This window comes from Pectobacterium sp. CHL-2024, from assembly GCF_044751765.1.
Lineage (GTDB): Bacteria > Pseudomonadota > Gammaproteobacteria > Enterobacterales > Enterobacteriaceae > Pectobacterium > Pectobacterium brasiliense.
The window spans coordinates 1-57671 of sequence record NZ_JBIXKO010000014.1 but is presented as its reverse complement, the minus strand read 5'-3'; the positions used below and the strand labels follow the sequence as shown (position 1 = coordinate 57671).

The following is a 57671-nucleotide window of genomic DNA, read 5'->3' as shown; positions in this document are numbered from 1 at the left end:
CAGGGGCAGCGCATCCAGTTTTAACGCATCGAACTCGGCAACGTTGAGCAGTAAAAATTCGACGTTCGGGTTCTGAAACAGCGATTTGGAGCCGGTGGTAAAATCGGTTAAACGCGTCCCGACGCCGATAATCAGATCCGCCTCGTGCGCCAGCCGATTCGCCGCCAGCCCCCCCGTCACGCCAATACCGCCACAGTTCAGCGGGTGTGATGAAACGATCGCGCCTTTGCCCGCCTGCGTTTCGCCAAACGGAATCGCAAACTGCTCGGCAAACTGCGCCAGCACATCATGCGCACCGGAATAGCGTACGCCGCCGCCGCAAATCAGCATCGGACGACGTTTTTTCGCAATGAGCGCCGCCGCCTCATCCAGCCGTGCCGCATCCGGCGGACGGCGTTCAAGGTGATGGACGCGCTTGCGGAAAAACGAGGCCGGATAATCCCAGACTTCCGCCTGCACATCCTGCGGTAAACACAGCGTTACCGCGCCAGTATCTGCCGGATCGGTCAGCACACGCATGGCATTAATCAGCGCACTCATCAGCTGTTCAGGACGATTAATGCGATCCCAGTAGCGGGAAACGGGTTTGAAGCAGTCATTGGTGCTAATCGACAGATCGTGATATTGCTCGACCTGCTGCAAAACCGGATCCGGCTGGCGGCAGGCAAAGAGATCGCCGGGCAACAACAGCACCGGAATGCGGTTGGCGGTGGCGGTCGCCGCAGCAGTTACCATATTTGCCGCCCCCGGCCCCACCGATGAGGTCACCGCATAGATTTTCCGCCGCTTGTGCTGTTTAGCGAATCCGACAGCGATGTGCGCCATTCCCTGTTCGTTGCACCCCTGATGCACGGTGAGACGATTCGCCTCCTGCTCCAGCGCCTGGCCGATGCCCAGCACATTGCCGTGACCAAAAATGGTCATGACGCCCTGCACAAAGGGGGATTCTTCACCGTCTACGCTGAGGTATTGCTGGTTGAGAAACCTGACCAGCGCTTGCGCCATGGTGATGCGACACGTATCCATTGATCTACTCCTTAAATAAGGATCTGATTTCTATAATGAACTATGTATATTCAGCGAGCATTTCGTGCGCGAAAATTTAGCCATTCTTATGCTACGTTGTAGCACGCACCCGACTCAGGGCGCTCCATTCATCACCTGTTAGCGGTCAAATCCTCACTCTAACGTGGGCATGACGAAGCTGCTGGTGTGGTGTTCCAGACGGACGCTGGCGGGCCAGCGGCTGGTGACGGTTTTCATGCGGGTGTAGAAGCGCACGCCGTCATTGCCGTGGACATTCAGCGGCCCAAAAATGGAGCGCTTCCAGCCGCCGAAGCTGTGGAACGCCATCGGAACCGGAATCGGTACGTTCACGCCGACCATACCGGCCTGCACCTCTTCGCAGAACTGACGCGCCGTTTCACCATCGCGGGTAAAAATAGCGGTGCCGTTGCCGTATTCATGGTTGTTAATCAGTGTTACCGCCGTCTGATAATCCGGCACGCGCACCACGGACAGCACCGGGCCAAAAATTTCTTCCTGATAGATCTTCATCTCTGGCGTGACGTTATCGAACAGCGTCGGCCCGATAAAGTAGCCTTGCGGGTGCCCTTGAACAGACAAAGTGCGACCATCGATACGCAGCGTCGCGCCCTGATCGACACCGCTTTGAATATAGTCGGCAATCTTCGCCCGGTGCGGTGCGCTGATCACCGGTCCCATTTCATTTTCCTGCCCGTCAACCAGACCTGGCCCGACGCGCATTGCTTTGATCTGTGCGCTCAGACGCTGATGCAGCGCTTCCGCCGTGTCATCACCAACGGCGACCACCACCGACAATGCCATGCAGCGCTCGCCCGCCGCACCAAACGCCGCGCCCATAATCGCGCTGGCGGCCATGTCCATGTCAGCATCCGGCATCAGGATACAATGGTTTTTCGCCCCACCCAGCGCCTGACAGCGTTTACCGTGCGCCGACGCCGTCTGATAAATGTATTCCGCCACCGGCGTCGATCCCACAAAGCTCACCGCCTGCACGCGCGGATCGGTCAGCAGGACGTCCACCGCTTCTTTGTCGCCCTGAACGACGTTAAACACACCGTCCGGCAGACCCGCTTCTTTCAGCAGTTGCGCTAACAGCAGCGAGAGCGACGGATCTTTCTCCGATGGCTTAAGCACAAAGGTATTACCGGTCGCCAGCGCAATCGGGAACATCCACATTGGCACCATCGCCGGGAAGTTGAACGGCGTAATCCCAACACACACGCCGAGCGGCTGCATGAGTGAATGGCTATCCACTCCGGTACCGACATTCGCCGAGTGTTCACCTTTTTGCAAATGGGGAATACCACAAGCAAATTCAACGACTTCCAGACCGCGCGTCACCTCCCCCACGGCATCGGAATAGACCTTGCCGTGCTCCTGTGAAATCAGCCGGGCCAGCGTATCCATGCGTTCTTCCAGCAGCGCTTTGAAGCGAAACAGCACGCGTGCACGGCGCAGCGGAGAATGTTTTGACCACGCAGGGAATGCCGCCGCCGCGCTCGCAATAGCCTGCTCGACTTCCGCCTTATCAGACATCACAACCTGGCGAATCTGCTCGCCCGTCGCAGGGTTGTAAACCGCGGCGTAGCGCTGGCTGTTGCTGGAGGCAATCGCCCCCTGAATGAAGTTAGATACGGTTTCCATGTTTACACCTTTGTGGGTTTTGAGGAGACAAACGGCTGCTATCGGATTACAGTATATGAAATGAATATTCCATTTAACGTAAAAATAAAATAAATGTTGATTATTGTGATCCGCTGCGAATTTTTATGTAAACTTGAAGACAGCTGTCCATAAAGGCAGGCGAGCAGCCTCTGAAAATAGTCTTATCGATAAAAGGTGTGCCGCCGGAAATGTCGTACAGATAAAACAGCCGTATCCAGAAATGAATTTTCTGTTCCGTTTCAGGCGCCAGTCATGCAATCGCCCTAATGGGATAGGTTCTTATACGTCTTTGGGAGATAACCCGATATGCCCATGGCAACCAGCCTGAGAGAATTACAGGAACAGATCCGCGAGCGTTATGATTCGCTCAGCAAGCGGTTACAGCAGGTAGCGCACTATGTGCTGGATAATACCAACAGCATCGCTTTCGATACCGTCGCAGTGATCGCCGAGCGCGCTGACGTTCCCCCCTCAACCTTGATTCGCTTCGCCAACGCTTTTGATTTCAGCGGTTTCAACGAAATGAAACAGTTGTTCCGTATGAATCTGGTGGAAGAAACCGCCAGCTATACTGACCGGGCGCGGCTGTTTCGAGCGATGGAAGCTGATGCCGTGCCAGAAACGCCGCTGGATATTCTGCATGAGTTTGCCCGCTCAAACGCGCAGGCGATGCAACAGCTAGCGGCACGTACCCCGCAAGAGGATCTGCAAAAAGCCGTCGATTTGCTGGCTCAGGCGGAAACGATTTATATAGTCGGGCTGCGGCGCTCGTTCAGCGTCGCCACTTACCTCACCTATGCGCTTAGTCATTTGGAAAGCAGCCCCATTCTGGTCAACGGGCTGGGAGGCATGTTTCGCGAACAGCTCAGCCGTGTCAGTTCGCGCGATGTGGTGGTTTCCATCAGCTTCTCGCCCTACTCACAGGAAACTGTGATGGTCAGTGAGATGGCCGCGAAGGCCGGCGCACGGCAAATCGTGATTACCGACAGTCAGATCAGCCCGCTGGCGACGCTCAGTGACGTTTGCTTTGTGGTGAAGGAAGCGCAGGTTGATGCGTTCCGTTCACAGTCCGCCACGCTGTGTCTGGTGCAATCGCTGATGGTATCGCTGGCCTACCGACAGGGAAACGGCGCAGATCAGAGTGAAAAACAGCAGCGCGGCTAGCCGGAACCCGTTTAATCAGCAGGACAACCATGTAGGGAGAACCATTTTATGCTTAAAGTGATCGCACAGGATTTTATTAAGCCTGAGTGCATTGAGGCAGTCATGCCGCTGTACCGCGAGTTAGTGGAGAAAACCCGACAGGAGCCGCTGTGCATCTCCTATGAGCTTTTTATCAATCAGAAAGATCCAGGGCATTTCACCTTTATCGAAACCTGGCCGGATAGAGGCGCGCTGGATATTCACTGCCAGGCTGAGCACTTCCAGCGGCTGGTGCCGATGATCAATAGCCACCAGCGCGCCGAGTGCACCTTCCTGCTGATGGATGCGTTCGACAGTACTCTCCCCGCCGCTTGAATTCATCCGACGTTAGGTCGCAGGGCGGCCTAAATATCGCCGCAATTCCCTGTTATTGTGCTTCCTTTCACGCCTAAATTTAATTCATTTATTTTGAATTAAAATCTCAATTTTTTCTCATTTCACATTATTCACAACCGGATAACATACGCAAACCCGCAGATAGCAAGCGGATTAACCGTTATCTCAGCAGGGTAATGAATATCAAACAAATTAAATAATTTGATAATCATTTAATGATTCTGCCTATGCATGCTTATCCTGACCAACAACCACAAAGGATAAAAAGTGCATCGGTAGAGACGGCTCTCATTCAGGAGGAATCGATGTTTAAACTAAAACAGGTGGTCGCATTTACGGCGCTGATGGCGACGGCAGCGGCCAGCTATGCGGCAGTAGAGGCCGATAAACGCCCGATTAACGAGCTTTATCAAAATGCGTTACGGGAAGGCGGTATTGTGACCGTCTACGCGGGCGGTGACACCCCGGGTCAGCAGGATGGTATCAAACAGGCGTTTGAAAAACGCTTTCCGGGCATGAAACTCAACGTCATTGTGGACTACAGCAAATTCCACGATGCTCGTATTGATAACCAGCTGGCGACGAATACGCTGGTGCCGGATGTGGTACAGCTACAAACCTTGCAGGATTACCCACGTTGGAAAAAAGAAGGCGTGCTGCTGAACTACAAACCTATCGGCTGGGACAAAGTGTACCCTGCATTTAAAGATAAAGACGGCAGTTGGACCGGTGTCTTTGTCGATGCGTTCAGCAACGTGGTCAATACCAAGCTGATTGCTGAAAATGCCTGGCCGACAGAAGCCAATGACTATTTACGTCCCGATCTGAAAGGCAGCATTGTCTTAACCTACCCGAACGATGACGACGCCGTGCTGTTCTGGTTTAAGCAGGTCGTAGATAAATACGGCTGGGAGTATGTTGCTAAATTCAAAGAGCAGAATCCGGTTTATGTTCGCGGTACGCAGGCTCCCGCAGACGATGTGGAAAGCGGTAAATCAGCGGCGACCTTCTCAACCGACGGCGCACTGGCTCCCGATCAAAACGCGAATTCACGCTTCGTTCTGCCCAAAAGCGATCCGTTTGTTTCCTGGGCACAGCGTGCCGCCATTTTCAAACAGGCTAAACACCCGGAAAGTGCCAAGCTGTATCTGAGCTGGCTGCTGGATAAAGAGACGCAGAGCAACGTCTGGTATATGTGGTCGGTGCGTACTGACGTGGCACCACCTGCTGGTTATAAACCTATCTGGGAATATAAGAACACCAGCCCACAGGCTTTTGCCGACTTCATGAGCGATCGTGCCGCGGTAGAGTCATTCCGTGCCCAGATCGGTTTGTACCTCGGCGAAGTGAAAGGTGAGCCGTCCCCGGGCCACTTAGGGCTGCATCCAAAAGAAGCCTTGCCTCATTAATACGCGACCTGAGTTCTTATAAATCTAGTTGCTTCTTATAAATCTAGTTGCTTCTTATAAATCTAGTTGCTTCTTATAAATAAAAAGCCCTTATCACCATCCGATGGCGATAGGGGCTTCTTTTTATTCGCAGTAAATACACAAAATATCAGGCTGTAGCCTGGTGCATTCAGGCAACTTCGGTTCGGCGACGGCCTTTGTTTTTTGCCCGATAAAGTGCCATATCGGCGGCCTTTAACCAGTCAACATATTGACTCATTTCCGGAGAAATCTCCGCAATGCCGACGCTGACAAACACCGCCAGCTGCGGGGTCTGGTTCAAGAACTTCAGCGACAAACTCTCCCGAATGCGGTTTACAGCATCTAACGCCTCTCCCGCACTGGTCTGCGGTAAAATAACGGCAAACTCATCTCCGCCGAATCGCCCAATGACATCCGTTTCCCGAAAGCCGGATGTCAGTTCACGCGCCAGCAGCAAGATCGCCTGATCGCCGACGTTATGCCCAAAGTTATCGTTAAAGGCTTTAAAATGGTCGATATCAAACAGGACTAACGTCGCCGTACGCTTATAACGCTGGCAAATATCATACTCATGCTTCAGCAGACGTTCCCAGTGGTGACGGTTATAGAGGCTGGTCATGCCGTCATGAATACTGACTTCCATCAGCATACGTTTGTGTTCCGCCAGTTTTAGCGCAGTGGCATAGGTCACGTAGCCCAAAGAAATCGGGTAGATCAGCAACATCGGCAGACAGGCATAAATTTGTATGGGTGTCGTATCCAGCGAAACAGGCACGGCAAACAGCACAAGAGTCAGCGCGCAGCTCACACACAACAATACGATACCCTGCACAAACAGCTTTATCCCACCGCCAGCCGTACAGTTCATCCCAACCATTGCGACAATCAGAGCGCTGGGCAGAAGATTCACGCCCATAAATCCTATCCAGATGCCGCCAAATGCCACATCCAGCAATAAATTACGCTTCTCGCACCGCATAGGGTCGCGTGACCGCAGGGACAACAGGTAAGCAATGTGAGGCCAGATGAAGGTGTTAAGAAAGAGCAGCACCCACAGTAGCGTAGGTACAGACCGGGTCATCAGGACCGAGGATATAAAGAGAGCGCAGAGGATCGTACCGACAATCCGTGGAATATAGACTCGCTGGGAAAAGCGTAGCCCTGAGCGACGTACATCTACCGTCAAAAACGTCGGCGGCGAGGCTGACATAACGACCCCCATGCGGTTCACGAACAAATAGCGAGAAAAAAGAACATTATGGCTGAAAGCCTGTCAGCAACAGTGAGCAATTTTTGAATTTATTTTGTTACATAACGAAACTAACAGGTGTCGTAAGGGTTGGAAAGAGTAGCACGGATGCTAACGATAGCTGGTCTTACCCGTGACTCTCGCCCCATTCCGATTATTGCCGTAGGCGTATCCGCCATGATAGCCCATGTTATTAAGCTGGAGAGGGCTGCAACCGGTTGATATGAATGGTTAAAAACATGATCTCATCGGTGGTGAGATGGCAGGCGTAATTTTTTTCCACATAGTCATACACCTTCATCGCACAGGCATAGGCCCGCGGCATCAATTCAGTAATCCCCTGATAGATAGAGTCATCACCGTGATTCACCGTTTCTCGATTTAACAAACGCAGAGCAAAAAATTTCAGATGCGTCACCAAACGCTGATAATTGAGAGAGTGCTCGTCAAACGTGATGTGGAGATCGTATTTCAGAATGGTCAAAATATCTTTAATGATACCCGCACTTTGCATTGTGCTCTGCATGTCGCTGTTATTTGTCGCATTCGCCAAATGCAGCGCAATAAACCCGGCTTCATCCTCCGGCAAATCGATATCCAATCTCGCGCGAATCAGTTCCAGCGCCTCCAACCCAACGGCAAATTCGCTGCGATAAAACTGGCGGATATCCCACAGCATCAGGTTCTTGATCGTCTGCCCTTTCTTATGGCGTTGAAGCGCAAAGTTGATGTGATCGCTTAAGGCCAGAAACAGCGTGTCCTGTACATCAAGTCGCAGCGTTTTTTGCGCCAGAGTAATGATCTGCTGCGTGACCGCCAGACAGTCAGGCGGAATGTCCGCAAGCAGTTGTGACAGCACATCCGCTATACCGTCGCTTTTTTTCACGAACTGGCTTTCGATACGCTGCGGATCGATAGGGTCACCCACTTTCTTGCCAAAGCCGACGCCCTTGCCAATCGCCACAATTTCCCGTTGGTCATCTGCCAGCACCAGAACGGCGTTATTGCTCAGTATTTTTTCAATGATCATCGCATCAGCCGTCCTGTCTGACGGGAAGGCTCGCTGGCCTTCCCTACCGTTTAGCGCCTCAACGTGATATCGACGAGGCGTCTTCTTTCATTACTTAGCTTCTGAGCTATCCAGCCCATTGTTTTTAATCACATCAGCATACCAGTATGCGCTTTTTTTACGGATACGCCGCAGATCTTTCAGATCGAACTCTTCACGGTTAACGTAAATAAAGCCATAGCGCTTCGAGCATCCCTGATGGGTGGAAATGAGATCCAACGCCGACCATGGCGTGTAGCCGAAGACATCCACACCGTCGGTGATCGCAAGCTGGATTTGCTCAATGTGGCGTTGCAGATAGTCGATGCGGTAATCATCGTGAATCTCACCGTTTTCATCCAGCGTATCAAACGCGCCCAGCCCATTTTCCGTAATGATCAGCGGTAAATGGTAGCGATCGTGCAGCTCACGCAGCGTATTGCGGAAGCCTATCGGATCGATCTCCCAGCCAAAGGCATTTTTCTGCAACCACGGATTACTTGCTCCGCGATGTACGCCTTCTTCACCTGATTTCAGGTGCTGGTCGCCGCCGCGCGCCGTTTCATCCTGCCCGTCATTTTTACTGGCTTCCACCGTTTGCGAGGTATAGTAGTTAAAGGCGATAAAATCGGGCTTGGCCGATGCCAGAATATCCATATCGCCGGGAAGAATCTCCGGCGTATAGCCTTTTTCTTCCATATAGCGCCAGGCCGCGGTGTTGTAGCGCCCGTATACTGCCATATCCAGATACAGCCAGTTGCGGATCGCGTTATAGTTGAACGCCGCCATCACATCTTCAGGCTTTGGTGAGGCCGGATAAATCAACGCGATGTTGGGTGCCGGCCCAATTTTCGCACCGGGCACTTTTGCATGCAGCGCATTCATCGCTTTTGCCTGCGCCACCAGCATGTTGTGGTTCTGCTGATAGAGATTCTGCTTCGGATTTTCCAGCGTAGGATCGAGCGTGCCCAATGCAGAACCGTGCAAAATCATCATGTTTTGTTCATTGATGGTCAGCCAGTACTTCACCTTGTCGCCGTATTCATCAAACAGCACGTTGGCAAAGCGCTCAAATGCATCCACCGTTTCCCGGTTATACCAACCGCCTTTTTCCTGTAACGCCTGCGGCAGATCGAAATGGTACATCGTGACAATCGGCACAATACCGTAATGCAGTAATTCATCGATAAGATTGTGGTAAAACGCAATGCCCGCGGGGTTTACCTCGCCACTACCATCGGGAATGATACGGCTCCAGGCGATGGAAAAACGGTAGGTTTTAAAGCCGATATCGGCAAACAGTGCAACATCTTCCTTGTAACGGTGATAATGGTCGCTGGCGACGGTAAAGTCCGTTGTGCCCCCAGGATAGGACGTTCTGGCATCAATCACCGACGGCCCTTTGCCGTCTTCATTCCATGCCCCTTCAACCTGATAAGCCGATGTCGCCGCACCCCATAAAAACCCCTCAGGGAAACGTTTCAGATGACGGTATTTCACGGTTTTTCTCCTTTTCTCAACGAGATAATTTCTCAACAAGACAGTTTCTTAACAAGACAATGTCAGCGAGATATCACTGATGTTATGGATAGCGCGCGATCGGGCTGGATTCAGGCAAAAAAAAACCTGATACGAACATGTCTGAATAACATGCGTCGTATCAGGTTTCGCTCGGGCCTTCGCCCGATCACGTCCTTCTTATCGGGTTATATCTGCTAACCGCCCCAGACTCAAACCGAGGTCGGGCAATCTGTGATGAATATCACCGATAATCTCCTCATCTGAGCAGGGTGTGCCCTCTGCACCAGCCCTCTCAGGTATGCAGACTCACCGCTCGTGCCCATCATCACGGTCGTGCACGCCATTACCATTGAGCCTCACGAGACGTTTCAACAGCCTTAGCAATTTCATTCCATCCGGCGACCCTAGCCCGGTGCAGGCATCCCATCCTTCAGAGGCGACAAATGCCCCATTATTTCCCCGCACGATATCCTTGCAGCTATTACGATTACGGTACAACAAGGGAGGAATAAACAGCGATGCCGAGTGGGTCAACGCCAGCATACGCGCCAATAATCCCGCCCACAGCGGTGCGACAGCGCTGGTTCCCCCAACAACCCCTTCCCGTCCGTTAACTTCAATCAGATAGCCGGTTTCAGGATCGGCATTGCCGCTGACGTCAGGTACGCCGCGGTGTTGCAAGGGATGATGGCCGCCATATTTGTCGACCAGAGACATCCCTAACTGCCAACCGGGCAACGCAAAATGCTGGCTAACGCCACCGCCCGTCGCGCTGCCGTCTCGGCTATGCCAGGTGGTTTCTTCCATCGATTTTTGCAAGCGGGTGCCACCACAGGCTAAAACGTAGGGGCTGGATGCCGGGAAATCGACGTGCAAACCATGGGGTTCACCATCCTGTGATCCATGATCCCCAGACGCCACACACACCGTAATCCCCAGCGCCGCGGCGGTCTGAAAGGCCTGGTTGTACACCTGTAATGACTGCGCGGTCCATTCTGACTCGCTGGCTCCCCAGCTAATCGAAATCACCGACGGTGCATTTTTCTCATCATAAATCGCCGCGTTAATCGCCTCTAAAAACCCGGCATCGGTATTCGGCGCAAAATACACCACCACTTTAGCAGCAGGTGCCAGCGTACCCGCGATCTCGATATCCATCTGCACTTCGATATCAATCGGGTTCACCTCTTTGTCGTCATCTGACGAAGCAAGGGCATTCTTAGCTCCGCCCACACAAACATCGACGATCTGCGGCGGATTGACGCCCATTCGCTTAAAATAGCGCTCCAACTGCGGTAAGCGATACCCGCCCCCCAGTTCAATAATGCCGATACACTGCCCCGCACCGTCATGTTCTGGGAAGTGGTATTGTTCCGCCAACTCGAGCGGCGTATAGCCCGACAGACGCTTTGCCGTAGCAGAGAACGCGTCATTCATGCGCAGGTAACAGTTCGACGCCAGACGCTCATCAAGGCCTAATACGGCGATAACCACGCCCTGTAGGTATCCCGGCAGATAAATTCCCCCCGCTCTGCCACGAAATGCCCCGTGTTTGTGGTCATACCGGGCTAAGCTCACGCGAAACGCCTGCTCCATTTGCTCCACCGTCCCCGTCAAGAAGACAGTACGGCTGGCCGCATGTTCACGCTCGACAGATAGCTTATAATGCCGCGCAAACGCACGGACATGCTCTATATCGGCCTCATCTGCGCTGAATTTTCTGGCGTAGCTGGCTCTCGATAGCGGCTTATTGGCGCTAATGCCGCCAAATTGTGGATCGATGCTATCGTGCAGTTCGGCGTAATACTCATCATCTGGCGTCGTAAAACGTAACACCAGCATGACTCTAACGTTTTCATTAACATCGCAGCGTTCGCGGTACACGGCGTCAGCGATATTTCCGCGTTCACTCCCTTTCAATAATTGGTAAGTCATCGTCTTCTCTCCACTCAGCTATTTGCCGTCTGGTTCAATTTGACTCAATGCCGCATAAATCTGGCGCTTGTCGTTCTGTGACAGATGCTCAACATTAATAGAAGAAAGAAATGTAGCCTCTTGCTGGGGCGCAAAACGCCCGCCATTCGCAAGATAACGTTTAATACTCACCAAGAGTTGGTCATCAATCGTGAGTAGCGTGGGTCTAATGGTGTCGTTCAGCGAAAGCGGCGTCCAGTCGCTCTCTGGTGTCGCAAGCCAGTCAGCCATGTAACGATACTGAATTGCTTTGCTGGCATTCATTAATGAAGTCACGAACAGCTGTGTACTCTGAGGGGATAAACCAACGGCAGCAGATTGCTCCCGCGCCTTGCTCAAAATACGTTCCTCTTGTTTTAGATCCTCAACGGGCAGGTGTTGACGAGCCTTATACCCCGCAACATCTTTCATCAACACCATCCGCTCCTGAATCAGTTGATAGATACCAAGAGGATTATCCTGCGCTGTGGCATAGAGAGGAACAGACCAAACAGCGCTCATCATTAACGAGATAACAGCGGAAATAGGCAAATTCATCGGGTTGCACTCTCCTGTTAGCACTACCATGAAGATCTATGGCTATGTTTTATTTCGCCATTGCGGCAGGAGATAATAGGTTTCGCTATATGAATCTTCCATGACGAAACTATTTCAATCATTACCCTCAGGACACACTTCGTCTTAACAATGCTCCAGATCGTCACGACGATCGTGGTTAAGCCATTAAATTATCATCAATTTATGGCTAAAGACTCAGAAGCATCATCCTCAGTACGACATGATTAAGATACAAACGATAACCAAATGAAATAGTTCATTTTAGTTATCAAACAATTTGACTCTGCAAAGTAAACAGGCACAAAAAAGCCCGTCGTGGCGCTTGACCATGACGGGCTTGATTAAGCCTAAACGGATCGGGATCGATTAATGATCGGTGAGACCATACAGCGAGCTACGGCGCTGCAGCATTTGACCACCGTCACGCGTCAGCGGTACCCAACCGACCGCCCCACGTTTCACCGTCGGTTCAGTGAACAGCAGATCAAACGGTATGGAGACGTAGAAGCCCTTGCTGAAGCTCCCTTCACCATATTCAGCGGCGCTGACGTTGGTTTTAGTCGCAAAGGCACCCGCAACAATCCCGCTGTCAAAGCGGCGAGACAGATCGAGGGTTACCCCTTTGTCCCCTGCCAGATAACGGCCCACACTCACTTTCGCCACCGCACCTTCCATAAACGGCAGTTCCCAGTAGGCAGTCAGATGGCCTGTGACCACATCGTAATCGGCCATACGCATGATGTCGTTCCAGTCACGCTGTTTGACGTAGTTAACATCCATCCCCAGCGCCCAGCTTTTACCAAACGGCCGATACAGCACCTCAGACCCGACACCCGCGTACATCATTTCCAGATAGCCGCCGTAGACCTGGGTATACCAGTCCTGTGCAGGGTTATCCCTACGAGTCAATTGCAGATTGGTCAGCAGCAGATCCGAAGAAGTGACGTATTCACGCACCCAGGTTCTGACGCGTGGCAGCGCTGCGCCATCCGCCGGCGGCGTTTTGTAATTGAACTTGTCGTAGTTATCCAACAGGTTCAGCGTCGCGGTTCCCCCTACGCTCCAGTGATCGCTGATCCGATAGTCAACGTTACCTTTCAGCGCAATCTGGTACATATAGAAGGACTCAGCGCCACCGAAAGACTGCGTCAGCGTTGGATCTAATGAATACGTCAGGCGATCGGGTTGCGCAAGCAACACCTGCTGACCACGAACATCGGATACCGGCTCTTTACGATGCGTTTCAGGTTCTGGTTGACCAAGCGGAACAGCGGCCTGCTTAACCTGATGGAAAGCTTTGGCATCCACTTCCGTGCTGGCAATCGGTAAGCGCTGGCTGCGCTGAACAATGTGATATTCATCAATACCGTTCGGTACATGGTTTGCCAATACCGTCGCCGCGCGCTGTGTTGCCTGCTCGCTATCACGATACTTGGTTTGATCGGCAACAATGGTGACCTGTTTTTGGTCCGCGTAGATATCGGCATCCTTAAAGCCGGCCTTATCATTCAGCTCTTTCGAAACGAGCTGCCAGTTTGTGCCTTTGCCATCCTGCACCGGCGCATAGACGGGTGGTGCATCGTCTAAATAGTTCGGCTTCAGATCGTTGAAATTTGTGCGTAGGGTAAAGCCCCACATCAACGTATTGCCGCGCTGCCACGATAAGGTGGTATCTAACACATCTCCGACGCGATAAACCGCACCGATGTTGAAAGGAGAATCCTGTTTGATTTTTTCACTACGTCTACGATCTGCTGCCTCATTGCTATAATCGTTACCGTCGTATTCCAGCTTTAAACGCAGGGGATCCCAAGGGGTCTGGTACTCAATGCCACCAAATAGTGCAGCCGGCCCATGGAAGAAATTACCAACCTCAAACTCTCCACCGGTACCTGAAGAATTTTCGCTACGCTGGCAGAAACTCGCTTTCAGCGAACAGGCCGGGTTTTTAATGTTGCCGCTCTGGGCCATATTGCCCCACCCCATACCCAGGGTGAAATCAAACGGCCCCATACGCTTACTCGCCACCAGGTATTCGCTATCGAACAAGCCCGTACCGGCAATATCACGCAACCCCAGCGACACATCCGGCAACCAGTAGCTTTCTTGCCACAAACGGGCTTTGACATCGAACGCCTTATCCTTGTAGGTTTGGCTACCGCTGAAATCAGGGCTATCACTATAAAGACGGGTACGGATGTCGGTATAACGCACCGTGGTTTCCAGCCAGTCAAAGAGCTGGAGCGATATGGAATAACGCCGATATTCCTCATTATCGCGGTAGTTAAGGCTGAATTCGCCCGTTTCCGCCATACGTGCGGTCGGCATCTGCAACAGGCCCGTGCCGCCAAAATCAGACTGTGATACCCCCGCAGGCTGAAAGCGCAGATTCGGGTTCGTCGCAGTACGGCTGCTTTCTGTTTCCGCCGCCATCGCCTGCGCACTCAAGATGCCGCCAATCGCCAACGACAGACAGCTTAATTTAACGTTTCTGTTCTTGGTCATTCGAGTGGAGTCCGGTTAGCCAGATAGTCAGCAAGCTGATCGTTAAGTGATGACATATCCTGTGGTAAAACTGCGGGATCAAAACCGATAAAGAGCGTTTCCCCCGCCGCGGGTTCAACATGCTGACGGTTCCACAACGCCAGCGGCACTTTGCGCCACTTGCCATTTCCCGCGATCAGATAACCATAGCTGTTATCCGCCCCTGCAAGGAGTCGCCGTCCAGAGAGATAATTTTCGACCGACCATCCGGCACGCAGCGCCACTTTACCCGATGTTTCCAGTTCACCCACGTCAGCGGAGGTATTGACCAGGCCAATCAGGGACAGCTTGTCATCATGAGGGGCCACATACAGTGCATATTCCCCCACCAGAGGGCGATTATTTTCTGCATATACGCGCACGCGGTCGGGATCTAAATCTGTGCGGATACGCCCAGCGACATTAATCGGATTAATGGTCTTTCTCAGCAGCCAGGCGGAGATAGCCAGATCGCCATCGCCTGAATTGCGCCAACGTGTTTCCAGTTCAGCCAGCTTTTGCAGCAAGACATCCCCTTGCGCGCGTACTTTCTGCGTCGTCGCAAAATCAGAAATAAATGCGGTTTGCCAGTTAATATTCTGTGGCCAGGGAACCTGTTCGTAAAATTTTTCAAGACGCGTACCGTCGTCAAGTTTAACGACAGCGACCGTCTCTTGAGGCGATTTCACCGTCAGTTGCGCAGACGTCGCGACGCCGGAAACCAGCAGCAACAAGGTAGCGATACGATTGAGTGCCAACATTGCAGCCCCTTATTGTGCGTAGGGTTTTAATACGGTGAATGTAACCAATGCCATACCCGGCCCCATATACTGCTGGCTTTGAACCACACTTCCGTTAGTCGGATCAAGCCAGTAACTATTCGTGTAAGATTCATTCAAGGCGGGAACCGTCACCTGCTCATCAAAGCGCAGCAACTCACGCGAGGTATCCAGTATTTTTACGATTTCTTTGCCACGAGCCTGAAAAACGGACCGGGTATCGTAACCACCACGGAAGACCTGAGCCCATTCAACCCGACTTTGCCATGTCATTGGCATCGATGTCTTCAACAGGCCTAACGTCAGGGGATCCTGTTGCAGGTTATCCACATAGGTAATGTCTTCGCCGAAGCCCTGTGTTTTCACCAGACGACCATGTTGGGTCGCGACTATATTTTTATCGGCCCCGATCCATTTCAGTTGGTTCTGTTCAGCAAAAGCGAGCACGACAAACGCTTGCGGTGCCTTACCCACTTTCAGATAGGCTGATGCATACGGTGTATTGGCAACCTGTTTGGCCGTCACATGGGTATCGTCCTGACCCAAAAACGCCAGTTTGAAGGTTTTGCCCACCTGTTCCATATTTTGGGAACAACCGGTTAATAGAATTGAGAAAAGAGGGATGGCAATCAGCGCTTTCATTTCTGCTATTCGTTTTATTCTTGTCATGCGATGAAGTTCTCGTTGAACAGCGTAGCCCGGAAAAAGAAAGGCCACCGAAGTGGCCTTGGAACTTAAACGGAATTAACTACGAGTACCAGTGACTGTCGTTGTTCCCGTGCTCGGGCTGCTATCGTCATTGCTGGCAACAGCAACAGCGACACCAACAGCGACAGCGGCAGCAACACCGACTGCAATCAGAGCAGTGGTACCGGCAGCAGCACCGGCACCAGCAGCACCAGCGGCAACACCAACGCTTGCGCTGGAGGTCGTGGTGGTCGTGGTACCCGCAGCCGTTGCGCTGGAGACGCCATCAACAGCAAACGCGTTTGACGACATGGCCAGAACAGCGGCCAGCGTGATTAACGTTTTCTTCATTACGATTTCCTTTTTAACATGAAGTACTTCAGGGTGGGGTACCGTCGAAAAGACCATACCCCGTCCTTCATTCCAGCCAGCACAACGGCAAAACTATCTATTTTTGCGTCGTTACCGACCGTTACTGGGATCCTCCCAGTAATGAGTTACAGTTCAATGGCTATCAAACCACCTCTGATAAGCAACACCAGAAAGCAAAACTACAACTCGATTTTTGCAACACTGTTAAAAATAGCAAGATCCCGATGTAATAAACAGCAATGATCTCGGTAAAAAAGCAGATTTCTTTAATGAAATTTACAGTATTGCAGAAAAAAAGTCATAGATATCTTAACGATATCAATCCACTGATTCAGCAATATAAAAAACGCCAGATATTTCCTAATCTGGCGTTTTATTAACAAACAGCACTATCTAAGCATAAGAAACGATTATTCCAGCCATTCGGTATGGAATACGCCTTCTTTATCTGTACGCTTATAAGTATGTGCACCGAAATAGTCACGCTGAGCCTGAATCAGGTTAGCAGGCAATACGGCTGAACGGTAGCTGTCGTAATAAGCAATGGCCGCGGAGAAGGTTGGCGTCGGGATACCTTGCTGAACAGCGTAAGAGACGACGTCGCGCAGAGCTTGCTGGTATTCGTCAGCCACTTTCTTGAAGTAAGGAGCCAACAGCAGGTTAGCGATATCCGCTTTCTGCTCATACGCATCGGTGATTTTCTGCAGGAACTGTGCACGGATGATGCAACCAGCGCGGAAAATCTTGGCGATTTCACCGTAGTTCAGATCCCAGTTGTTCTCGTCTGATGCCGCTTTCAGCTGTGAGAAGCCCTGAGCATAAGAAACGATTTTACCCAGATACAGTGCACGACGCACTTTCTCAACAAACTCAGCCTTGTCACCACCGAATGGCTGAGCCGTTGGGCCAGTCAGCACTTTAGAGGCAGCAACACGCTGATCTTTCAGTGAAGACAGGTAGCGGGCAAAAACGGATTCCGTGATCAGAGACAGCGGCTCGCCCAGATCCAGAGAGCTTTGGCTGGTCCATTTACCCGTGCCTTTGTTAGCGGCTTCATCCAGAATCACGTCAACCAGGTATTTGCCTTCTTCATCTTTTTTCTTGAAGATATCGGCAGTGATTTCAATCAGGTAACTACTTAACTCGCCTTTGTTCCACTCAGAGAACGTCGTAGCAAGCTCGTCGTTGTTCAGATTCAGTGCCTGCTTGAGCAATGCATAGGCTTCAGCAATCAGCTGCATGTCGCCGTATTCAATGCCGTTATGCACCATCTTGACATAGTGGCCTGCACCATCAGCGCCAATGTAGGTCACACAGGCTTCGCCATCAGCACGCGCGGCAATCTGTTCCAGAATCGGAGCAACCAGTTCATACGCTTCTTTCTGGCCACCCGGCATGATGGAAGGCCCTTTCAGCGCGCCCTCTTCCCCACCAGATACGCCTGTACCGATGAAGTTAAACCCTTCAGCGGACAGTTCGCGGTTACGGCGAATCGTATCTTTATAGAAGGTGTTACCGCCATCGATCAGAATATCGCCCTTTTCCAGATAAGGTTTCAGCGATTCAATCGTTTTATCGGTTGCTTCACCGGCCTTCACCATCAGCAGAATACGGCGGGGTTTTTCCAGGGATTCGACAAACTCTTCAACGGTGTAAGACGGCACCAGTTTTTTACCCGGATTTTCCGCGATAACTTCATCGGTTTTATCGGAAGAACGGTTAAAGATGGAAACGCTATAGCCACGGCTCTCAATGTTCAGCGCCAGATTGCGCCCCATCACCGCCATACCGACAACGCCAATTTGCTGTTTGGACATTAAAGCAACTCCTGTCTGAAGGATAACCTGCCTGCAACGGCGACAACGCCTCGCATTGCGACCTCGCAAGCAATTTAAAAACAGGCCGACATGGTAACTCAGCTTTGCGTGAGTGGGTAGTGATTGGTTTGATAGCGAAAGCTCACCCAATCGGAACGTATGGCAGGAAAAAGAAAAAACCGCAGAACGATTCAACGATCTGCGGTTTTACAGCGAGTTATCACGCAATATTACTTTTTCAGCAGCGCCTTAATACTTTCTTTAAATTCGGCACCAAACTCAGGATTGCGCAATCCATAGGACACAAATGCCTGCGCATAACCCAATTTACGGCCGCAGTTAAAGTTCTTGCCTGACATTTGCACAGCATCAACCTGCTGAGTCGCAATCATATCGGCAATGACATCCGTTAACTGAATACGTCCCCATGCGCCGGGGAGCGCTTTTTCCAGCAGTGGCCAAGCATCGGCAGTTAATACATAGCGCCCGACCGCAGAAAGATCAGACCCCGTTTCAGAGGGTGCCTCAGGCTTTTCAATCATAGACGTAATCGCTGCGGCATCGCCCGGGTTCACCAGCGGTTTATCACAATCGACGACAGAATACTCAGGCAACACCTCATAAGGACGATGCTTCACCAGCACCTGGCTACGCCCTGTTTCTTCAAAGCGAGAAATCAGCAGCGCCAGGTTTTCCTTCGTCTGATCGGCCGTGCTTTCATCCAGCACCACATCGGGCAACACCACCACAAATGGACTATCGCCAATGATTGGGCGAGCACAGGAGACCGCATGCCCTAACCCCAGCGTTTCTCCCTGACGAACGTTCATGATCGTCACACCTTTCGGGCAGATAGACTGTACTTCGGCCAGCAGTTGACGCTTTGCACGTTCTTCCAGCAGAGATTCAAGCTCAAACGAGGTGTCGAAGTGATTTTCAATTGCGTTTTTCGACGCATGCGTCACCAGAACAATTTCTTTAATCCCCGCCCTCACACACTCGTTGACGATTTTCTCAATCACCGGGCGGTCAACCAACGGCAACATTTCCTTAGGAATGGCCTTGGTCACTGGTAACAAATTCATCCCTAAACCTGCTACAGGGATAATAGCTTTCAATGATGTCATGGATTGACTCTCTTCAATCTGATGGTTTTTATCTGGAGAACGATTTTGTTTTATCGAACACTTTTCACTTAGCAGCGTAATCCCACAACGCCATGCATGACACTAAGATTACACCCAATCTGTGACAAAGCGATCTCAGGTATCTGACTTTTTCTACTCCCACCTCGAATCGATCGCTGATTTAATCAGCAAGCTCGGCATAGAGAAGGTATATAGATGATACTGAACTCACATTCTGATTTAGTAAGCTGGGATTTATTTTTAAGATGAGGAGTCAGTTACTCTATAAAAATCAGTTCTGCCGTAGTAACCGTAGAATATCCTCAGTTTTTTCAACCATCAGAGCATGGTCAGCTTTAGACTCTACATTTAAGCGGACAACAGGTTCAGTGTTAGAAGAACGGAGGTTAAATCTCCAGCATTCAAACTCCAGGCTGATGCCATCAGTTTCGTCGATAGACGAAGCCTCAGGTAAGTAAGCGGCTTTAACACGCTCTATCGCTTTAGCCGGCTCATTCAACGTGGAGTTGATCTCGCCAGATGCTGGATATGCCTGCATTCTTTCACTTACCAGATCCCGTAAGCTCTTATTTTTTACACAGAGTAATTCCGCAACCAACAACCACGGAATCATTCCAGAGTCACAGTACGCAAAAGAGCGAAAATAATGGTGGGCGCTCATTTCGCCACCATAGATCGCATCTTCTTGTCGCATCCGTTCCTTAATAAAGGCATGGCCAGTCTTTGACATAACCGGTTTTCCCTGATGGGAATTGACAATATCAATGGTGTTCCAGCTTAACCGAGGATCATGGATGATTTTTGCACCAGGCTCCTTTTGTAGAAAGGCGTCAGCTAATAGGCCAACGATATAATACCCTTCGATAAATTCGCCAAGATGGTTAAACAGGAAACAGCGATCAAAATCACCATCAAACGCAATCCCCATATCTGCTGAATGTGCAATCACTGCATCAGAAGTATCTTTTCTACATTCAGGCAAAAGTGGGTTGGGAATACCATTCGGAAATGAACCGTCAGGTTCGTGGTGTACCTTGATAAAGGTTACAGGCATATTTAATTTATTGAACTGCTCTTCCAGGGCGTCAATAACATGGCCTGCTGCACCATTACCGCTATTAATGACCAACTTCAATGGCTTGAAATTATCTGGCTTAATATAGCCCATTAAATGTTCAATGTAATTTTCAAGTACGGAAATTTTAGTATAGCTGCCACGAGCACCCTGCTGGACGGGGGAGAAATTATTTTTTTCAGCCAGTAATTGTATATCTCGCAACCCCGTATCGCCGCTAATAGGCTTAGCACCACCACGAACCAATTTCATGCCATTATAATCAATGGGGTTGTGGCTTGCAGTTACCTCAATACCACCATCAACTCCAAGGTGGAAAGTTGCAAAATAGACTTCTTCAGTACCGGATAAACCGATGTCAAGCACCTGAACACCAGCATCCATCAGCCCATCTGCCAGAGACAACTTCAGGCTTTCGCTCGTTAAACGAACATCACCGCCGACGACCACACGCTCAGGTTTGAGCAATTCGCCATAGGCACGACCGATGCGGTAAGCAATATCATCGTTTAATTCGCTTTCTAGGCGACCACGAATATCATAAGCCTTAAAACAAGTTAACTTTTCCATTATTTATCACTTCTTAAAAAACTGGGGTATTTTAGATAAATTCTTTCCTGCAACAGCGCTTAGCCAAGGTAGTTTATTGCTCTTCATCGCCTTAACATCTTCTTTTGTTTTCATTATCATATTGGACAAAGAGCGATTACTCATACCACCGACCCTCATGTTTATAATAACCTTGGGTATATATTTCACTGTTACTTTATGAATCCAAAGATAACGAAGTAAAGAGTCATAGTCGGCCGATATTCTATATGACAAATCAAAAGAGCCAAAACGTTGGTAGCAAGAACGCTTCATATAAAAAGTTGGGTGTGGAGGCATCCACCCAAGCTTCATTTTATTTATATCAAAACCACCGCTTACCCATTTACGAACAATCACATCGTTGTCTGTCGAAGAGATATAATTCAAATCACCATAGACTGCATCGGCATTCGATTCACGCATGGCATCAACGATATCTTTTACAGCATCCGGGTAGGCAAAAAAATCATCTGAGTGAAGAAAACCGACGATATCGCCAGTAGCAGACAATATTCCTTTATTGAGAGCATCATATATCCCCTTATCGGGTTCACTTATAATAACCGACACTCTACTACAGCTACTTTTAATTAAAGATAACGTATTATCTTTAGAACCGCCATCGATGATAATATATTCAATATCAGGATAAGTCTGCGCATTTAATGACTTTAACGTATCAGATATCGTCTTAGCACTATTGTATGTAGCAGTAATAATACTTACTTTCATTTTAATACCCTACACTAATAGTGCCGACACGCAATACGTCATCCTCACCTAAATAAGCGCCACTGCGAACCTCTATAATTTCCAACATCACTTTCCCAGGATTTTCGATCGCATGTGATGTACCAATTGGTATATAAATTGACTCGTTTTCTGAGACTAGGTGCACTTCATCACCCCGATGGACTTTAGCTGTCCCTGAAACAACAACCCAATGCTCTGCCCGGTGATAATGGAGCTGTGTCGCCGTTCTTTCCCCAGGTTTTACGACAACCCGTTTAACATGATAACGCTCTCCTTCCGCGATTTGATCATGGGATCCCCATGGGCGGAAAACCTCGCGATGCTGCAAGTATTCGCAGCGCTCAGAACGTTTCAATTTCTCTACTATAGCCTTAACATCCTGGACGCTATCTTTATTCGCCACTAAAACGGCATCTTTCGTCTCAACAACAATAAGGTTATCAATACCCACCGTTGCAACAAGTTTATTCTGAGAATAGATGTAACTATTATTTGTTTTCTCAGTTAACACATCCCCGCGAATCGCATTTCCATTTTTATCTTTTTCTGCAATGTCCCATAAGGCGGACCATGATCCCACATCACTCCAGCTGGCATCCATCGGGACGACCACTGCATCGCTCGTTTTTTCCATAACGGCGTAGTCAATGGAGTCATCTGGGCAAATGTGGAAAGCCTTACTATCTAAGCGAATAAAGTCTAAGTCCTTATTAATGCCTTCGATCGACTTACTGCATGCGTTGTATATTTCAGGACTATGGCACTCTAGCTCTTTCAAATAGCGGGATGCTTTAAACATAAACATACCGCTATTCCAGTAATACTCACCCGAATCCAGATAGTTTTGAGCACTAACCGCATCTGGTTTCTCGACAAAGGAAGCTACGGTAAAAGCACTCTCAATCGATGAGCCTCTGCGAATATAGCCATAACCGGTCTCAGGTCGATCAGGCACGATACCAAAAGTCACTAACTTACCTTTTGATGCATGTGTAATCGCTGACGAAACTGCCGCGACAAATGCATCTTCATTTTGTATAGCATGATCGGCAGCCAGGACCAGTAGGATCGGATCATCACCATTTTGAATAGCCTGCAGTGCAGCCAGAGCAATAGCAGGAGCTGTATTACGTCCTACAGGCTCTAAAATGATCCCGCTATGTTTTATGCTTTTTTGTCGCAGTTGCTCAGCGACAATAAACCGGTGTGCCTCATTGCAAATAAAAAGAGGCGACTTATGTTCTATATCATGCAATCTCATTACAGTATCTTGCAACATTGTTAAGTTACTGATTAAAGATAGAAATTGCTTTGGATATAATGTTCGTGACAGAGGCCATAAGCGAGAGCCCGAGCCGCCTGCCATAATAACTGGTAAAATCATAAACCACCCTTATTTCAAGAAATAATTCTTAGTATTTTCATGAACGTCTGGACTTGACAACAATTGGTCAATTTCGAACCAGTTATAATTATCATGTTGTTTATTTGGAAGTTGAGATAAATCAATATCAAGATTTAACTTGTAGGCCAGAACAACATAATGGGTAGAAAAATCATCGCCAGAAAAATTATCTGTATAAAAGTGTTCATAAGGTGCAATAAAATTTGCTGAGTCAAATGTTGCATTCACATTTAACTCATCTAATGCCAACCGAGTGAAGGCACTGGAAATGGTCTCATCTTTTCGTATTCTTCCTCCGGGAACAAACCAGTAATTTTTTGCAGGAAGGTTAAGTCGTTTCCCTAACAAAATATGACCACGTTTATTCTCAATGACAAAATCGATAGATATCAGAGGAGTCTTTTCAACAATTGTTTTAAAAAGATTTCTTTCCAGGAACTCTGCCATATTATTTCCTAAAAGAATTTTGATTAGCCAAAAACCAATGGTATGTTTTTAACAACCCTTCTTCTAATTCTACTTTATATTGCCACCCTAGTTTTTTTAACCTGGAGACATCCATTAATTTTCTTGGTGTGCCATCAGGTTTACTGGCATCAAATACTACTTGTCCTTGGTACCCAACAACCTTTGCCATCGTGTTAGCCATTTCACCGATAGTACAGTCAACACCTGTACCGACGTTGATATGTGACAGCATAGGATCAGTATGAGAATCATAGACGTTCTTATCCAATTCCATTACATGAATTGAGGCTGCTGCCATATCGTCTACAAACAAAAATTCTCGCATCGGTTTGCCACTCCCCCATACGACAACTTCAGGGGAATTTAAAACTTTAGCTTCATGAAAACGGCGCATTAATGCCGGAATGACATGAGAATTTTCAGGATGGAAGTTATCATTTTCGCCATAGAGATTAGTTGGCATTACGCTGCGATAATCTCTGCCATATTGTCGGTTATATGACTCGCATAATTTTATTCCGGCAATCTTGGCAATAGCATAGGGCTCGTTCGTTGACTCCAAAATACCAGTTAGTAGAGCCGATTCTTTCATCGGCTGTTCAACAAGTTTAGGATAAATGCATGAAGAGCCTAAAAAAAGCAATTTATGTACACCTGATTGGTGTGCATAATTTATGATATTGCTTTCAATCATTAAATTTTCATAAATAAATTCTGCAGGATAAGTGTTATTCGCATGAATACCACCCACTTTCGCAGCCGCAAGATAAACTTCATCAATATGCTCGTTGGCAAAGAAACTTTTGACTGCGTCCTGTGATAAGAGATCCAACTCATCGCGCGTGCGGACGACTATCTCGATATCATTTCTGGTCTGGAGTTGTCTCACAATTGCAGAGCCGACCATACCCCGATGGCCAGCAACATAAACGCGTTTTTTCATTCTTATCTCTCCACAGAAATAGATACGTCAAATCCGTGTTGCTTGAGTAAGACATGCTGTTTCGCGTTATCCAGATCTGAAGCAACCATTTCGGCACACATTTCATTTACAGTGATTTCTGGAACCCAGCCCAATTTCTCTTTCGCTTTTGCTGGATCACCCAGAAGCGTTTCAACTTCTGCCGGTCTAAAGTAACGTGGATCTACTTTGACGATAACATCGCCGACTTTAACCGCAGGCGCGTTATCTCCCGTGATTGCTTTTACAGTAGCAATTTCATCAACACCGCTACCGCTAAACTCGAGCTCAATTCCTGCTTCTAATGCAGACATGCGCACAAATTCACGCACCGTAATTTGGTAACCCGTTGCAATGACAAAATCCTCTGGGTGATCTTGCTGCAACATTAGCCATTGCATACGAACGTAGTCTTTAGCATGACCCCAGTCACGCAATGAGTCCATATTTCCCAAATGCAAGCAAGACTCTAGTCCCTGAGAGATATTGGCGATAGCGCGAGTTATTTTACGAGTAACGAATGTCTCACCACGGCGAGGAGACTCATGGTTGAAGAGAATACCGTTACATGCATACATCTCATATGATTCACGGTAGTTTACCGTGATCCAATATGCATATAGTTTCGCTACAGCATAAGGGGAGCGAGGGTAAAATGGCGTAGTTTCTCGCTGAGGAATCTCTTGAACCAAGCCGTAAAGCTCAGATGTTGATGCCTGATAAAAACGCGTCTTTTTCTCTAACCCATTAATACGAATCGCCTCAAGAATACGCAATGTGCCAATAGCATCAACATCAGCCGTATATTCAGGTGATTCAAAAGACACAGCAACATGCGATTGAGCGCCGAGATTATAAAATTCATCGGGCTCAATTTCTTTAACAAGACGAACCAGGTTAGAGGTATCCGTCAAGTCTCCATAATGTAAATGAAGATTCTGACTATATTCATCACTAATATGATCAATACGAGTTGTATTGTAAGAGGATGCCCTTCTTACAATTCCATGAACTTCATAACCTTTTTCTAGAAGAAACTCAGCCAAATAAGAACCATCTTGACCAGTAATACCACTAATAATTGCCTTTTTCATGTATATTCCTAATAAAAAACTATTTCACAAGGTTATTTAGCTTCTTGCTATTGACTTCATTAATTAATGAAAAATAATTTTCACTGATAATGCTATAGGAGAAATTTTCTACAACAAAATTTCTACCTAAACGTGCCATACTCTTCCTTTCTTCTGTTGAAAGGAAAAACATATCTTTTATAGCGTTGGCAAAAGCATAAGTATCAAACGACTCAACAGTAAATCCTGTACGCCCATTTATAACAATATCTTTCAGACCAGATGTTTCAAAACAAACCACGGGTGTTTCGCTAGCCAAAGCCTCAGCAGCGACTTGTCCGAAGGATTCAACAAGAGATGGGATTACGGCACAATCAGCTGCCGAGTAAAGCGCAGATAACTCCGTAGGGTCAGTAATATGACCAACCCGTGAGCATGAAAAACCCGAAAACGCTTCCGATGATTTTTCTGCACTACCAAAAATTATCAGTCGAATCCGTTGACGATCGGTGTCTGATATCAACGACTTCAAATGATTCAAAGATTCTTCAAGCTGCTTTCCGCCTTTTATCGGGTTTTTATTACCGCCAATTGCGCCAAAAATAATCAAAAAATCACTCTCGGAAAAGCCCATTTTATATCTAAATTCATTACGTTCTAGCGCACTCAATGGCTTAAAAACATCAATATCTATTGGATTAGGCAGTAATCTAATATCAGCATCTTTTAATATTTGACTTTTTTTAGCTCTGTCAAACATCCACAAAGAAGGAACGGTATAAACAATATCCTTTCTTTTACTCAACGCTTTCTTTTTAATTTTCCAAATATAAAAAGACCAATTGACTCCCTTAATCCCTTTTTTGAAAAATTTATATCCATGTATAAAATCAAGATCCAATCCATCACTGCCATTTTTACAATCGGGATCAACCTTAACATAATGCTCAACACCGCAATACAGCCATTCATCGTGTAATGTAAAGATCGAATCTTGCGGAATCTTATCAAAATCAAAAACGCTCAATGTATCATTGTTTATCCAATGAAAATGATGAATGTCATTGGCGTAATTAAAAGAATCGACGACGGGTTTATAGGAAAAAAAATTAAGGGAGTGCTTTATTGGATTATTATCAAACTGCATCTTCACTAAGATAAAAGAGATTAGTCGTTTAAAAAAAGACCACCTTCCAGAGTTATCCTGATTGATAAAATCAACTCCGACTCCGTCTTTTAAAAGTAAATGACCAAATTTTTTTGCTGCAATTGCAGCCCCCCCCTTAGATAAGGAGAAGGAGATCAGTTTTACTTTAACCATCAGTAATATGACTCTATTTGTTTTTTATTAATTTCACTAAAATTTATCATTGAAGTATTTGAACAAAACTCATCATATCGCTCACCCATTTCCGATATAGCATTGCTTAGTGATGCAGTATTATTAGCGCTGAAAATTATTCCTGCTTTATAGGCTTCGACGAGATCCTGTCCACATCCAACTTTATCTGAACAAATGACAGGTAAACCATATACCAGCGCTTCTTCAACAACCAGTCCCCATGGTTCAGATGTTGAAGGGAAAATAAAAACATCGTGCTCCACAAAAATAGAATTTAGCTCAGAATTATTAACATAACCCTTGAACTGAATATTCTCACCAGCCTTGCGTTCTAAACTTTCTCGCTGTGGGCCATCGCCAACAATGGTCAATGACAACTCCGGCTGCTGGCAGAAAAAATCCAAAAGAAAATCTAAACCTTTTTCTTCAGATAATCGACCAACATACAAAAATCGGCCACGATAGGTATGCTTATCATGTTTAGCATGACTATGCATAGCGTGATTGTTCAGCCCTACTCCGTAGGTAGTTATAATCTCACCAGGGAAAGACAGTGACTCAATGAGTTCTCTATGAGGTGCACCACTACAAAAAGCCGTTGAGATTCGGCTTAGAAACAGCTTCTTGATTTTACCTTTCAATCCAGAAACCAGACTCTCATAACGCGTAGATTCGATCACAACTGCGTTTTTCTTACGTGGGCTAGTGAAAGCGATCCCCCAAAATTCAATGAGATCCCAGCCGCCTATGACAATCTTTTGATACTGAACAGATCGCAGTAATTTCAATAGCTGAAACAAAGAGGAATATTTTTTCCTTAATTCGAAACCGCCTTGATTAATGAATTTATATTCAAAATTCATTGTACCTTTAATAAAATCGTCATTTCTTATTTCAGACCCGCTAGAAATAAACAAAACAAGAATTTTTTTGTTTTTTGCAATTTCGTTATAAAGATTTATTTTATAAAAAGCGGGGAGATGTGTAACAAATATAATGTCATACATAAAAACACCTGGCATTGGATAGTCAAGAATTACGAAAAATAAAATTCATCAATTTATTACTTGCACATTCAGGCGCCAGCAAATTAAGAACATTATTTTTTCCTTCCTCAGCAGTTTTTCTAGACCAGGCTATATCATGAATAACCTTATCAAAGGCATTTATGATTTCGTCTTCTGAATCAGTACTCAAGAAAATAGCACCATCTGCCCCCAAGACATGGCGAACATCACTGATGTCCGTTGATATCACCAGCAGGCCAGAGTTCGCATATTCTACAACTTTAGATGGAAACGTCGTATTGGCAAGAGATCCGATTATCGGCTTCAATGCAAGCCCAACATCACAATTAACCAACAGGTCATGATAATCAGAGTTACTCAGTCTTCCATGGACACGAACAGCAGGAAATCCCTCACCGTTCATTAGATCCTGGAAGCTCTGTAAAGACGGGCCCTGTCCGGAAATTTCAAACTGAACATTACGCCAACGTTGACTCTCTGAACGCATCAAACGAATTGCATTGGATAATCGCTCAGCACCTGTGTCCTCAGATAAGGACCCAGACAATAAAATAGATACCTTATTTTTATCAAATACGGTGGTTTCTCTTATCACAGGACTCACGGTGCCGTAATAACAGGTTGTATGTTCTATTTTTGTCATCGAAGACAGTGCAGAACATGCGAGCATTGCACCATCTTTTTTGCAAAAGGTATCATAGAGCCAAGGGACGATTGACTTAACTTTATTTTTGAGTGATTTTCTTTCATTAGAGACAATCTCTCCATCTTCAATATCTATGATTCTTTTTGCTCTAAAAATCACTGAAACAAAGAGACTTAAAATGTAAGCAGGTAGACGATTATAGAAAATGACCGCTTTATCTGAGTATCCTCCTTTAGCTATAGAACAAGCAGTAATAATAGCTAAATAAAGGAAAGTTAGTAACTCGGAAAAGAAACGAATATGGGTAAAAGGTAGATAGGTAATATTTACATTACCATTTTTTATTTTTTTAAGATTATAAAATTTAAAACCACCATTTGCCTTTCCTCGCCCCATGCTAACAATGTCAACATGTACGTCAGTATCAGCTAATGCATCAGCAAGCATAAATACCTTTCGGGATGCTGCTGGGCTATCTGTTGTTATATTTCTTTCACTTCTAACCACGTCATCAATAGCATTACAAACGATAATAATTTTCTTCATGGCAAAATACGCTTAACCTTAGCGGGCACACCAGCAACCAAAGAATTTGGAGGAACATCATCAGTGACGACAGAGCCTGCAGCAACAATAGCGCCTTTGCCTATCGTAACGCCGCCCAATATAACTGCTCGAGCTCCAATCCAACATCCCTCTTCCACAATAATTGAGGCTGCGGTTCCTTTGCCAGCTCTTCTTTCACTACCACCGATTTCATGAGAACCAGTAATGAAACTAACTTCATGACCAATATCGCAATTACTCTTTATTGTCACAACAGCCATAACATTAGAATATATTCTAACATTGGGACTGAGCCAAACATCGTCCCCTAAGAATACCTCTCCATTACCGTAGATACCACCGCCACCGCAATAACATACCTTATCACCGACATGAACTTTAACAAGCTTGAGGAGGAACCGTCTTAAAGAGAAAAAGCGAGATGTCGGGAGAATGCAATGCAACATCCTAACAAAGAACCTAAACATACAGCTCCTTTTTATATTAAATCAAAAATTTATATCGAAAAATAAGTGTCCGACAAAGAGATTTTGTTAAGTTCGTCTAAAAAACAATACTCGTAGAAAGAAAAGAGACATTATCACTAACAATAACTGCCATAACATTTCGCTAAAGAACCCACGATAGAAGTGTAGCGTGTAATATGTAAAGAATGAATAAAGAGCTACTTTAAAGCACTCTGCATAATAAGACTCTTTTGTGTAAGATGCCGTATTATAGATTAATCGTGCAAAGAACCCTAAAAAACCACACAGAATAATAACAGCGATAAAGCCACCATTGATATACATGTCACCAAACAACGTAGCGACTGTTCCACCGCCTGTATTATATTGAGATGGATTATAACTAAATGAAATCACCCTGGATATGCTCTCGGGTTTATCTGGCCATATACTGCGTGGCACAAACATAAAAGGTGTTCGTAAGACTCCGTTTTCGATTCTTATAAATGAGTCTTTTATTATATTAATATACATCTCAAATGAGTTAAACGATTCTAGCGCAGTGACAATTAAATTCTTTATGTCATAAAAATCAGAATCTAATAACCGTTCAACAATAAACATCACATCATTATTCTCTCCCCTTCCGCGCTTCAAAAGCAGAACAAGCATTAGGAAAGGTGCACAGACCGCAATTAATAAATAATGATAAAACTTCACAGTGAAAATTTTAAAGTAATGTCCATAAAACCCCCATATTATTATTTGTTGGATGATCAACATCCTGGTAGGGGAATCAAGCACACTAAGTAAAGACAGTGAAAAGCATAACCAATATCTTGCTCTACTTCCTTTTATATAGAAAAATAGAAAAAGTGTAACAAACGTGGTTTTTAGTATATATAAAATAGTTAAATACGGGTTGTTATCGGAGAATGAACTAGTGTAATCAATATCATCCCCGACCAGATTATCTTTGAGAAAGAAAGTACTTAGTAAACCAGAAAGAATTAATAAAAACGCAATAATTATAAATATGTTTAGTATAAACTCTTTGCGCGAAATAAGGTCTCTTTCAAACCAAAGGAATTTTCTATTGTGAGAGTAAGATAAAAAGAAAGACAATGCGCCAGTGAGCGATATTACAAAAGCAAAGATAGAATATATATCGAACTCTGACAATACAAAGGGGATAATTATAAAATAAAAAAAAGAAAATAGAAAAATAAATTTGTAAAATCCCTTTCCAAACGGACCTGTTACTTTGTTATTTAATGAACGCAAGTCAATCATTTTATTTTTTCCAGATAAAAACCAGTTTAATAAAACCGATCAAAAAGCTACTACTTAGAAAAAACCGAACATCCGGGAAAATAAATTTTAATGAGTATGCTTTATATTTTCTAGTTAATTGCCTAAAGGAAAACTTACTCCATTCTATTTTTGAGCGTTTGTATACTTTCTCATTTTTAAAAAGATCTATTGTCTTGTGATGATATTCAGCTATAAGAGCAAGATTCCCTGTTGTGTTATGGCTATGAATACGATAGTTAGCTAAATTTTGAGGCAAAACATCCAACGTGCCACCATTGACTGTCAAGCTAAGCCATAAGTATAGGTCTTCGACCTTTAAATCTTCTCTGAAATTATCCTCAGTCAATTTATCTCGACGAATCAGTATTGTCGCTGGAGGTATATTATATCCTTCAGTCATAATTCTTTCAAAATCAAAAACTTCGACCTTCTCTCTAACTTCTCCCGGTGTGACATTGTTAAACTCATCAATCACATTCACCTGAGCACAGCATGCAACACAAGAGTCATGGGCGTTCATGTACTTGATTTGTTCTTCAAGTTTTTTTTCCAGCCACATGTCATCTGAGGCCAGAATAGCAAAGTAGTCTCCAGTGCATAGTTCAAGGCCTCTCTTTAGGGTTTTAGATAACCCTTCATTGGCTTTGTTTATATAAATAAAATCATGATGTTTTTTTAATTCAGAAATTTTTTCATGAGAATTGTCAGTCGACCCATCGTTTAAAACCAAGATCTCAACAGGTGAGTAACTTTGATTTAAAACACTAGTTATAGAGTCCACCACATATTTTTCATGATTATATACAGGAATAATAACACTAACTAAATTATTTATTGACATAATAACCTTATTTACCTTCAACCACCAATAATTGCCAAGACACTATATTTAAACACGATGACGACAAACTCTGTTTAGATTAAGGCTTACAAAGATCATGTATAATAAGTAGTTAATCAAATAAGCCAAATTCGCGCCTTGCGTACCATATGCATCAATCAAGAAGTATGACAAGACGACAAATAGCCCACTAAAAAATATCTCTGTAAAAATAAACCATTTTGTCGCACCTCTAGAAATCATAGGGTATGCATAAAGCCAACTGACGATTTTTATGACATCACCAACCAATTGGATAGCAAACAGATCCCTAGCATCTCTAAATTGCTCAGTGAATAGCAAAGATATAGCAACGTCTCTTAAAAAATAAACACAAACAGCCATCAAGGAAACAACAGGAATAATGATGAGTAGTGTTTGATTAATTTCTTTTTTTATATCTTTTACATCTTTCAATGTTGACAACTTAGGCAAAAAGTATGTACTCAATGCTATTGTTATTACACCGAGGTAAACCTCAGAAATCTTCCATACGGCTTGCCATTGTCCTGCACTTTCCCAGCCAACATTAGAGACCAAAATATTACGTACAGCAATTAACGCGATAGGTACTGTTAGAGAAGAGGTAATGGCCATTAAAATATACCCACCTATTCTCTTTTTATGCTCCTTATCGACACCCCCATTTCCCCACCAAAAACGTAATGCTACCCACGGTTGGCGTAACACCCCGCATAAAAGTACAATCCCAATTAACCCCGTTTGTATAGCTGCGGCTAACAATGCTCCGGTTATTCCAAATGAAACAACCAGAGTGATCATTAATATGCATGATACTGCTGTTGAGATTGCGCCAAGCATTATATAAAGGCGATATTGCTGATAGCCATTAACCACAGAGTTGACTAATGTCCCAATAGCAGCCAATGGTAACATTGCTGATGCAGCCCAGATTATCCAGGCATAATCTGGATCACGAAATAACCATTCTGCAAGCGGCCTTGCAAACACAAATCCACTCGGCATCACAATACATAAAATAACCACCAGCCACCAAGCACTCGCCTTCCACCAGGGTGAACAAGCGCCGATTCCCTGTTTTTCATATTCAGCTGTGTAACGGACCAATCCACTACCGACTGGAGCATTAACAATTCCATTTAGGCTCACGATCATACTTTGAATCTGGCCCAGCATCGCCATTCCCGCAGGGCCGGTGTAAATGGCAACAACTTTAGCAATAATAAAACCACTTCCCATTCTTGCCAGCGTTAGTAACCCACTGAAAAAAGTCACAGAGAGTAGTTTTTTCATCCTTGGTACTCATTAATAACGGTAATAACTTCCTGTATGTCCGAATCCGTCAGAATTGGTCCCATCGGCAGGCTGAGTACCTGTTCATGTATGCGTTCTGTAATTGGAAAATCACCTTCAGAAAAACCTAAATTGCTGTAAGCCTCTTGGAGGTGTGGTGGTGTAGGGTAATGAATTAAAGTTTGTACACCGCGTTCGGTGAGATAAGCCTGAAACTTACTGCGATTATCACACTCAACAACAAATAAGTGCCAAACATGTTCTTCAAATTTTTCAGGATATATAGGTAATTTAATGAGATCGTTTTTTATTCCAGAGCAGTACAGACTTGCAATTTCTTGTCTTCTTCTATTACTTTCATCTAGCGACTTTAGCTTCACGGAAAGAAAAGCAGCCTGAAGTTCATCAAGCCGACTATTAACGCCTTGATAAAGGTTTTCGTATTTTTTATGTGAGCCATAGTTACGTAAGGCCATTAATGTTTCAGCCAATTCATCATCGTTTGTGGTTATCGCTCCAGCATCGCCAAGCGCACCAAGATTCTTACCTGGGTAAAAACTGAAACCGGCTGCATCGCCCCATCCACCAACTTTTTTACCATCAAAAATAGCGCCGTGAGCCTGGGCACAATCTTCCAATATCAAAAGGTTATATTCTTTAGCAATCGTTAAGATATCATCCATCGGGCTTACTTTTCCGTAGAGATGAACAGGCAAAATTGCTTTTGTCTTATCTGTTATCGCTGCTCTTATTTTTTCAGAAGATAAGTTATAAGTATCTGGATCGGGTTCTACCAGAACTGGTACCAATTTATTTTCAGTAATCGCTAAAACTGAAGCAATATAAGTGTTCGCCTGGACAATAACTTCATCCCCTTCTTTTAGCTTCCCAAGCTCTATCCATGCTCGAAAGGTTAAAATAAGTGCATCTAATCCATTTGCCACACCTATTGCATGCTTTACGCCACAATAATTTGAAAATTCCTTTTCAAAAGAAGCAAGTTCTGAGCCTTGAATATACCACCCTGAATCAACTACTTTTTCAAAAGCTGCTAACAAATCTTTTTTATATTCATTATTGATTTTTTTTAAATCTAAAAAATTTATCATCTTAGTTCCTTAAAAATTCTCTGTTCAGCTTCATCTATTTTAGATAATTCAAGATAATCAAAAACATTTAACCCATTATAATCTTTGATATTCAAGTCAGCACCTAAGTTTACTAGCTCTTCCATTAGGTGGTAATTCTTGCTCTTTATAATGTGGTCCTTCAAGTACATTGCTACAGTCGTACCATTGTAATTAGTGTCATTGATATCAGCCCCAATTCCCACCAATTTTTTTATAAGTTCGATATTCCCATGATAGGCAGCAACGATGATAGGGCTCCATCCTTTTTGGTTTTTCTCAAATAATATATTATGAAACGGCGCTTCTAAAATAAGATCTTCAAAAGTCGCATTCTTGCTCAATTCTAATAATTTAGAGAAATTATCTTTGTACAGCATAATATCATAGTCAATTGAAGACAGAATAATGTAATTATTACTTTCCTCAACTACCGAACCAGCTTTTAATGATGACTTATCATCCAATATTTTCGCACCAAAAATATCACACCCCAAAATCTGAGGAAGTTGATAATAGCGAAAAGTGAAAGCATTGATTTGCTGTTTTATTTGAAACGCAGTTCTATTTAACTCTATTCTTATGTTTTTATAGTCAATGCTTTTTTTAGAGTAGTAACTTGAATTGATATGACTCTGCTTTTTCCTTTCATATTTCCCTTCTAACAATTTAGGAAACGTGTCTTTTACCAATTTAGTTCCATAATGGATATACTTTAAATATAAAGATCCTGCTGTTTCGTTTTCATCAAGCAGGAACTCCTTTTGAGATATGATATCCCCAGTGTCGATCCCATTATCGATTTCATGAAATGTCACGCCTGTCTTTTCTTCTGCGTTAATAATAGGCCACGCAGACGTATACATTCCTTTATATTTAGGTAAATTTGAGAAATGAATATTGAAACAATGACTTTTCTTAAATTTCTTCGTATCAATAATCTTGTCAAACTCTAAAGATATAAATACCCCTTCAACTAGATATGCATCTTCTAACGATAAAGTTGGTATTCCATTAGAATGACAGAATTTTTTGTATGAGCGCTGAAATGTATCGCATCCATTATCAGTGCTATTAGTGACACCAAATACTTTTATTTCAGGATATTTTTCTAGTAGCCATCCGACAAAATCAACTGCAATGTTATTTTTACCCGCAACAACAACATTCATTTTCACACCCCTGATAAAAACTCATCATAGTTTCTAATATAATCAGATTCATCATAGGGCTGATCTGCCAATACCATTAATACACAGTCATCAGAAAAATCATACATCTCCCGCCAAATGCATGAGTCAATAAGAAGACCCTGGGCCGGGTTATCTAACAGCAGGTCTACCTTCTCGGTACCATCATCGAGTAAAAAACGACAAGAGCCCCGCACAGCTATTGCGACTTGCTTTAACGCTTTATGAGCATGGAATCCTCTGCGTACCCCAGCTTTCGTTTTAAATAAATAATAAACGCGTTTTATTTCAAACGGGATGTTTTTATCTTGCTCGAGTGCAACTAATGCACCACGCTCATCGCCATGCGTTTGTAATTGTATCAGTCTTATCTGCATTGAATTAATCCCGAAAATCCTTGACGAGTCTCTCTAGATATTGGCCATACTGGTTTTTAATCAGCCTATTTGCTGAATCCAGTAATTGTGAATTAGTTAGCCATCCGTTACGCCAAGCAATTTCTTCCAAACACGCGATCTTCATTCCTTGCCTTTTCTCTACTGTTTCAACAAAAGTAGAGGCTTCGATTAAGCTATCATGTGTACCTGTATCCAACCAGGCAAAACCACGCCCTAGAAATTCCACTTCCAGTTGTCCGCGCTCCAGATACATTTCATTAAGTGTCGTAATCTCCAGCTCGCCTCTTTCGGAGGGTTTTACCTGTTTGGCTAATTCAACAACTTGATTATCATAGAAATATAAACCTGTTACGGCCCAGTTCGATTTGGCTTTTTTAGGTTTTTCCTCGATGGAAAGTACATTCTTATTCTCATCAAATTCAACGACGCCGAACCGCTCCGGATCCATAACTTGATAACCAAATACAGTGGCACCCGTTTTCTTAGCAGCAACGCGTTTTAGCACCGGACTAAATCCTTGTCCGAAAAATATATTATCGCCTAATACCAGGCTGCAGCTATCGCCAGCCAGGAATTCCTCGCCAATAGTAAATGCCTGTGCCAATCCCTCTGGTTTAGGTTGGACAGCATAAGAAAGTCGAATGCCAAAAGCGTCACCGGTGCCCAATAATCGTTGAAATGCACTCAGATCTTCCGGCGTAGTAATTATTAAAATATCCCGGATTCCAGCCAGCATAAGGACAGATAGCGGATAATAGATCATCGGTTTATCATAAATAGGCAGTAGCTGTTTTGAAACGCCTAATGTAATAGGGTAAAGGCGTGTTCCTGAACCACCAGCAAGGATTATACCTTTCACGGTCAACTCCAATAGAAAATCAATTTTGGGTATAAAATCTGATAGAAAATTTACAACAGATGATTTACAGCGAGGTATAAGGAAGACCGGATGCGAACATCCGGTTATCACAAGAAAAATTCAATTCATAGAGAAATATTAGCTATTTTTCTCTGATTTATAATCATACGTATAATAGTGATAATTCCCATAGCCATAATAGCTTGCTGCACGTTTCACGATGGCATTCAGAATGACACCTTTTATTTCTGCACCATTCTGTTCAAAGCGACGAATACTTACCTCAATTTCTTTGAGTGTATTCACTTCAAAACGTGCGACTAAGAGGGATGTCCCTGCATGACGGCTAATAATAGCAGCATCGGTTACAGCGAGTATTGGCGGTGTATCTAATAATACAATATCGTAATGCTCCGCAGCCCACTTAATAAATTCTGGGAACCGATTATGCATTAAAAGTTCAGACGGATTAGGTGGAATTTGTCCGCGAGGAATAAAATCCATATTTTCCACTGCCGTTTTTCGAATACTTTTCTCTACGGCTATCTGCCCAGATAAAATGTCCGATAAACCATCAACACTCTGCGTTCCCATCAGTTCATGGGCATACCCTTTACGCATATCACAGTCAACAATAAGAACGCGTTGGCCAGATTGAGAAATAACGGCACCAAGGTTAGCACTGATAAACGTTTTACCAATTGCTGGGCTAGCACCAGAAATCATCAATACATTGTTCTTCGCCTCCATCATCGCAAAATGCAGGCTAGTACGTAGACTTCTAATCGCCTCAATAGCAAGGTCGGTAGGGTTTCCAATCGCGAGTAATTCAGTAGACCGCGTGTTGCTTTTATTCGAGCGTGTTAATAATACCCGGTCTTTCTTCTGTTGCCATTCAGACAAAGGTACACTTGCATAGACATTTATACCCATTTCTTCAAGCTGTTCAGGGCTTTCAATGCCTTTATGCAGCACCGCTCTGAGCACGACAAATGCCGTTGATATCATACCGCCCAACAACATTGCTAGTAATACAACCAGAACTTTTTTGGGTTTTACCGGGCTTAGCTGAATAGCAGAGGGATCAATTATGCGAACATTACCCACTGTACTTGCTTTATTGATACTAAGTTCCTGCTGTTTATTCAGCAATTGCATGTACACTTCTTGCCCAACATTAACATCTCGCATTAAGCGTAATATTTCCTGCTGGGTTTTTGGCATAGCAGCAACACGCTTATTGATCTTTTCACGCTCATCTTCCAGCGTTTTTCGTTTTTCCATCAATGAACGATAAGTTGGATGCTGTTTAGTATAGAGCTTTGATACTTCTGCTTCTTTAAACGTTAGCTCATTTAACTGTGTTTCAATCGCAACCATCGTATCCAGAACGGCTTTGGCTTCTAGCGATAAATCAACAGACTCATTTTCCTGACGATAGGTGTTTAATTTATCATCAGCATTATCAAGATTTAAACGTACATCCGGAAGTTGCTCTTTAAGAAACTCAAGGCTCTTCCCTGCTTCTTCTGATTTTCTCTCGACGTTTTGCTGTAAATAATTATGGCTAATGCTATTTAATATTTTATTGGTTAGCTCGGGATCTTCGCCTTCAAAGCTGAGAGCTAATACACCTGTATCCTTGCCTTTATCAGCGACTATAAACTTACTTAATATATTATTGATTGCTGTAAGTGAATTTAGTTTCTGAAGACGAAAAACAGTACCAGCCTCTGCTTGAATATCGCTGACCAATAAAGAAATATTATCGTGCTTCGCTATTTGTCCAACTTTACCTTCAAATTTTACTGTATCACCAGCTTCAATTTCATAAGTCTGTGAGTCAAGAATACGTAATTCGATTGCCTCATCTTGCCACGACTTGGGTACTTCCAACCTAGAGACAGCAATTCTTCCAGGTTTCTCATCCATCAAGCGGGCAAAACCTTTACCAAAAATAGGAAAATATTTCTGTTGTACAACAATGCTCAGCGATAAATCATCTACTGTTTTACCGACGACCATCCGTGATTTTATAATTTCGATTTCGGCAGCTGACTCAGGTTTTGAATCAGGTAAAGAGCTAGAGATATCTTTCAATAGCGCGTTACCTGAACCTTGCTCTACCTGAACTAGCGCATCTGCTTTATAAATCGGCGTCGCAAACGTGGCATAAAGAATACCGATAATAGTGAAAACTGCCGTAACACCAATAATTAACCAGCGATTATCCAGCAGTGTTCCCAACAAACGACCTAAATCAATCTCATCCGAATTTGTTTCGGCTGTTTTTACTGAAATTTTCTCTGCCATGGGTTTCCCTGACTTGTTAACGGCTTAATGCTTGTGCCCACTTCTGAGCAGATTGCTCAAGTTGCAAATAGACAAACTCAAAGGCTTCGCGACTTTTACGATAAGGATCAGCAATCTCCTGCTGTTCCGACCAGCGCCCAAATAACATTGTCTTACCACGTACTTCAGGGGCGATACGGCACACGCCATCAATATGTTCTTTTTCCATCACGAGAATAAGATCAAACTGACGACACAAAGTCGACGTTAATTGCTGCGCCTGATGCCCTTCGAGAGAAAGGTTATGTTGGTTTGCTACTTCAGTCGCTGTCGCATCGGCAGGCTTCCCAACTAATGCACCCAGTCCGGCAGAAACGATTTTTTTCTCAGGCAGAGCCTGCTTCAGTAACCGCTCCCCTGTAGGGGAACGGCAAATATTGCCTACACAGACAACCAATATTGAATCAAACATAATTATCTCTATGGCCAAGTACGAACACGCAAACCACCTTCCGTCAATTCATTGAATGCGGAAATAGTTGGGACCAATTGTGATATCAAGCGATTCCAACGAACCAATGGTGCGCTCGTGACATATACAATATCGTAAGGTTGAAGCTGAAACTCCGTCCCCATAACCATAGCTGTGGCATCGGCTGCATTAAGCTGGTAGATATTCGCCATTTTGGGTCCTTGAGTCCCTCTTAATGGGCGAATAACAAATACCCCCGTTGCATCAGCAAGCGTTTGATCCATGCCTTCTGCATTGCCCAATGCCTCGGTCAGCGTCATACCGCTGCGATCCATTTTGAGGGTGCTTTGCTTTTTAACTTCGCCCATGACGAACACTTTCAGGTCATCATTACGGGGAATATAGAGGATATCGCCAGGATAGAGGAGGTGGTTTTGTGAAAGGTCACCGTTTTGCATCAGTGCCTGAAGAGAAATTCGCTGTTCTTTACCATCATGGGTAAGAGTAATATTTCGCCAGTCCGCATTTTCGGTTAGCCCGCCAGCGTTGTTTATCGCATCAAGGACGGTAAGTGGCACGTTGGTAATCGGTTGCTGGCCTGACTGGCTGACCTCACCGGAGACATACGCCTTCTGCGAACGGAAAGCCGCAATACTGACATCAACCTGAGGGGACTCAATATACGTTGCTAAACGCCCCATAATTTCGTCACGCACTTCGCTCACAGTTTTACCAGCAACCTTCACCTTTCCGATATAAGGATAGAAGATTGTGCCATCAGAATGCACCCAGTTACCCGTATCCGCAGCGGTACGATATGTTCCCGCAGGCGTGGTTAATTCAGGGTGATCCCATACTGTAACCATAATAACATCGCCAATACCGATGCGATATTCATAACCTTCCAGCTCGCGTTCCAGCGCAGGATTATTTTGCGCAATCAAAGGCTTAGGCCGCATCTTTTCGATTAGATAAGGCGTCATCGGGTAAACATTGACCAACTTATCAATATTAAAATCAGCGTCTTGCTGCTCGATAGTTTCTTTACCACCAGTGGATAAATGGCTACCGGGGATTAGAGTACAGCCGCTAAGCAGGGCTAGGGACACCACAGCGGGTATCAATTTTAACTTGTGCTTTATCATCCTGTTTATGCCATCGCTTATGATTAAATGTCGCGCAAATCCCTACAAAATAACTCGTTATTATAGAGGACTTTTATTCAAATAAACCCGCAGAGTGGGACGTAAAAAACAGCTAATTCATTGCATTAGCGCCGTTGCTCCATTTTCTCCGCAACAGCAACGTGTCCATGGCTACTACGCCGAAACCACGTCAGTAGACGCCATATTCGGGTAATTGACCAAAAATAGCCAACAAAAATCACCAGAAATGCGCTCAGCATGATAGGTTCCATCACACCACCAAGCTCACCAATAATGCCCACTGCGGCAAGAAACAAAGCCGCCAAAACAATTGCTAGCAAAGATTGTCGAGAGCTCAATCCTGCACGCATCAAAATATGATGTAAATGCTCACGATCGGGTTTAAAGGGGCTATCACCTCTGCGAATACGCCGTACCATGATCGTCACCATATCCATTAAAGGAACAGCGATCAGCCACAATGCCGTTACAGGGCGGATTATGGCCTCTTTGCCCTGCGTTGCCAGCACTAGCAACCAGATAACAGTAAAGCCGATGAGCGTACTTCCGGCATCTCCCATGAATACTTTAAACTTTAGCCCCCACGGAACACCAAGATTCAATAGGATATAAGGCAATGTCGCCGCTAGCAGACATAGGCTCCATTGAGCTAACTCGTGGCGTCCACCAATATAAAAGACGACGGCTAGCGCACCAAACGTAACGCAAGAAAGCGCACCGAGTAAGCCATCAATACCATCAACCATGTTGAAAGCATTAATCGCTCCCCATACCGCAAATAGAGTAACGGTGTACCCAAAGATTCCCAAAAACAACTCATAGCCGAACAGCACATGACCCAGGCTGATAAGGTATAAACCAGAATACATCATCAAACCTGCGACAAGTGCTTGTAAGCCAACGCGAGGGAGAACGGGAAGATCAAAGCGATCATCCAAAACACCTACCACTAATAATGCTGTCGCACACACCATGTAAAGAGAGAAGTCGGGGAGCCATGCAGGATCAAAAATATACATAACCCAGAGGGCCATATAGATAGAAACACCGCCAACAAGTGGAATATGACCACGGTGTCTCTTGCGCTCATTAGGTTTATCCACCAGCCCGACTTTTATTGCTACTTTTCTTGCCAGAAACAACGCAATAAACGCACTCAGGAAAACCACCATGAATTCTTGCATTTTTGCACCATCATCAACCCGTTATGTGAATGTTTTGCATCAGACACGCTACCGCCCTTGGCTTATAGCAACCAATGCGCTGTCAAACAATGTACGGAACACCATCCTGTGGCTACATATCCGGATCCGTAAGCCTTCTGCTTTTATGTAAATACTTCATAGATTCGCTAGCCAACTGACATTGCTAACAAAATATTACTCATCAATATGTTTATTTATAAAAATATAACCAAGTCGACAAAGCCAATTTTTCACCCCAATAGTATTGACGACGAAGCGAAGAGCACAAGGAGAAGATCTTCCAAGACGAGCTTTTCAGAATAAGACTACGCACTTCGCTTTCCCCAATGGGCCAGCAACCGAAAAGCTATCTTTGCAAGAGGCAGTAAACTGCGAACAGAAAATCATAGCAAAAAACCAAGCCTCCCTGTCGTAAAAATCCTGTTAAATCGGCACGCATATTCTATGCGTTGTCTACCAACACTATCAAATACTAACGCGTCCTATCCCGCTCATAATTCTGAAAATCTTGCCTATCGATGCTTTTTCACGCGGTTTTCAGCAACGCATCAACAACACTCAGAAATGACTGACTACTGCGTAAGATCGGGATGAACTATGGGTAAACAGGCTATCTACAGACATATTGGCCTAGTCAAAAACAAAGAATATCCCTGCAAATTCTGGTTCATCTGTGCATGCCCTGATACGCTATCGAGGTTATGTTCCTTTAAAGGTGAAAAAAGAGATATGGAGTGGATCGCTGATCCAACGATATGGGCCGGGTTGACCACGCTGGTTGTCCTGGAACTGGTTCTGGGCATTGATAATCTTATCTTCATTGCCATTCTGGCTGAGAAACTACCAAAAGAACAACGCGATAAAGCCAGAGTCGTCGGTTTGTTACTTGCCCTGATTATGCGCCTGGGTCTGCTGGCGTCCATTTCATGGCTGGTGTCTTTGACTACCCCCCTCTTCACGTTCCTTGGGCACACATTCAGCGCTCGCGATGTCATCATGCTGGTTGGAGGACTGTTTCTACTCTTTAAAGCCACCATGGAACTCAACGAACGTCTCGAAGGAAAAGATGAGGAGCAGCAAACCCAACGTAAAGGTGCACGTTTCTGGCCGGTAGTGGCACAGATCGTGGTACTGGACGCCATATTCTCGCTGGACTCCGTGATTACCGCCGTCGGCATGACCGATCACTTGCTGGTCATGATGTCCGCCGTGACCATCGCTATTTTCCTCATGCTGCTGGCCAGCAAGCCGCTAACCCGTTTTGTCGCTGAACACCCGACCATCGTTATCCTGTGTCTCAGCTTCCTGCTGATGATTGGTTTCAGTCTGGTCGCAGACGCCTTTGGTTATCACATCCCTAAAGGCTACCTCTACGCCGCGATAGGTTTCTCGGTGATGATTGAGATGTTGAATCAGGTCTCCTTGTTCAACCGCCGGCGCTTTCTTTCCTCCTCGGTTCCACTGCGCCAGCGCACCGCGGAAGTGGTCTTGCGTATCTTGCGTGGTAACCATGAAGAAGCTGAACTGGACAATCAAACTTCATCGATGATTGCAGACAACACCCGGGCAGGTCAGGAAGTCTTCAATATTCAGGAACGCCGGATGATAAAGCGGGTATTGGGGCTGGCGCAGCGAACCATCAGCAGCATTATGACGTCGCGGCATGACATCGACTCGGTTGAGCTGGATATTACACAGGATGCGCTCGCTAAACTGTTAACGACCAACCAGCATTCCCGACTGGTGGTAACCGACAGCAATACCTCCGACGAACCGTTGGGTATCGTACATGTTGCCGATTTACTCCAGCAGCAGCTAAACCGCGAGCCGTTCAATCCACGTATTCTGATTCGTCAGCCGCTGGTCTTTCCTGAACAGCTTTCACTGTTACAGGCTTTGGAACAGTTTAGAGAAGCGCGAACGCACTTTGCGTTTGTCGTTGATGAATTTGGTTCGATGGAAGGGATAGTCACATTAAGCGACGTGATGGAAACCATTGCCGGCAACCTGCCGCGCGAAGGGGAAGATCGCGATGCGCGCCATAGCATTCAGCAGAATGACGACGGCAGTTGGACCGTAAATGGCTATATTCCGCTGGAAGACTTAACGATGTATGTTCCGCTGACGCTGGATGAAAAGCGCGAATACTACACGTTGGCGGGGCTGTTGATGGAGCACGCGCAGCGGGTGCCGCAGGTGGGCGATACACTGTCAATCGATAGTTATCAGTTCACTATTCTGGCGGTGGAAAGCCATCGTATCATTGAGGTCCGCATCACACCAAACGACGAACCACAGACTGATTTTGAAGTGTGATAGCGGCGCTGTCGCTATGCTCAACGCCGCATTTATCTCTACAGCCCCTTTCCGTTCGGTAGGGGCTGTTTTCTATGGTCTATCAGGCTGGCACCATAATTTCGGTGGCAACTACCACCACAATCAGCCCAACCAAAACCGGAACCGATGTGCGCTTAACCACCTCGAACGGCGATATTTTTGCCATCCCGGCGACCGCAACGACTACGCCGGATACCGGAGAAATGGTACGGCCCAAGTTGGAAGCCTGAAGCATCGGAATCGCCAGATAGGCAGGATTGATGCCCATTTGCGACGCCAGCTTTGGAATCAGCTCAACAAACGCGTAGAACGGGGCATTGCCCGAGCCCGTTGTCATCGCAGCCAACATCGTTATCGCGACCAGTACCAGCATAATCACCAACCCACCGCTGCCGAATGACTGCGCCAGGCCAATCAGGCCACTGATAAAACCAATCGTGCCAAGCCCCTGAGCAAAGACGCCTGCTGCAACTAACAGGATGACGACGCTAGAGAAGGCATCGGCCATCCCACGGTAAGCCACATCCAGCCCATCAAACACTTTTTGCGCGCTGAACGAACGGACAAATTCCAGTGCTGCGGCCAGCACCATACAGATAACCAGTACAGTGATAATGTGGAGTTCCGGCCCCCATTTGCCATCAAACACCAGTACACCCATGATCGGCGTAAACGGCAGAATGGCGTAAAAACGCGGAGCATCCGTCGTGATCTCGCTGACGTCCAGAATCTCATGGCTGACATTCGCTTTGTTATCCAGATAGCGCTGCCAGAAGAAATGTGCGACGGCCATACACACGATCGCCATGATGGAAATAGGCAGCGTGGCTTTAAAGGCAAAATCCACTAATTTCATCTGTGATGCCTGTGCGGCAAGAACTACGTCGCCTGACGTCGGCGACAGAATCAACGCCACAGGGGAAGCGCAGATTGCAGCAGCGGCACCGCGACTAATGCCAACGTTCACCATGACGGGGAACAACGTTGCCATCAACAGCACACCTAATCCCGTGGCTGATGACACCGCCAACGACATCAGGCAGGCGACAAAATAGGCCGCGATCATCAGTAAATAAGGCGAGTTAATCATTTTCAGCGGGCGGGAAACCAGCTTCACGACGACATCATTAGCACCGATATGCGTCATATAAGCCGCAAATCCACACAGCACCATAATCATCATGCCGAGATCGCCACCGCGGCTCATCAGCAAAATTTTTACGTATTCAACAATATCCGTTGCACTCCAGCCTGTCGCCTTCGCGCTGGCTGGTAATACGTTTTTCCCCAGCATGGCACTGATTGCCAAAAGTAAGAGGCCTCCCACCAGCAACACGCCAGTCGCGGAGTATCCTTTTATAATGTAACGACCAACCAGAATCGTTACAGCAACACCAATCAAAAGTTCGAGCATAGTGGGTTTCGATACCTGAATAATAAATTATCTAACAGAAATTCCCCGGCAGCGGAGTAGCGCCGCACCGAAAACAGGGAGCGAAGTTTACTGCTTTAGAAAATAAAAAAAGAGAAAAATATTAATATGCGGCGTTAAAAAAGAGACACCGGGCACATAGCCAGTCTGGGGGAGGATGACAAACTGAGGGAAAACGTTAGCGAGAAGCTGCCAGTTTACTGACAGGAATCAGCAAACCGGCTAAAAGCGGAGTATTTAAAAAATTAAAGACGATCGAGGAGTTGCTTCAGATCCTTGCCCTTCTGGCTTTGCTGATTTTGGCTGGCCCAATCATTCAGGCGTTTTTTCAATTCGTCCTGCAGGCGTTTACGCAGCAGTTGATCCACCTGTAATTGGTAATTCAATTTATCCCACTCGCCATAAATGCGTAGCGGGATCGCCGTGTTTTTCAACACGCTGACTAGCTGCTCATCCCCCTGCCACCCTTGCGTGATAGAGACATTCAAGTTGACGTCACACGTCTGGGCTGGCAAATCGAATTGGCCGGCACCCGTTAGCGACAGCAGCTCTGAACGGCCATTGAGATCGGTAAGGCGTAACTTACCCGCGTTCAGTTGTACTTTCCCGGTCAGCTGCTGCAATTCGGTATAGCGCTCGTAGCGCTCTTGTCCTCGGACATTCCCATTGCTACGCGCAATGGCCATCTGCACCATTTGCTGGATATTCAAACCCTGTAGACGAACGTTATTGCCTTGCAGCGTCGCTGTCCCCTGCCACTGCTGGAGCAATGCAGGTAGCGCAAAGCTATTGCCGCTGAACTGCCCCACCATCGACAATTTCCCACTGACCGTCTCAGCGGGCAGCGCAAATGCGGACATCAACTGGGATAACTCAACATCCTTGAGGTCTGGCCGTAGCGTGATGTTGGTCGATGGCTTCGTCACAACTTTACCGGGCAATGAGAAATGCCCACCACCTAATTCACCGCTCAAGGTCGTCACATCCAGCAGCCCCGGTTGATTGTCTGCCCGTAGCGTAAATTGACGGACATCGAGCCCACGATAGATCAGCGCCGCGGCCTGTAATGACAGACGCGCGGTGAATGTCTGTAAGCCGTCTTCTGGCTTGGCTAACCCGCTTTCATTTGAAATCACAGGGGCTGATGATTTAGCCGGCACGACAGCGGCATTGTTATCTTTTACCGACGCAATCCCCAGCAGGGAATCCAAATCCAGCTTCTCAGACAACAGATCTAATTCGTAATGAGGGATATCCCCCAGCGTAACGCTACCAGCACCAGACAGTTGGCTATTATTGGTATTAAGTGAAAGCTGGCTAAACGTGATTTTTTCAGGCTGATGTTGATAACTTGCCTGAACACTCCCCGTTCCGCTGATACCGTTTGCTGGTATTCCTGCTCCCTGAAGCTGGTAATCTAGCTTGGTAATATTGGCATTGACCTGCTGGGGGAAATGCAGCAAATCGACATCTGCGGCAAGAGAGAAGGCAATATCGCGCTGATCGCGATTGATACGGCTTGATAATTCGATGCTGACCTGACGGTCGCTGTTCTGCTCCATCGCAAGATTAATGTCACGCACGTTAATCTGCTCATTATTGCTGCGCTGCAGAATCAACAGGCTATCGGCGACTTTGATCTTATCAATATCCAGCCGCCAGTGCCGTTCCTCAGATGGGGTCTGCGATCCTGCTGGGGCAATAGGCGCATTGGTAGATTGTTTGGCTTCACTTTCCGGCGTCAGGCGAATAATGGCACCTTTCAGCATCACCTGCTTGACTGCTAGCTTGTGCGACAGCAGCGGCCACAGCTGCACATCAAGACGCATGTTCTCGGCGCTGACAATCGGCGCACTGGATCCCGGCGCACTCAACGACATCCCGCCTGATAATATGCTCAGTTGCGGCCACACATGCCAACGCAGATCGCCATCCAGTTGAAGGCGATAGCCGCTACGTTCCTCAACTTGCTTCACCATGTAGGCGCGGAAGTCATTGGGATTAACCAGTACGACCAAGGCCGTCATTCCTGCCACAACCACCACAAGCAGAATTGCCAGCGTCGTCAGAAATCTTCTCATGCCATCCTCATTGCGAAACGCACGGCCACCTGCTTTTTACCTTACAGGCCTGTCGCCAGACGCTTAGTCTTTATCGATCCGGCTCGCTACCGCACCCTGTTGGTCTTTATATTTGGCATCCTGACGGCGGTTGTAAGGACGAGCAGCCGGCCCGGAAAGCGGTTCAAAACTCAGAGCGCCAATCATCATGCCGGGACGTAACGCCAACGGCAACTTACCTGAATTATAGAACTCCAGCACAATTCTTCCTTGCCAACCTGGATCGATGCGGTGTGCAGTGACGTGAACCATCAATCCCAGACGGGCCAGCGAAGAGCGACCATCCAGCCAGCCAACCAAATTATCCGGCAGCGTGACGGATTCAAACGTCACTGCCAGCGCTAATTCTCCCGGGTGCAGGAAAAATGCCTCATCTTCCGGCAAATTGATTTCATCACTCATGACGCGATCCAGCGCCGCACTGACTTCATCTTTCGGGCCACTTAAGTCAATGAAGGCCGCGGTGTGTCCGCGGAAGACGCGAAACTGGTTTCCCAAACGAACATCAACGGTCGCACCACTGATCCTCTCAATAGGCGGACGGGGTGTAATCACCAGTCGGCCATCATCCAGCCAGGCTTCAATGTCACGGTCACACAGTCTCATCTTATTCTCCATTCGACGCCGGTATCTATCAGATAAACCTCATCTACCCGTCATACTTCACATGATCTCCACGTTAGTGATGCAACGCGGATTATCTAGGGTATCGACTACTCAAAAAACTGGCTTATCTTGGCTTTCAAAATATCAATCGCAATACGGTTTTTCCCGCCGCGCGGCACAATAATGTCGGCATACTGCTTAGAGGGCTCAATAAATTGCAGGAACATCGGGCGCACGGTCTTCTGATACTGTTCCATCACGGAATCCATTGAACGCCCGCGCTCATTAACGTCGCGGCGCATACGGCGCAGCAGGCAAATATCCAGCGGTGTATCGACAAAAATAGAGAAATTCATCTCACTGCGCAGGCGCGCATCCGTCAGCAGCAGGATACCTTCCAGAATAATGACCTTTTTCAGCTCGATATGCACGGTTTCCTGCTTGCGGGTGTGCTCGACATAGCTGTACTGCGGGACTTCGATCGCCTGACCGGCTTTCAACATCTGCAAATGCTTGAGCAGCAGACTATGATCCATCGAGCTCGGGTGGTCATAGTTAGTTTTTACCCGCTCTTCCATCGTCAGGTGGCTTTGATCTTTATAATAACTGTCTTCAGATATCACCCCGATATGCTGATCACCAACCTGATCGCGCAATTCTCGATACAAGGTGCTGGAAATAAGACTTTTACCCGAAGCGGATGCTCCTGAGATCCCGATGATGACGCACTGGTGAGACTGATCAGTCATGGTATTAACGACCTGATTAACATAAATAAAAGAGAGGGGAATGCGCCAACGGGCGCTTTGACGCGGCAATTATAGGGAGTTACCCCCCTTCACGCCACCCTTTCCGCGTATTGCGCCCGAGGGAAATCGCATGCTGGCGCAGGATCAAGCCGGGGCAGATCCCCCGGCTGATTACCCTCTGGCGGAAGCGTTACAGCGCCCGGAAAGAAATTTCGCCGGGAATTGTGTCACCCTGCCAGTAAAGCTGAGCGGCAACCTGCCCCGCCAGTTCGCGGTACAGAGAAGTAAACTCGCTGTCCGGCTGGCTGACTACCGTCGGCTCACCGCGGTCGAGGTCTTCACGCAGAGAGATATGCAGTGGAAGCTGACCTAACAGAGAACAGTGATATTTTTCCGCCAGCTTCTGCGCACCGCCCGTGCCGAAGATCGGCTCCAGATGACCGCAGTTGCTACAGATATGTACGCTCATATTCTCAACGATGCCCAGTACCGGCACACTGACTTTTTCAAACATCGCGATGCCCTTCATGGCATCCATCAGTGCGATATCCTGTGGCGTCGTCACCACGACCGCACCCGTGACAGGAATACTCTGCGCCAGCGTCAGTTGAATATCACCCGTACCCGGCGGCATATCTAATACCAGATAGTCCAGATCCGGCCAGAGTGTATCCTGCAGCAGTTGCAATAACGCTTTGCTGGCCATCGGCCCACGCCACACCATGGCGTTATCATCCGTCACCAGATAACCAATCGAGTTGGTTGCCAGGCCGTGCGCGATAATCGGTGCCATATGTTGACCGTCTGGCGAGGTTGGGCGCTCACTGGCCGAGCCCAGCATAGTCGGAATGGAAGGACCGTAGATGTCAGCATCCAGAATGCCCACATTCGCGCCTTCAGCCGCCAGCGCCAGCGCCATGTTGACCGCCGTGCTGGATTTGCCGACCCCACCTTTGCCGGAACTGACGGCAATGATATTTTTCACGCCCTTCACGCCGGCCTGATCGTTAACCCGGCGCAGAGTCGCGATATCGTGCGTTAAACGCCACTCGACCGCCTTTGCGCCTGATAAACGTAATAGCTCATCGCTAACCGTTTCTTTTAATACTGCCAAACCGCTCAGCCAGACAAACGGCATCGTCAGGTCGATATGCAACACGTTGTCCAGCAGCGCACAATGGCGCAGTGCATTCAGTGTCGTCAGGTTATTTTTCAGTGTCGGGTGCTGAAAAGTAGATAAAACCCCGGTGACCATCGCACGTAGTGCTTCAGGGCGTTGTTCGGGGACTGTCGCGTTCATTCCGGCTCCTTGAAATTCTCATATTTGACCGTTGAGACCGTATATAGCATACCAGAGCGAGGGGAGCCTGACGCCCTTCGGCATCAAAAACGTGGAAACGCTACGCAAATAAAAATATGCCATGGGGTTTCCTGCCGTTTTTACTCACGCCAGCGGTTTACGCAGCAAGGCGCTATCGGTTAACATCGATCTCCCTCTATTCACAAAAGAAAGCAAGTTCCTCATGACTCAAGTCGCAAAGAAAATCCTGGTAACGTGCGCGCTGCCTTACGCTAATGGTTCAATCCACCTCGGTCATATGCTTGAACACGTTCAGGCCGATATTTGGGTTCGTTACCAGCGAATGCGCGGCAACCAGGTTCACTTTATCTGTGCGGACGACGCTCACGGCACGCCAATCATGCTGAAAGCACAGCAGATGGGGATTGCGCCGGAACAGATGATTGCGGCAATGAGTCAGGAGCATCAGCAGGACTTTGCCGGTTTCAATATCAGCTATGACAACTACCACTCTACGCACAGCGAAGAGAACCGCGAGCTGTCAGGTCTGATTTATGGTCGGCTGAAAGAGAACGGCTTTATTAAAAATCGCACCATTTCTCAGCTGTACGATCCAGAGAAAGGCATGTTCCTGCCGGATCGTTTCGTCAAAGGCACCTGCCCGAAATGTAAGGCAGCCGACCAATACGGCGATAACTGCGAAGTCTGCGGTGCGACCTACAGCCCAACAGAGCTGATCGAACCCAAATCAGTGGTGTCTGGTGCCACGCCAGAGATGCGTGAAACAGAACACTTCTTCTTCGATCTGCCTGCGTTCAGCGAGATGCTGCAAGCCTGGACGCGTTCCGGCGCATTGCAGGAGCAAGTCGCTAACAAGATGCAGGAGTGGTTCGATTCTGGCCTGCAACAGTGGGACATCACCCGCGACGCACCGTATTTCGGTTTTGAAATCCCCGATGCACCGGGCAAGTATTTTTACGTCTGGCTGGATGCGCCAATTGGCTACATGGGGTCGTTCAAGAACCTGTGCGACAAACGTGGCGATCTGAATTTCGATGATTTCTGGAAGAAAGACTCCGACGCAGATTTGTATCACTTCATCGGTAAAGACATCGTTTATTTCCACAGCCTGTTCTGGCCTGCCATGCTCGAAGGCAGCGGTTTCCGTAAACCGACAAACCTGTTCGTACATGGTTATGTCACGGTCAACGGCGCCAAGATGTCTAAATCACGCGGCACCTTCATCAAAGCGGGCACGTATCTGCAACATTTGGATGCCGATTGCCTGCGTTATTACTACGCGGCAAAACTATCTTCTCGCATTGATGACATCGATCTTAATCTGGAAGATTTCGTTCAGCGCGTAAATGCTGACATCGTTAACAAAGTCGTGAATCTGGCATCACGTAATGCCGGTTTCATCAGCAAGCGCTTTGACGGCAAGCTGGCGGACAAGTTGGCTGACGCCGAGCTGTACAAAACCTTCACCGATGCCGCCACCAGCATTGCCGAAGCCTATAACAACCGTGAATCCGGGCGTGCCATTCGTGAGATCATGGCGTTGGCGGATATCGCTAACCGCTACGTTGACGAACAGGCACCGTGGGTTGTGGCGAAAGCAGAAGGTCGGGATGAAGATCTGCAAGCCATATGCTCAATGGGCATCAACCTGTTCCGCGTACTGATGACATACCTGAAACCGGTCCTGCCTTCTCTGGCACAACGAACAGAAGCGTTTTTGAACACGGAACTGAGCTGGGATGCGATTGCCACGCCGCTGCTGAGCCATCAGGTTAGCCCATTCAAAGCGCTGTTCAACCGCATCGATCTGGATAAAGTTAACGCAATGGTTGACGCGTCGAAAGAAGACATGGTCGCCGCACAAAAAGTCGTCTCCGGTCCGCTGGCAGACAACCCGGTGCAGGACACCATTAACTTTGACGATTTTGCCAAAGTCGATATGCGTATCGCACTGATTAAGCAGGCTGAACTGGTTGACGGTTCTGACAAGCTTTTACGTCTGACGCTGGATCTGGGCGGCGAAACCCGTCAGGTCTTCTCCGGCATTCGTGAGGCTTATCCCGACCCGGCTAAGCTGGAAGGCCGTTTAACTGTGATGGTCGCCAATCTGGCACCGCGTAAAATGCGCTTCGGCATATCAGAAGGTATGGTGATGGCAGCCGGTCCCGGCGGGAAAGATATCTTCCTGCTGAGCCCAGACAGCGGCGCTCAGCCTGGGATGCAGGTCAAATAACCACCACATCAAGCCGGATTTTTTATCCGGCTTTTTTTGCAACAATTCCTCCACAAACTCCCGCTTATTCTCCTTTGACCGACTCGTCACGCCACATTATTTGTAACCATGAAATAACAAATTCGTTATGCATTACAATATATAACGAATAAAAAATATACCTCTTTATAGGTGTTATGGGGGTTTAAATACTTAAATTTTGATTTTGCGCAAAGCCCACAATTTATGTGTTGTTAAATTGCTCGCAACAAAAATGACACATAATTACACAGGGAAACTAATGCAACTGAATAGAAGAGGTTTCTTTAAAGTTTGCGCGGGGGGGATGGCTGGAACCACTCTCGCGGTATTGGGCTTTACACCCACGGAAGCAATGGCATCAGTACGTCAATATAAGCTGTTACGAGCGAAAGAGACGCGTAACAACTGCACCTACTGTTCAGTGGGTTGTGGTGTGCTCATGTATAGCCTGGGCGATGGCGCTAAAAACGCGAAGCCTTCCGTTTTTCATATCGAAGGTGATGCGGATCACCCAGTCAGCCGCGGCTCCCTTTGCCCGAAAGGTGCAGGTCTGGTTGACTATATCCACAGTGAAAACCGCCTGCTCTACCCTGAATACCGCGCGCCGGGCTCAGACAAATGGCAACGAATCAGCTGGGATGACGCGATTGAACGCATCGCACGCCTGATGAAAGCTGACCGTGATGCCAACTTCGAACGCACCAACGCCAAAGGCGAAACCGTCAACCGCTGGCTGACTACCGGTATGCTGTGCTCTTCTGCTGCCAGCAACGAAACCGGTATTCTCGACCAGAAATTTGCCCGTGCACTCGGCATGGTTGCTATCGACTGTCAGGCACGTTTGTGCCACGGACCAACCGTTGCTGCACTGGCACCGACATTCGGCCGTGGCGCGATGACTAACAACTGGGTTGATATCAAAAACGCCAATGTCATCATCGTCATGGGCGGAAACCCAGCAGAAGCGCACCCAGTCGGTTTCAAATGGGCCGTTGAAGCGAAAACGCACAACAATGCGAAGCTGATTGTGGTCGATCCGCGTTTTAACCGCTCCGCTGCCGTTGCCGATCTCTACGCGCCGATTCGCGCAGGCTCAGATGCCGCCTTCCTGTTAGGTATCGTTAACTACCTTATTACGAACGATAAAATTCATCGCGAATACGTGGTGTCTTACACCAATGCCAGCCTGATCGTACGTGATGACTTTAGCTTCGACGAAGGCTTGTTCAGCGGCTATGACGAACAAAAACGTCAATATGACAAATCCAGCTGGCAGTATGAGTTAGATGAGTCCGGTTTCGCCAAACGCGACAACACGCTGTCCCATCCGCGCTGCGTCTGGAACCTGCTGAAAAAGCACGTCTCCCGCTATACGCTGGAAATGGTGACATCGCTGTGCGGTACCTCAGCCAAAGATTATGAAGAGATTTGCCGAACACTGGCTGAAACCTGTGTACCGAATAAAACCGCAACCTTTATGTATGCACTGGGTTGGACGCACCACACCAACGGCGCGCAAATTATCCGCTCCGCTGGCATGATCCAGCTTCTGTTGGGGAATATTGGTATGGCAGGCGGCGGCATCAACGCCCTGCGCGGCCACTCCAACATTCAGGGATATACCGATCTGGGTCTGCTGTCGCTAAATCTGCCGGGCTATATGCCACTGCCGTCAGAAAAACAGCCGGATCTGAATACCTATCTGGGCCAAATCACGCCAACTGCCGCGTTGCCCGATCAGGTTAACTATTGGAAAAACACGCCAAAATTCTTTATCAGCATGATGAAGAGCTTCTACGGCGACCACGCGCAGGCCGCGAATAACTGGGGTTATGACTGGCTACCGAAGTGGGATCGTAGCTACGACGTCATGGTGCAAACCGAGCTGATGGTGGAAGGCAAAATGAACGGCTACATCGTTCAGGGCTTTAACCCCGTTGCGGCGTTCTCCAACAAGAACAAAGCGACCGAAGCGCTCTCCAAACTCAAGTATATGGTCATCATCGATCCGCTGATCACGGAAACGTCCACGTTCTGGCAGAACTATGGCGAATTCAATGACGTGGATACGAAGTCCATTCAGACTGAAGTCTTCCGTCTGCCGTCTTCCTGCTTTGCCGAAGAGAATGGCTCTATCGCCAACTCCGGTCGCTGGTTGCAATGGCACTGGGCGGCGGCTGAGCCACCAGGAGAAGCCCGTCACGACGGTAAAATCCTCGGTAAGCTGCTGATGCGCCTGCGTGAGCTGTATAACGAAGAAGGCGGTACTTACCCGGATCCGTTGATGAACATCAACTGGAACTACAAAGACCCGGAAGATCCGCATCCGGAAGAGATCGCCCGCGAAGCCAACGGCATGGCGCTGGCTGATATCTACGACGACAGCGGCAAACTGATCCTGAAAAAAGGCCAGCAGATCGCCGATTTCTCACAGCTGCGTGATGACGGCACCACGTCCAGTTTCTGCTGGATTTACGCCGGGAGTTGGACAGAAGCCGGTAACCAGATGGATAGACGCGACAACGCCGATGCCGGTCTGGGCTGTACGCCGAACTGGTCATGGTGCTGGCCGCAAAACCGCCGCATTCTCTACAACCGCGCCTCTGCCGACCTGCAAGGGAAACCGTGGGACAGCAAGCGTAAATTGCTGGAATGGACCGGTCAGAAGTGGCAAGGCATTGATGTGCCTGACTTCGCCGCAACCGTACCACCAGGCAAAGACACCGGGCCGTTCATCATGCTGCCGGAAGGTCTGGCACGTTTGTTCTCCGTGGACAAACTGGTAGACGGGCCGTTCCCTGAACACTACGAGCCGATCGAATCACCTATTGGCACCAACCCGCTGCATCCGTCGGTGATTTCCAGCCCGGTTGCGCGTTTGTTTGCGCGTGATGCGAAAACCATGGGCACCGCGAAGGACTTCCCTTATGTGGCGACCACGTACTCGATTACCGAATTGTTCCGTCACTGGACAAAACACGCACGTCTGAACGCAATTGTGCAGCCGGAACAGTTTGTTGAGATCGGTGAAAATCTGGCGAAGAGCAAAGGCATTAAAGCGGGCGATGAAGTCAAAGTCTCCTGCCAGCGTGGCTACATCAAAGCCAAAGCGGTGGTAACGAAGCGTATCAAAACGCTGCAAATTGCCGGACGCAGCGTGGAAACCGTTGGTATTCCCTGCCACTGGGGCTTTGAGGGAACCACGCGTAAAGGGTTCCTGGCTAACACACTCACCCCGAGCGTCGGCGACGCTAATTCACAAACGCCTGAGTACAAAGCGTTTTTGGTTAATGTAGAGAAGGCGTAAGGGTAGCCAATTATGTCAATGCAATCACAAGATATTATTAAACGTTCGGCCACCAACGGCTTTACACCGCCTCCGCATGTGCGTGATGACAAAAGCGAAGTGGCAAAACTGATCGATGTCACCACCTGTATCGGCTGTAAAGGCTGTCAGGTGGCCTGTTCAGAGTGGAACGATATTCGTGACGAAGTCGGCCATAACTTTGGCGTTTATGATAACCCAGCGGATTTGAGTGCCAAATCCTGGACGCTGATGCGCTTTTCCGAAGTGGAAGAGAACGATCGTCTGGAATGGTTGATCCGTAAAGATGGCTGCATGCACTGTAGCGATCCGGGCTGTCTGAAAGCCTGTCCTTCCGCTGGTGCAGTTATCCAGTATGCCAACGGTATCGTCGATTTTCAGTCCGAACACTGTATCGGCTGCGGCTATTGTATCGCCGGCTGCCCATTCAATATTCCGCGTCTGAATAAAGAAGATAACCGCGTCTATAAATGTACGCTGTGCGTCGACAGAGTCAGCGTTGGGCAAGAGCCTGCCTGCGTGAAAACCTGTCCGACGGGTGCCATTCGTTTCGGTACGAAAGAAGAGATGAAGCATCTGGCAGAAGAACGCATCGCCGATCTGAAAAGCCGTGGTTATGCGAACGCAGGCCTCTACGATCCGCAGGGCGTGGGCGGTACGCACGTGATGTATGTTCTGCACCATGCAGACAGGCCGTCGCTCTACAACAATCTGCCGGATGATCCGCAGATTTCTACGCCGGTCAACCTGTGGAAGGGCATTCTGAAGCCACTATCTGCGTTAGGGTTTGTCGCCACGTTCGCTGGGTTAATGTTCCACTACATCGGTGTGGGTCCGAACACAGAAGAAATGGATCATGACCACGAGGGAGAAGATAAAGAAGGGGGAGACAAACATGAGTAAATCAAAAATGATTTTGCGCACCAAGTTTATCGATCGCATCTGTCACTGGATTGTGGTGATTAGCTTTTTTCTGGTCGCGCTCTCAGGTATTGCTTTGTTTTTCCCGACCCTGCAATGGCTGACACAGACGTTTGGTACGCCACAGATGGGACGCATTCTGCATCCGTTTTTTGGCGTGCTGATTGTCATCTGCCTGATCCCGATGTTCTTCCGCTTTGTTGGTCATAACATTCCGAAGAAGCGTGACTTGCCGTGGTTCCTCAACATTATTGAAGTGTTGAAGGGCAATGAGCATGAAGTCTCTGAAGTGGGTAAATATAACCCAGGCCAGAAAATGATGTTCTGGAGCATCATGGGGCTGACGCTGGTACTGCTGATCACTGGGGTAATCATGTGGCGCCCTTACTTTGCTCACCTGTTCCCGATTGATGTCGTGCGCTACGCCATTCTGATTCATGCTGTTGCGGCTATCGTCCTCATCCATGCCATCCTGATCCATATGTACATGGCGTTCTGGGTCAAAGGGTCGATCAAAGGCATGATCGAAGGAAAGGTCTCCAAGCGCTGGGCGCGTAAACACCACCCACGCTGGGCGCGTGAAATGGAAGAGAAAGAAACGAAGAAATAATTCAGGTTCTTTTCATTTCATCACCGCCTCAAATGCCCGCCTCGCGCTGAGGGATCCCCACAAATCAGCGCTAATAAACCAACACCATATTTCGGTAGGTTTTGGC

Annotated in this window: 47 protein-coding genes (1 of these 47 running past the window's edge); 8 read left to right on the top strand and 39 right to left on the bottom strand. The window is 46.9% G+C overall.

Going from position 1 to position 57671, the window contains the following annotated elements; all coding sequences use genetic code 11:
• Both iolD and ACIPUG_RS17385 read right to left on the bottom strand, forming a co-directional pair.
• Positions 1 to 1026, bottom strand: partial view of a 3D-(3,5/4)-trihydroxycyclohexane-1,2-dione acylhydrolase (decyclizing) gene (gene iolD, locus ACIPUG_RS17390; RefSeq protein ID WP_400339442.1) — the 5' portion only. It extends 906 nt beyond the left edge of the window; 1026 of the gene's 1932 nt are visible here — the first part of the coding sequence; its start codon is at positions 1024 to 1026; its stop codon lies off the left edge, out of view.
• Between the two features lie 153 nt (positions 1027 to 1179).
• Positions 1180 to 2691: a CoA-acylating methylmalonate-semialdehyde dehydrogenase gene (locus ACIPUG_RS17385; RefSeq protein ID WP_014914754.1), complete on the bottom strand. Its 1512-nt coding sequence runs from the start codon at positions 2689 to 2691 to the stop codon at positions 1180 to 1182.
• 327 nt (positions 2692 to 3018) lie between these two features.
• Between ACIPUG_RS17385 and ACIPUG_RS17380 the strand changes: the two genes are divergently transcribed.
• The 3 genes from ACIPUG_RS17380 to ACIPUG_RS17370 all read left to right on the top strand — a co-directional run bounded on the left by ACIPUG_RS17380 (position 3019) and on the right by ACIPUG_RS17370 (position 5660).
• Complete coding sequence (locus ACIPUG_RS17380; RefSeq protein WP_010281425.1) at positions 3019 to 3876, top strand: MurR/RpiR family transcriptional regulator; 858 nt, start codon at positions 3019 to 3021, stop codon at positions 3874 to 3876.
• 48 nt (positions 3877 to 3924) lie between these two features.
• Positions 3925 to 4230, top strand: coding sequence for a putative quinol monooxygenase (locus tag ACIPUG_RS17375; RefSeq protein ID WP_400339439.1), 306 nt, complete (start codon positions 3925 to 3927; stop codon positions 4228 to 4230).
• A gap of 326 nt (positions 4231 to 4556) precedes the next feature.
• The gene (locus tag ACIPUG_RS17370) at positions 4557 to 5660 is read left to right on the top strand and encodes an ABC transporter substrate-binding protein (protein ID WP_014914751.1); all 1104 of its coding nucleotides are present in this window, start codon (positions 4557 to 4559) and stop codon (positions 5658 to 5660) included.
• Positions 5661 to 5829: 169 nt separating this feature from the next.
• Here the strand turns inward: ACIPUG_RS17370 and adrA are convergent, their stop codons facing one another.
• The 32 genes from adrA to wecA form a co-directional block, all read right to left on the bottom strand.
• Entirely contained in the window at positions 5830 to 6891 is a 1062-nt protein-coding gene (adrA, locus tag ACIPUG_RS17365; RefSeq protein WP_400275734.1) for a diguanylate cyclase AdrA, read from the bottom strand.
• A gap of 232 nt (positions 6892 to 7123) precedes the next feature.
• Complete coding sequence (licT, locus tag ACIPUG_RS17360; RefSeq protein ID WP_014914749.1) at positions 7124 to 7960, bottom strand: BglG family transcription antiterminator LicT; 837 nt, start codon at positions 7958 to 7960, stop codon at positions 7124 to 7126.
• Between the two features lie 90 nt (positions 7961 to 8050).
• Entirely contained in the window at positions 8051 to 9478 is a 1428-nt protein-coding gene (locus tag ACIPUG_RS17355) for a glycoside hydrolase family 1 protein (RefSeq protein WP_400339435.1), read from the bottom strand.
• 327 nt (positions 9479 to 9805) lie between these two features.
• On the bottom strand, positions 9806 to 11434 hold the full coding sequence (locus ACIPUG_RS17350) for a protease pro-enzyme activation domain-containing protein (protein WP_277517423.1): 1629 nt from the start codon (positions 11432 to 11434) through the stop codon (positions 9806 to 9808).
• Between the two features lie 18 nt (positions 11435 to 11452).
• Positions 11453 to 12010: a chorismate mutase gene (locus tag ACIPUG_RS17345; RefSeq protein WP_039287719.1), complete on the bottom strand. Its 558-nt coding sequence runs from the start codon at positions 12008 to 12010 to the stop codon at positions 11453 to 11455.
• A 387-nt stretch (positions 12011 to 12397) separates the two neighbouring features.
• Entirely contained in the window at positions 12398 to 14536 is a 2139-nt protein-coding gene (locus ACIPUG_RS17340) for a YjbH domain-containing protein (RefSeq protein ID WP_400339432.1), read from the bottom strand.
• Entirely contained in the window at positions 14533 to 15315 is a 783-nt protein-coding gene (locus ACIPUG_RS17335) for a capsule biosynthesis GfcC family protein (protein ID WP_039554457.1), read from the bottom strand. The genes ACIPUG_RS17340 and ACIPUG_RS17335 overlap by 4 nt, the downstream gene beginning before the upstream one ends.
• A 9-nt stretch (positions 15316 to 15324) precedes the next feature.
• Entirely contained in the window at positions 15325 to 16002 is a 678-nt protein-coding gene (locus ACIPUG_RS17330; RefSeq protein WP_400339430.1) for a YjbF family lipoprotein, read from the bottom strand.
• 75 nt (positions 16003 to 16077) lie between these two features.
• Positions 16078 to 16371 carry a hypothetical protein gene (locus ACIPUG_RS17325; protein ID WP_039468208.1) on the bottom strand — a complete coding sequence of 98 codons (294 nt, stop codon included), beginning with the start codon at positions 16369 to 16371 and terminating at the stop codon, positions 16078 to 16080.
• Between the two features lie 431 nt (positions 16372 to 16802).
• The gene (gene gndA / locus ACIPUG_RS17320; RefSeq protein WP_010281382.1) at positions 16803 to 18209 is read right to left on the bottom strand and encodes an NADP-dependent phosphogluconate dehydrogenase; all 1407 of its coding nucleotides are present in this window, start codon (positions 18207 to 18209) and stop codon (positions 16803 to 16805) included.
• A gap of 230 nt (positions 18210 to 18439) precedes the next feature.
• Complete coding sequence (locus tag ACIPUG_RS17315) at positions 18440 to 19336, bottom strand: sugar phosphate nucleotidyltransferase (RefSeq protein WP_010296806.1); 897 nt, start codon at positions 19334 to 19336, stop codon at positions 18440 to 18442.
• Between the two features lie 292 nt (positions 19337 to 19628).
• Positions 19629 to 21002 (bottom strand): phosphomannomutase CpsG, encoded by a 1374-nt coding sequence (gene cpsG / locus ACIPUG_RS17310; RefSeq protein ID WP_039509315.1) that lies wholly within the window; start codon positions 21000 to 21002, stop codon positions 19629 to 19631.
• Positions 21003 to 21008: 6 nt separating this feature from the next.
• Positions 21009 to 21755: a glycosyltransferase family 2 protein gene (locus ACIPUG_RS17305; RefSeq protein WP_180791591.1), complete on the bottom strand. Its 747-nt coding sequence runs from the start codon at positions 21753 to 21755 to the stop codon at positions 21009 to 21011.
• Position 21756: 1 nt separating this feature from the next.
• Positions 21757 to 23160 (bottom strand): mannose-1-phosphate guanylyltransferase/mannose-6-phosphate isomerase, encoded by a 1404-nt coding sequence (locus ACIPUG_RS17300; RefSeq protein WP_039468198.1) that lies wholly within the window; start codon positions 23158 to 23160, stop codon positions 21757 to 21759.
• A 9-nt stretch (positions 23161 to 23169) separates the two neighbouring features.
• Positions 23170 to 23628 (bottom strand): GDP-mannose mannosyl hydrolase, encoded by a 459-nt coding sequence (locus ACIPUG_RS17295; RefSeq protein ID WP_039468195.1) that lies wholly within the window; start codon positions 23626 to 23628, stop codon positions 23170 to 23172.
• A 1-nt stretch (position 23629) separates the two neighbouring features.
• The gene (locus tag ACIPUG_RS17290) at positions 23630 to 24592 is read right to left on the bottom strand and encodes a GDP-L-fucose synthase (RefSeq protein WP_014914735.1); all 963 of its coding nucleotides are present in this window, start codon (positions 24590 to 24592) and stop codon (positions 23630 to 23632) included.
• Between the two features lie 2 nt (positions 24593 to 24594).
• Complete coding sequence (gmd, locus tag ACIPUG_RS17285) at positions 24595 to 25704, bottom strand: GDP-mannose 4,6-dehydratase (protein ID WP_014914734.1); 1110 nt, start codon at positions 25702 to 25704, stop codon at positions 24595 to 24597.
• Between the two features lie 19 nt (positions 25705 to 25723).
• Positions 25724 to 27004: a glycosyltransferase gene (locus tag ACIPUG_RS17280; protein WP_400339426.1), complete on the bottom strand. Its 1281-nt coding sequence runs from the start codon at positions 27002 to 27004 to the stop codon at positions 25724 to 25726.
• Positions 27004 to 28032 carry a glycosyltransferase gene (locus tag ACIPUG_RS17275; RefSeq protein ID WP_205564421.1) on the bottom strand — a complete coding sequence of 343 codons (1029 nt, stop codon included), beginning with the start codon at positions 28030 to 28032 and terminating at the stop codon, positions 27004 to 27006. The genes ACIPUG_RS17280 and ACIPUG_RS17275 overlap by 1 nt, the downstream gene beginning before the upstream one ends.
• Before the next feature lie 22 nt (positions 28033 to 28054).
• On the bottom strand, positions 28055 to 29245 hold the full coding sequence (locus ACIPUG_RS17270) for a glycosyltransferase (RefSeq protein WP_400339423.1): 1191 nt from the start codon (positions 29243 to 29245) through the stop codon (positions 28055 to 28057).
• Complete coding sequence (locus ACIPUG_RS17265; RefSeq protein WP_400339422.1) at positions 29242 to 29712, bottom strand: DapH/DapD/GlmU-related protein; 471 nt, start codon at positions 29710 to 29712, stop codon at positions 29242 to 29244. Before ACIPUG_RS17265 ends, ACIPUG_RS17270 begins: the two co-directional genes overlap by 4 nt.
• A gap of 87 nt (positions 29713 to 29799) precedes the next feature.
• A complete protein-coding gene (locus ACIPUG_RS17260; RefSeq protein WP_400339419.1) occupies positions 29800 to 31005 on the bottom strand; it encodes an oligosaccharide repeat unit polymerase in 1206 nt (401 codons plus the stop codon).
• A 1-nt stretch (position 31006) separates the two neighbouring features.
• Positions 31007 to 31867 (bottom strand): glycosyltransferase, encoded by an 861-nt coding sequence (locus tag ACIPUG_RS17255; protein WP_039468178.1) that lies wholly within the window; start codon positions 31865 to 31867, stop codon positions 31007 to 31009.
• 48 nt (positions 31868 to 31915) lie between these two features.
• Positions 31916 to 33181 carry an O-antigen translocase gene (locus ACIPUG_RS17250; protein ID WP_400339417.1) on the bottom strand — a complete coding sequence of 422 codons (1266 nt, stop codon included), beginning with the start codon at positions 33179 to 33181 and terminating at the stop codon, positions 31916 to 31918.
• Positions 33178 to 34290: a DegT/DnrJ/EryC1/StrS family aminotransferase gene (locus ACIPUG_RS17245; RefSeq protein ID WP_400339415.1), complete on the bottom strand. Its 1113-nt coding sequence runs from the start codon at positions 34288 to 34290 to the stop codon at positions 33178 to 33180. Before ACIPUG_RS17245 ends, ACIPUG_RS17250 begins: the two co-directional genes overlap by 4 nt.
• Positions 34287 to 35480, bottom strand: a complete 1194-nt coding sequence (locus ACIPUG_RS17240; protein ID WP_400339412.1) for a formyltransferase family protein — start codon at positions 35478 to 35480, stop codon at positions 34287 to 34289. Before ACIPUG_RS17240 ends, ACIPUG_RS17245 begins: the two co-directional genes overlap by 4 nt.
• Positions 35481 to 35482: 2 nt before the next feature.
• Positions 35483 to 35875 (bottom strand): FdtA/QdtA family cupin domain-containing protein, encoded by a 393-nt coding sequence (locus ACIPUG_RS17235; RefSeq protein WP_010296768.1) that lies wholly within the window; start codon positions 35873 to 35875, stop codon positions 35483 to 35485.
• Positions 35876 to 35879: 4 nt separating this feature from the next.
• A complete protein-coding gene (gene rfbA, locus ACIPUG_RS17230; protein WP_014914722.1) occupies positions 35880 to 36755 on the bottom strand; it encodes a glucose-1-phosphate thymidylyltransferase RfbA in 876 nt (291 codons plus the stop codon).
• Between the two features lie 138 nt (positions 36756 to 36893).
• On the bottom strand, positions 36894 to 39068 hold the full coding sequence (gene wzc / locus ACIPUG_RS17225) for a tyrosine-protein kinase Wzc (protein ID WP_014914721.1): 2175 nt from the start codon (positions 39066 to 39068) through the stop codon (positions 36894 to 36896).
• A gap of 16 nt (positions 39069 to 39084) precedes the next feature.
• A complete protein-coding gene (locus tag ACIPUG_RS17220; RefSeq protein ID WP_014914720.1) occupies positions 39085 to 39519 on the bottom strand; it encodes a protein-tyrosine-phosphatase in 435 nt (144 codons plus the stop codon).
• Between the two features lie 8 nt (positions 39520 to 39527).
• On the bottom strand, positions 39528 to 40664 hold the full coding sequence (locus tag ACIPUG_RS17215) for a polysaccharide export protein (protein WP_039468169.1): 1137 nt from the start codon (positions 40662 to 40664) through the stop codon (positions 39528 to 39530).
• A gap of 125 nt (positions 40665 to 40789) precedes the next feature.
• The gene (gene wecA, locus ACIPUG_RS17210; protein WP_039468166.1) at positions 40790 to 41869 is read right to left on the bottom strand and encodes a UDP-N-acetylglucosamine--undecaprenyl-phosphate N-acetylglucosaminephosphotransferase; all 1080 of its coding nucleotides are present in this window, start codon (positions 41867 to 41869) and stop codon (positions 40790 to 40792) included.
• Positions 41870 to 42619: 750 nt separating this feature from the next.
• On the opposite strand from wecA, the gene ACIPUG_RS17205 reads away from it, so the two are divergent.
• Positions 42620 to 44206 carry a TerC family protein gene (locus tag ACIPUG_RS17205; protein WP_400339409.1) on the top strand — a complete coding sequence of 529 codons (1587 nt, stop codon included), beginning with the start codon at positions 42620 to 42622 and terminating at the stop codon, positions 44204 to 44206.
• 82 nt (positions 44207 to 44288) lie between these two features.
• Here the strand turns inward: ACIPUG_RS17205 and dcuC are convergent, their stop codons facing one another.
• The 5 genes from dcuC to apbC all read right to left on the bottom strand — a co-directional run bounded on the left by dcuC (position 44289) and on the right by apbC (position 50434).
• Entirely contained in the window at positions 44289 to 45641 is a 1353-nt protein-coding gene (gene dcuC / locus ACIPUG_RS17200) for an anaerobic C4-dicarboxylate transporter DcuC (RefSeq protein ID WP_014914716.1), read from the bottom strand.
• Positions 45642 to 45904: 263 nt separating this feature from the next.
• Positions 45905 to 47740, bottom strand: coding sequence for an outer membrane assembly protein AsmA (gene asmA / locus ACIPUG_RS17195; protein ID WP_400339406.1), 1836 nt, complete (start codon positions 47738 to 47740; stop codon positions 45905 to 45907).
• A 63-nt stretch (positions 47741 to 47803) separates the two neighbouring features.
• Positions 47804 to 48385, bottom strand: a complete 582-nt coding sequence (dcd, locus tag ACIPUG_RS17190; RefSeq protein ID WP_400339403.1) for a dCTP deaminase — start codon at positions 48383 to 48385, stop codon at positions 47804 to 47806.
• A 107-nt stretch (positions 48386 to 48492) separates the two neighbouring features.
• Complete coding sequence (gene udk / locus ACIPUG_RS17185; RefSeq protein WP_010281304.1) at positions 48493 to 49134, bottom strand: uridine kinase; 642 nt, start codon at positions 49132 to 49134, stop codon at positions 48493 to 48495.
• A gap of 190 nt (positions 49135 to 49324) precedes the next feature.
• Positions 49325 to 50434, bottom strand: a complete 1110-nt coding sequence (gene apbC / locus ACIPUG_RS17180) for an iron-sulfur cluster carrier protein ApbC (RefSeq protein ID WP_010281301.1) — start codon at positions 50432 to 50434, stop codon at positions 49325 to 49327.
• A 223-nt stretch (positions 50435 to 50657) separates the two neighbouring features.
• Between apbC and metG the strand changes: the two genes are divergently transcribed.
• The 4 genes from metG (at position 50658) to fdnI (ending at position 57565) form a co-directional block, all read left to right on the top strand.
• Positions 50658 to 52688, top strand: coding sequence for a methionine--tRNA ligase (gene metG, locus ACIPUG_RS17175; protein ID WP_205546207.1), 2031 nt, complete (start codon positions 50658 to 50660; stop codon positions 52686 to 52688).
• A 280-nt stretch (positions 52689 to 52968) separates the two neighbouring features.
• Positions 52969 to 56016 carry a formate dehydrogenase-N subunit alpha gene (fdnG, locus tag ACIPUG_RS17170; protein ID WP_400339400.1) on the top strand — a complete coding sequence of 1016 codons (3048 nt, stop codon included), beginning with the start codon at positions 52969 to 52971 and terminating at the stop codon, positions 56014 to 56016.
• Positions 56017 to 56028: 12 nt separating this feature from the next.
• Positions 56029 to 56937, top strand: coding sequence for a formate dehydrogenase subunit beta (fdxH, locus tag ACIPUG_RS17165; RefSeq protein WP_014914710.1), 909 nt, complete (start codon positions 56029 to 56031; stop codon positions 56935 to 56937).
• Entirely contained in the window at positions 56930 to 57565 is a 636-nt protein-coding gene (fdnI, locus tag ACIPUG_RS17160) for a formate dehydrogenase-N subunit gamma (RefSeq protein WP_010286863.1), read from the top strand. Before fdxH ends, fdnI begins: the two co-directional genes overlap by 8 nt.
• The last annotated feature ends 106 nt before the right edge of the window (positions 57566 to 57671 follow it).

Excerpts from the sequence above, each read along its gene's own strand:
- ACIPUG_RS17385 (WP_014914754.1), bottom strand. The coding sequence starts at position 2,691 with ATGGAAACCGTATCTAACTTCATTCAGGGGGCGATTGCCTCCAGCAAC.
- ACIPUG_RS17380 (WP_010281425.1), top strand. The coding sequence starts at position 3,019 with ATGCCCATGGCAACCAGCCTGAGAGAATTACAGGAACAGATCCGCGAG.
- ACIPUG_RS17375 (WP_400339439.1), top strand. The coding sequence starts at position 3,925 with ATGCTTAAAGTGATCGCACAGGATTTTATTAAGCCTGAGTGCATTGAG.
- ACIPUG_RS17370 (WP_014914751.1), top strand. The coding sequence starts at position 4,557 with ATGTTTAAACTAAAACAGGTGGTCGCATTTACGGCGCTGATGGCGACG.
- adrA (WP_400275734.1), bottom strand. The coding sequence starts at position 6,891 with ATGTCAGCCTCGCCGCCGACGTTTTTGACGGTAGATGTACGTCGCTCA.
- licT (WP_014914749.1), bottom strand. The coding sequence starts at position 7,960 with ATGATCATTGAAAAAATACTGAGCAATAACGCCGTTCTGGTGCTGGCA.
- ACIPUG_RS17350 (WP_277517423.1), bottom strand. The coding sequence starts at position 11,434 with ATGACTTACCAATTATTGAAAGGGAGTGAACGCGGAAATATCGCTGAC.
- ACIPUG_RS17345 (WP_039287719.1), bottom strand. The coding sequence starts at position 12,010 with ATGAATTTGCCTATTTCCGCTGTTATCTCGTTAATGATGAGCGCTGTT.
- ACIPUG_RS17340 (WP_400339432.1), bottom strand. The coding sequence starts at position 14,536 with ATGACCAAGAACAGAAACGTTAAATTAAGCTGTCTGTCGTTGGCGATT.
- ACIPUG_RS17335 (WP_039554457.1), bottom strand. The coding sequence starts at position 15,315 with ATGTTGGCACTCAATCGTATCGCTACCTTGTTGCTGCTGGTTTCCGGC.
- ACIPUG_RS17330 (WP_400339430.1), bottom strand. The coding sequence starts at position 16,002 with ATGACAAGAATAAAACGAATAGCAGAAATGAAAGCGCTGATTGCCATC.
- ACIPUG_RS17325 (WP_039468208.1), bottom strand. The coding sequence starts at position 16,371 with ATGAAGAAAACGTTAATCACGCTGGCCGCTGTTCTGGCCATGTCGTCA.
- gndA (WP_010281382.1), bottom strand. The coding sequence starts at position 18,209 with ATGTCCAAACAGCAAATTGGCGTTGTCGGTATGGCGGTGATGGGGCGC.
- ACIPUG_RS17315 (WP_010296806.1), bottom strand. The coding sequence starts at position 19,336 with ATGACATCATTGAAAGCTATTATCCCTGTAGCAGGTTTAGGGATGAAT.
- cpsG (WP_039509315.1), bottom strand. The coding sequence starts at position 21,002 with ATGGAAAAGTTAACTTGTTTTAAGGCTTATGATATTCGTGGTCGCCTA.
- ACIPUG_RS17305 (WP_180791591.1), bottom strand. The coding sequence starts at position 21,755 with ATGAAAGTAAGTATTATTACTGCTACATACAATAGTGCTAAGACGATA.
- ACIPUG_RS17300 (WP_039468198.1), bottom strand. The coding sequence starts at position 23,160 with ATGATTTTACCAGTTATTATGGCAGGCGGCTCGGGCTCTCGCTTATGG.
- ACIPUG_RS17295 (WP_039468195.1), bottom strand. The coding sequence starts at position 23,628 with ATGGCAGAGTTCCTGGAAAGAAATCTTTTTAAAACAATTGTTGAAAAG.
- ACIPUG_RS17290 (WP_014914735.1), bottom strand. The coding sequence starts at position 24,592 with ATGAAAAAACGCGTTTATGTTGCTGGCCATCGGGGTATGGTCGGCTCT.
- gmd (WP_014914734.1), bottom strand. The coding sequence starts at position 25,704 with ATGAAAAAGGCAATTATTAGTGGTATTACTGGTCAAGATGGTTCTTAT.
- ACIPUG_RS17280 (WP_400339426.1), bottom strand. The coding sequence starts at position 27,004 with ATGGTTAAAGTAAAACTGATCTCCTTCTCCTTATCTAAGGGGGGGGCT.
- ACIPUG_RS17275 (WP_205564421.1), bottom strand. The coding sequence starts at position 28,032 with ATGTATGACATTATATTTGTTACACATCTCCCCGCTTTTTATAAAATA.
- ACIPUG_RS17270 (WP_400339423.1), bottom strand. The coding sequence starts at position 29,245 with ATGAAGAAAATTATTATCGTTTGTAATGCTATTGATGACGTGGTTAGA.
- ACIPUG_RS17265 (WP_400339422.1), bottom strand. The coding sequence starts at position 29,712 with ATGTTGCATTGCATTCTCCCGACATCTCGCTTTTTCTCTTTAAGACGG.
- ACIPUG_RS17260 (WP_400339419.1), bottom strand. The coding sequence starts at position 31,005 with ATGATTGACTTGCGTTCATTAAATAACAAAGTAACAGGTCCGTTTGGA.
- ACIPUG_RS17255 (WP_039468178.1), bottom strand. The coding sequence starts at position 31,867 with ATGTCAATAAATAATTTAGTTAGTGTTATTATTCCTGTATATAATCAT.
- ACIPUG_RS17250 (WP_400339417.1), bottom strand. The coding sequence starts at position 33,181 with ATGAAAAAACTACTCTCTGTGACTTTTTTCAGTGGGTTACTAACGCTG.
- ACIPUG_RS17245 (WP_400339415.1), bottom strand. The coding sequence starts at position 34,290 with ATGATAAATTTTTTAGATTTAAAAAAAATCAATAATGAATATAAAAAA.
- ACIPUG_RS17240 (WP_400339412.1), bottom strand. The coding sequence starts at position 35,480 with ATGAATGTTGTTGTTGCGGGTAAAAATAACATTGCAGTTGATTTTGTC.
- ACIPUG_RS17235 (WP_010296768.1), bottom strand. The coding sequence starts at position 35,875 with ATGCAGATAAGACTGATACAATTACAAACGCATGGCGATGAGCGTGGT.
- wzc (WP_014914721.1), bottom strand. The coding sequence starts at position 39,068 with ATGGCAGAGAAAATTTCAGTAAAAACAGCCGAAACAAATTCGGATGAG.
- ACIPUG_RS17220 (WP_014914720.1), bottom strand. The coding sequence starts at position 39,519 with ATGTTTGATTCAATATTGGTTGTCTGTGTAGGCAATATTTGCCGTTCC.
- ACIPUG_RS17215 (WP_039468169.1), bottom strand. The coding sequence starts at position 40,664 with ATGATAAAGCACAAGTTAAAATTGATACCCGCTGTGGTGTCCCTAGCC.
- wecA (WP_039468166.1), bottom strand. The coding sequence starts at position 41,869 with ATGCAAGAATTCATGGTGGTTTTCCTGAGTGCGTTTATTGCGTTGTTT.
- ACIPUG_RS17205 (WP_400339409.1), top strand. The coding sequence starts at position 42,620 with ATGGAGTGGATCGCTGATCCAACGATATGGGCCGGGTTGACCACGCTG.
- dcuC (WP_014914716.1), bottom strand. The coding sequence starts at position 45,641 with ATGCTCGAACTTTTGATTGGTGTTGCTGTAACGATTCTGGTTGGTCGT.
- asmA (WP_400339406.1), bottom strand. The coding sequence starts at position 47,740 with ATGAGAAGATTTCTGACGACGCTGGCAATTCTGCTTGTGGTGGTTGTG.
- dcd (WP_400339403.1), bottom strand. The coding sequence starts at position 48,385 with ATGAGACTGTGTGACCGTGACATTGAAGCCTGGCTGGATGATGGCCGA.
- udk (WP_010281304.1), bottom strand. The coding sequence starts at position 49,134 with ATGACTGATCAGTCTCACCAGTGCGTCATCATCGGGATCTCAGGAGCA.
- apbC (WP_010281301.1), bottom strand. The coding sequence starts at position 50,434 with ATGAACGCGACAGTCCCCGAACAACGCCCTGAAGCACTACGTGCGATG.
- metG (WP_205546207.1), top strand. The coding sequence starts at position 50,658 with ATGACTCAAGTCGCAAAGAAAATCCTGGTAACGTGCGCGCTGCCTTAC.
- fdnG (WP_400339400.1), top strand. The coding sequence starts at position 52,969 with ATGCAACTGAATAGAAGAGGTTTCTTTAAAGTTTGCGCGGGGGGGATG.
- fdxH (WP_014914710.1), top strand. The coding sequence starts at position 56,029 with ATGTCAATGCAATCACAAGATATTATTAAACGTTCGGCCACCAACGGC.
- fdnI (WP_010286863.1), top strand. The coding sequence starts at position 56,930 with ATGAGTAAATCAAAAATGATTTTGCGCACCAAGTTTATCGATCGCATC.